At 66.2% G+C, this 57,671-nt stretch carries 48 protein-coding genes; 18 read left to right on the top strand and 30 right to left on the bottom strand.

Annotated elements, in window-relative coordinates; genetic code table 11:
- Window positions 1-48: 48 nt before the first annotated feature.
- Together argJ and K5Q19_RS06485 are read left to right on the top strand one after the other, a co-directional pair.
- Entirely contained in the window at window positions 49-1,275 is a 1,227-nt protein-coding gene (gene argJ / locus K5Q19_RS06490) for a bifunctional glutamate N-acetyltransferase/amino-acid acetyltransferase ArgJ (protein WP_292942395.1), read from the top strand.
- Window positions 1,272-2,072 (top strand): inositol monophosphatase family protein, encoded by an 801-nt coding sequence (locus tag K5Q19_RS06485; protein ID WP_292942393.1) that lies wholly within the window; start codon window positions 1,272-1,274, stop codon window positions 2,070-2,072. The genes argJ and K5Q19_RS06485 overlap by 4 nt, the downstream gene beginning before the upstream one ends.
- A gap of 7 nt (window positions 2,073-2,079) precedes the next feature.
- Here the strand turns inward: K5Q19_RS06485 and K5Q19_RS06480 are convergent, their stop codons facing one another.
- The 10 genes from K5Q19_RS06480 to K5Q19_RS06435 all read right to left on the bottom strand — a co-directional run bounded on the left by K5Q19_RS06480 (window position 2,080) and on the right by K5Q19_RS06435 (window position 17,360).
- Window positions 2,080-3,711, bottom strand: a complete 1,632-nt coding sequence (locus K5Q19_RS06480; RefSeq protein ID WP_292942388.1) for a M20/M25/M40 family metallo-hydrolase — start codon at window positions 3,709-3,711, stop codon at window positions 2,080-2,082.
- A 74-nt stretch (window positions 3,712-3,785) separates the two neighbouring features.
- Entirely contained in the window at window positions 3,786-4,106 is a 321-nt protein-coding gene (gene trxA, locus K5Q19_RS06475; protein WP_292942385.1) for a thioredoxin, read from the bottom strand.
- Window positions 4,107-4,172: 66 nt separating this feature from the next.
- Window positions 4,173-7,655 carry a double-strand break repair helicase AddA gene (gene addA, locus K5Q19_RS06470; RefSeq protein WP_292942383.1) on the bottom strand — a complete coding sequence of 1,161 codons (3,483 nt, stop codon included), beginning with the start codon at window positions 7,653-7,655 and terminating at the stop codon, window positions 4,173-4,175.
- The gene (gene addB / locus K5Q19_RS06465) at window positions 7,652-10,627 is read right to left on the bottom strand and encodes a double-strand break repair protein AddB (protein WP_292942380.1); all 2,976 of its coding nucleotides are present in this window, start codon (window positions 10,625-10,627) and stop codon (window positions 7,652-7,654) included. The genes addA and addB overlap by 4 nt, the downstream gene beginning before the upstream one ends.
- Complete coding sequence (locus K5Q19_RS06460) at window positions 10,620-11,339, bottom strand: nucleotidyltransferase family protein (RefSeq protein ID WP_292942377.1); 720 nt, start codon at window positions 11,337-11,339, stop codon at window positions 10,620-10,622. The genes addB and K5Q19_RS06460 overlap by 8 nt, the downstream gene beginning before the upstream one ends.
- Window positions 11,336-12,334: a phosphotransferase gene (locus K5Q19_RS06455; protein ID WP_292942375.1), complete on the bottom strand. Its 999-nt coding sequence runs from the start codon at window positions 12,332-12,334 to the stop codon at window positions 11,336-11,338. Before K5Q19_RS06455 ends, K5Q19_RS06460 begins: the two co-directional genes overlap by 4 nt.
- A complete protein-coding gene (tsaE, locus tag K5Q19_RS06450) occupies window positions 12,325-12,774 on the bottom strand; it encodes a tRNA (adenosine(37)-N6)-threonylcarbamoyltransferase complex ATPase subunit type 1 TsaE (protein WP_292942372.1) in 450 nt (149 codons plus the stop codon). The genes K5Q19_RS06455 and tsaE overlap by 10 nt, the downstream gene beginning before the upstream one ends.
- 13 nt (window positions 12,775-12,787) lie before the next feature.
- On the bottom strand, window positions 12,788-15,148 hold the full coding sequence (locus K5Q19_RS06445; RefSeq protein WP_292942369.1) for a PAS domain-containing sensor histidine kinase: 2,361 nt from the start codon (window positions 15,146-15,148) through the stop codon (window positions 12,788-12,790).
- Window positions 15,149-15,286: 138 nt separating this feature from the next.
- A complete protein-coding gene (ahcY, locus tag K5Q19_RS06440) occupies window positions 15,287-16,702 on the bottom strand; it encodes an adenosylhomocysteinase (RefSeq protein WP_292942366.1) in 1,416 nt (471 codons plus the stop codon).
- 139 nt (window positions 16,703-16,841) lie between these two features.
- Window positions 16,842-17,360 carry a hypothetical protein gene (locus K5Q19_RS06435; RefSeq protein WP_292942363.1) on the bottom strand — a complete coding sequence of 173 codons (519 nt, stop codon included), beginning with the start codon at window positions 17,358-17,360 and terminating at the stop codon, window positions 16,842-16,844.
- Window positions 17,361-17,550: 190 nt separating this feature from the next.
- Here K5Q19_RS06435 and K5Q19_RS06430 point away from each other — a divergent pair, with 190 nt between their 5' ends.
- From K5Q19_RS06430 to K5Q19_RS06420, 3 genes are all read left to right on the top strand, one after another.
- Window positions 17,551-18,030 (top strand): peroxiredoxin, encoded by a 480-nt coding sequence (locus K5Q19_RS06430; protein ID WP_072380723.1) that lies wholly within the window; start codon window positions 17,551-17,553, stop codon window positions 18,028-18,030.
- A 151-nt stretch (window positions 18,031-18,181) separates the two neighbouring features.
- Window positions 18,182-19,180 (top strand): sterol desaturase family protein, encoded by a 999-nt coding sequence (locus K5Q19_RS06425; RefSeq protein ID WP_292942356.1) that lies wholly within the window; start codon window positions 18,182-18,184, stop codon window positions 19,178-19,180.
- A 3-nt stretch (window positions 19,181-19,183) separates the two neighbouring features.
- Window positions 19,184-19,873 carry a hypothetical protein gene (locus K5Q19_RS06420; RefSeq protein ID WP_292942353.1) on the top strand — a complete coding sequence of 230 codons (690 nt, stop codon included), beginning with the start codon at window positions 19,184-19,186 and terminating at the stop codon, window positions 19,871-19,873.
- On the opposite strand, the gene katG is transcribed toward K5Q19_RS06420, so the two are convergent.
- The 4 genes from katG to K5Q19_RS06400 form a co-directional block, all read right to left on the bottom strand.
- Window positions 19,874-22,057, bottom strand: coding sequence for a catalase/peroxidase HPI (gene katG, locus K5Q19_RS06415; protein ID WP_292942350.1), 2,184 nt, complete (start codon window positions 22,055-22,057; stop codon window positions 19,874-19,876). It lies immediately after the preceding gene.
- Between the two features lie 136 nt (window positions 22,058-22,193).
- Window positions 22,194-22,931: a TorF family putative porin gene (locus K5Q19_RS06410; protein ID WP_292942347.1), complete on the bottom strand. Its 738-nt coding sequence runs from the start codon at window positions 22,929-22,931 to the stop codon at window positions 22,194-22,196.
- Window positions 22,932-23,147: 216 nt separating this feature from the next.
- Complete coding sequence (gene folE, locus K5Q19_RS06405; RefSeq protein WP_292942344.1) at window positions 23,148-23,762, bottom strand: GTP cyclohydrolase I FolE; 615 nt, start codon at window positions 23,760-23,762, stop codon at window positions 23,148-23,150.
- Between the two features lie 47 nt (window positions 23,763-23,809).
- On the bottom strand, window positions 23,810-24,121 hold the full coding sequence (locus K5Q19_RS06400; protein ID WP_292942341.1) for a septum formation initiator family protein: 312 nt from the start codon (window positions 24,119-24,121) through the stop codon (window positions 23,810-23,812).
- 193 nt (window positions 24,122-24,314) lie between these two features.
- Here K5Q19_RS06400 and K5Q19_RS06395 point away from each other — a divergent pair, with 193 nt between their 5' ends.
- Window positions 24,315-24,779, top strand: coding sequence for a PaaI family thioesterase (locus K5Q19_RS06395; protein WP_292942338.1), 465 nt, complete (start codon window positions 24,315-24,317; stop codon window positions 24,777-24,779).
- A 40-nt stretch (window positions 24,780-24,819) separates the two neighbouring features.
- Here the strand turns inward: K5Q19_RS06395 and K5Q19_RS06390 are convergent, their stop codons facing one another.
- Window positions 24,820-25,119, bottom strand: a complete 300-nt coding sequence (locus K5Q19_RS06390; protein WP_292942335.1) for a hypothetical protein — start codon at window positions 25,117-25,119, stop codon at window positions 24,820-24,822.
- Between the two features lie 167 nt (window positions 25,120-25,286).
- On the opposite strand from K5Q19_RS06390, the gene K5Q19_RS06385 reads away from it, so the two are divergent.
- A complete protein-coding gene (locus K5Q19_RS06385) occupies window positions 25,287-27,035 on the top strand; it encodes a cation:proton antiporter (RefSeq protein ID WP_292942492.1) in 1,749 nt (582 codons plus the stop codon).
- A gap of 99 nt (window positions 27,036-27,134) precedes the next feature.
- Entirely contained in the window at window positions 27,135-27,575 is a 441-nt protein-coding gene (locus K5Q19_RS06380; RefSeq protein WP_292942332.1) for a MarR family winged helix-turn-helix transcriptional regulator, read from the top strand.
- 10 nt (window positions 27,576-27,585) lie between these two features.
- Here the strand turns inward: K5Q19_RS06380 and K5Q19_RS06375 are convergent, their stop codons facing one another.
- From K5Q19_RS06375 to K5Q19_RS06365, 3 genes are all read right to left on the bottom strand, one after another.
- Window positions 27,586-28,191, bottom strand: a complete 606-nt coding sequence (locus K5Q19_RS06375; protein ID WP_292942329.1) for a GNAT family N-acetyltransferase — start codon at window positions 28,189-28,191, stop codon at window positions 27,586-27,588.
- Window positions 28,192-28,217: 26 nt separating this feature from the next.
- The gene (locus tag K5Q19_RS06370; RefSeq protein WP_292942326.1) at window positions 28,218-29,324 is read right to left on the bottom strand and encodes a pyridoxal-dependent decarboxylase; all 1,107 of its coding nucleotides are present in this window, start codon (window positions 29,322-29,324) and stop codon (window positions 28,218-28,220) included.
- A 112-nt stretch (window positions 29,325-29,436) separates the two neighbouring features.
- Complete coding sequence (locus K5Q19_RS06365) at window positions 29,437-30,204, bottom strand: DUF1223 domain-containing protein (protein ID WP_292942323.1); 768 nt, start codon at window positions 30,202-30,204, stop codon at window positions 29,437-29,439.
- A 149-nt stretch (window positions 30,205-30,353) separates the two neighbouring features.
- Here K5Q19_RS06365 and K5Q19_RS06360 point away from each other — a divergent pair, with 149 nt between their 5' ends.
- Window positions 30,354-32,363, top strand: a complete 2,010-nt coding sequence (locus K5Q19_RS06360; RefSeq protein WP_292942321.1) for a TonB-dependent receptor — start codon at window positions 30,354-30,356, stop codon at window positions 32,361-32,363.
- Here the strand turns inward: K5Q19_RS06360 and K5Q19_RS06355 are convergent.
- Window positions 32,360-34,453 (bottom strand): sulfotransferase, encoded by a 2,094-nt coding sequence (locus tag K5Q19_RS06355; protein WP_365758650.1) that lies wholly within the window; start codon window positions 34,451-34,453, stop codon window positions 32,360-32,362. The genes K5Q19_RS06360 and K5Q19_RS06355 overlap by 4 nt on opposite strands.
- A gap of 354 nt (window positions 34,454-34,807) precedes the next feature.
- Between K5Q19_RS06355 and K5Q19_RS06350 the strand changes: the two genes are divergently transcribed.
- Window positions 34,808-37,510, top strand: coding sequence for a TonB-dependent receptor (locus K5Q19_RS06350; RefSeq protein WP_292942318.1), 2,703 nt, complete (start codon window positions 34,808-34,810; stop codon window positions 37,508-37,510).
- A 194-nt stretch (window positions 37,511-37,704) separates the two neighbouring features.
- On the opposite strand, the gene K5Q19_RS06345 is transcribed toward K5Q19_RS06350, so the two are convergent.
- Window positions 37,705-39,888, bottom strand: a complete 2,184-nt coding sequence (locus K5Q19_RS06345) for a molybdopterin cofactor-binding domain-containing protein (RefSeq protein ID WP_292942315.1) — start codon at window positions 39,886-39,888, stop codon at window positions 37,705-37,707.
- Entirely contained in the window at window positions 39,885-40,358 is a 474-nt protein-coding gene (locus K5Q19_RS06340; protein ID WP_292942313.1) for a (2Fe-2S)-binding protein, read from the bottom strand. The genes K5Q19_RS06345 and K5Q19_RS06340 overlap by 4 nt, the downstream gene beginning before the upstream one ends.
- Before the next feature lie 244 nt (window positions 40,359-40,602).
- Here K5Q19_RS06340 and K5Q19_RS06335 point away from each other — a divergent pair, with 244 nt between their 5' ends.
- The 8 genes from K5Q19_RS06335 (at window position 40,603) to K5Q19_RS06300 (ending at window position 46,563) form a co-directional block, all read left to right on the top strand.
- Window positions 40,603-41,307: a TetR family transcriptional regulator C-terminal domain-containing protein gene (locus K5Q19_RS06335; protein ID WP_292942311.1), complete on the top strand. Its 705-nt coding sequence runs from the start codon at window positions 40,603-40,605 to the stop codon at window positions 41,305-41,307.
- 151 nt (window positions 41,308-41,458) lie between these two features.
- A complete protein-coding gene (locus tag K5Q19_RS06330) occupies window positions 41,459-42,652 on the top strand; it encodes an amine dehydrogenase large subunit (protein ID WP_292942308.1) in 1,194 nt (397 codons plus the stop codon).
- Entirely contained in the window at window positions 42,652-43,221 is a 570-nt protein-coding gene (locus K5Q19_RS06325; protein ID WP_292942305.1) for a MauE/DoxX family redox-associated membrane protein, read from the top strand. Before K5Q19_RS06330 ends, K5Q19_RS06325 begins: the two co-directional genes overlap by 1 nt.
- A 4-nt stretch (window positions 43,222-43,225) precedes the next feature.
- Window positions 43,226-43,828 (top strand): methylamine utilization protein MauD, encoded by a 603-nt coding sequence (locus K5Q19_RS06320; RefSeq protein ID WP_292942302.1) that lies wholly within the window; start codon window positions 43,226-43,228, stop codon window positions 43,826-43,828.
- 55 nt (window positions 43,829-43,883) lie between these two features.
- On the top strand, window positions 43,884-44,426 hold the full coding sequence (locus K5Q19_RS06315) for a methylamine dehydrogenase light chain (RefSeq protein WP_292942299.1): 543 nt from the start codon (window positions 43,884-43,886) through the stop codon (window positions 44,424-44,426).
- 55 nt (window positions 44,427-44,481) lie between these two features.
- Window positions 44,482-45,021: a cytochrome C gene (locus tag K5Q19_RS06310; protein WP_292942296.1), complete on the top strand. Its 540-nt coding sequence runs from the start codon at window positions 44,482-44,484 to the stop codon at window positions 45,019-45,021.
- On the top strand, window positions 45,018-45,998 hold the full coding sequence (locus tag K5Q19_RS06305) for an XdhC family protein (RefSeq protein WP_292942293.1): 981 nt from the start codon (window positions 45,018-45,020) through the stop codon (window positions 45,996-45,998). The genes K5Q19_RS06310 and K5Q19_RS06305 overlap by 4 nt, the downstream gene beginning before the upstream one ends.
- Window positions 45,979-46,563, top strand: a complete 585-nt coding sequence (locus K5Q19_RS06300; protein ID WP_292942291.1) for an NTP transferase domain-containing protein — start codon at window positions 45,979-45,981, stop codon at window positions 46,561-46,563. The genes K5Q19_RS06305 and K5Q19_RS06300 overlap by 20 nt, the downstream gene beginning before the upstream one ends.
- Before the next feature lie 101 nt (window positions 46,564-46,664).
- On the opposite strand, the gene glpK is transcribed toward K5Q19_RS06300, so the two are convergent.
- From glpK to K5Q19_RS06255, 9 genes are all read right to left on the bottom strand, one after another.
- Entirely contained in the window at window positions 46,665-48,149 is a 1,485-nt protein-coding gene (glpK, locus tag K5Q19_RS06295; protein WP_292942289.1) for a glycerol kinase GlpK, read from the bottom strand.
- A 113-nt stretch (window positions 48,150-48,262) separates the two neighbouring features.
- Window positions 48,263-49,093 carry a DUF6454 family protein gene (locus K5Q19_RS06290; protein WP_292942286.1) on the bottom strand — a complete coding sequence of 277 codons (831 nt, stop codon included), beginning with the start codon at window positions 49,091-49,093 and terminating at the stop codon, window positions 48,263-48,265.
- Window positions 49,094-49,226: 133 nt separating this feature from the next.
- A complete protein-coding gene (locus K5Q19_RS06285) occupies window positions 49,227-50,993 on the bottom strand; it encodes an amidohydrolase (protein WP_292942284.1) in 1,767 nt (588 codons plus the stop codon).
- A 199-nt stretch (window positions 50,994-51,192) separates the two neighbouring features.
- Entirely contained in the window at window positions 51,193-52,569 is a 1,377-nt protein-coding gene (locus K5Q19_RS06280; RefSeq protein ID WP_292942281.1) for an L-serine ammonia-lyase, read from the bottom strand.
- Window positions 52,566-53,075 carry a prolyl-tRNA synthetase associated domain-containing protein gene (locus K5Q19_RS06275; RefSeq protein ID WP_292942278.1) on the bottom strand — a complete coding sequence of 170 codons (510 nt, stop codon included), beginning with the start codon at window positions 53,073-53,075 and terminating at the stop codon, window positions 52,566-52,568. The genes K5Q19_RS06280 and K5Q19_RS06275 overlap by 4 nt, the downstream gene beginning before the upstream one ends.
- Entirely contained in the window at window positions 53,072-53,599 is a 528-nt protein-coding gene (locus tag K5Q19_RS06270; protein WP_292942275.1) for a sarcosine oxidase subunit gamma family protein, read from the bottom strand. The genes K5Q19_RS06275 and K5Q19_RS06270 overlap by 4 nt, the downstream gene beginning before the upstream one ends.
- A complete protein-coding gene (locus K5Q19_RS06265; RefSeq protein ID WP_292942273.1) occupies window positions 53,592-56,456 on the bottom strand; it encodes a 2Fe-2S iron-sulfur cluster-binding protein in 2,865 nt (954 codons plus the stop codon). Before K5Q19_RS06265 ends, K5Q19_RS06270 begins: the two co-directional genes overlap by 8 nt.
- Window positions 56,453-56,725, bottom strand: coding sequence for a sarcosine oxidase subunit delta (locus K5Q19_RS06260; protein ID WP_292942271.1), 273 nt, complete (start codon window positions 56,723-56,725; stop codon window positions 56,453-56,455). The genes K5Q19_RS06265 and K5Q19_RS06260 overlap by 4 nt, the downstream gene beginning before the upstream one ends.
- A 10-nt stretch (window positions 56,726-56,735) precedes the next feature.
- On the bottom strand, window positions 56,736-57,671 hold a 936-nt coding region (locus K5Q19_RS06255), incomplete at its 5' end, for an FAD-dependent oxidoreductase (RefSeq protein WP_292942269.1).

Below are 57,671 nucleotides of genomic sequence, written 5' to 3'. Positions count from 1 at the left end.
CAGCCTCGGCGATTGAAGCGGGGCGCACGCCGCGCTAGGGCCGTTTCCATGGCCCACGACCGCTCCCCCCTCGCCCAGCCTTTCCCCGCACTCCCCGCCATCAACGGGGCAACACCGCGCATTGCCCGCGCCGGTTACAAGGACTGGGGCCGCTGCGACCTGACCATCGTGGAACTGAGCGAGGGCACAGCAGTGGCTGGCGTGTTCACCCGCAATGTCTGCTGCTCGTCCGAAGTCGAGCTGGGCCGCCTGAATGTCGCGCAGGGCCGCGCCCGGGCGCTGGTGGTCAATGCAGGCAACGCCAATGCCTTCACCGGCTACCGGGGGCGCGAGGCGGTCGAGGCGATCATGGATCAGGTTGCAGGGCACCTTGGCTGCGACCGCGCGGAGGTCTTCGTCTCCTCCACCGGCGTGATCGGCGTGCCGCTGCCCAAGGACAAGGCCCGCGCCGGGATCGAGGCCGCGCTGCTGGCCGAGCCCTGCTCGTGGGAGGACGCCGCCAACACGATCGGCACCACCGACACCTTCGCCAAGGGTGCGACTGCCACAGCCATGGTCGGCGGCGTCAAGGTCACGCTCAGCGCCATCATCAAGGGCAGCGGCATGATCGCGCCCGATATGGCGACCATGCTGGGCTATGTGTTCACCGATGCGGCGGTCGACCCGGCGTTCCTGCAGGCCTGCCTCTCCGACACGAATACGCGCACGTTTTCCTGCATCACGGTCGATAGCGACACTTCGACCAGCGACACGGTGCTGGCGTTTGCCACTGGCGCTGCGGGCAATGCCCCGCTCGTGTCAGCAGACAGCCCCGGCGCCGATGCCTTTGCCGCCGCGCTGCATGACGTCTGCCGCCAACTCGCCCACCTTGTCGTGCGCGACGGCGAAGGGGCGCAGAAGTTCATCGCGGTGACGGTGAGCGGCGCCGTCAGCGACGAAAGCGCCCGCCGTGTGGGGCTCGCGATTGCCAATTCGCCGCTGGTGAAGACCGCCATCGCCGGCGAGGACGCCAATTGGGGCCGCGTCGTCATGGCCGTCGGGAAGGCGGGGGAACCTGCCGACCGCGACCGGCTTTCCATCGGCTTTGGCGGTACCTGGGCCGCGCGCGAAGGACAGCCGCTGCCCGATTACGACGAAGCGCCGGTTGCCGCGCACCTCAAGGGGCAGGAGATCACCATCGAGGTCGATCTCGGCCTTGGCGAGGGCCGCGCGGCGGTGTGGACCTGCGATCTCACCCATGGCTACATCGCGATCAACGCCGATTATCGCTCATGAGCGAAGCCCTCGACAGCCAGATCGCCGCGCTGCTGCGCCGCGTTGCCGCCGAGGCGATTCTGCCGCGCTACCAGACATTGGCCGAGCACGAAGTCATCGCCAAGGCGGCCAACGACATGGTCACGATTGCCGATACCGAGGCAGAAGCCCTGCTGGCCGAGGGCCTCGCGACGATCCTGCCCGAGGCGGCGATTGTCGGTGAGGAAGCGGTACACGCCGACCCTGCCCTCATGTCACGGCTTGATACAGGGCTGTGCTGGATCATCGATCCCGTCGACGGCACCAACAACTTCGCCGCCGGCAAGCCGCCCTTCGGCATTATCCTTGCGCTCAGCGACGGGGGTGAGACGCAAAGCGGGTGGATCTACGATCCGCTGCAGGACCGGCTGTGCATCGCGCACAAGGGCAAGGGCGCTTTCGTGAATGGCGAGCGGGTGACTGCCCGTCCGACCGGAGGAGCGCAGCCCATCGCCGCGATCAGCACGGTGTTCCTCGATCCGGCCCAGCGCGCCGCCGTACAGACCCGCATCGCGCCGCACTACACGCTGGTCGATATCCCGCGCTGCGCCGCCGAGCAGTATCCGCGCCTCGTGCTGGGGGTGAACGATATCTCGGTGTTCGAGCGCACTTTGCCGTGGGACCATGCAGCGGGCGTGCTGTTCGTCAACGAAGCGGGGGGCAAGGCGGCTCGGCCAGATGGTTCACCGTACCGCACCGATCAGCACGGGCAAAAAGGCCTGTTTGCAGCCTCTTCACCCGCGCTGTTTGAAGAATTTGTGAAGCACTCGCTCGGCTGATCTGCTCTCACTGCGCCGGATCTCGCACCTTGAACGGATCCGTCGGCGCGGGCTGCGCGGGCAGCACGGCGCGCGGCAGTTCCTTGTCGCTGTTGGCCGCCTGCCACAGCATCCCCGCCATGATCACCGCCGCCTGCCGCATGTCATCGCCGCGCATGTGGTCCACCGTATCGAGATTGGAGTGGTGGACGCGGCTGTCATAATCCAGCGGGTCCTGAATGAACTGATAGCCGGGAAGCCCGATCGCCTGCATGAACACGTGGTCGGTGCCGCCGGTCTTGCTAACGACCAGCTTGTCCGCGCCCAGCATGTTGAACGGGCTGAGCCATTCCCTGAGCAGCTTCTCGGCGCCAAGATTGCCTTCGCTGTAGATCCCCCGGAACCGGCCGGAGCCGTTGTCCATGTTGAAATAGGCCTTGAGCTGGCTGTATTCGGGCTTGGGCGTGATCGGGAAGGCGTTGCGCCAGGCGACGTAGGAATCGATGCCCTTGAGCGCGGGATCGACCGGGCGCGTGGCGAGGTGCTGCTCGATATAGGCCCGGCTGCCGAGAAGGCCCTGCTCCTCCCCGCTCCACAGCACAAATCGGATCGTCCGCCTGGGCTTGATGCCGAGCTTGGAAATCAGCCGCGCCGCTTCGAGCACCGTGATGCTGCCCGCGCCGTTGTCATTGGCACCATCACCCGCAATCCAGCTGTCGAAATGCGCACCGGCCATGACGAAGCCCGCTTTGGGATCGCTGCCCGGGATCTCGGCGACCACGTTCTCGGCCTTGAGGTTGCTTTCGTCATACCGCGCGGCAACAGTGATCGCGACTTCGGGCGCGTCGCCGGTTTTCGCCAGACGCACCAGCCGGCGATAGTCTTCCTGCGCCAGTTCGATGGCGGGCAGCGCAAGCGTCTGGCCGGGCTGGAAATCGTAGCCCTCGCCGTGGACCAGCTTGCCGTCGCGGTAGCTGATCTTGATCATCGCCACAGCGCCCTCGGCCTTGAGGAAAGCGGCGAGTTTGCCCTGAAAGCGGCGATTGCGGACCTGGATCGCCGGCGCATCGGGATCGAAATCGGGCTTGGTATAGGTATCAAGCGCGGCGATATCGCTGTCCGTATAGCGCTCGAACACCGGCCCCTTGCTCTCGCTCGTCTGGCCCGGAAGCGAGACAAGCACGATCTTGCCCGCGAGCTTGCCCTTCCACTCGGCAAAGTGCTCCGCGCGCGACATCGGGGCGATCACGATGGGAGCCTTGATGGTGCCGCCCGTCGGCGGCGACCAGGCAACCGGGATCGCCGTCAGCGGCAAGGCGCGCGGGGTCACCATGGCGACCGAATAGCTGTCGAGGTTCCAGCCTACACCGAAGTCGAACGGCTCGACATGCACGTTGGCAAGGCCGCGCTGGCGCAGCAGGTCCATCGCCCAGCTTTCCGCCTTGCGATGGCTTTCGGAATTGGTGAGCCGCGGGCCGATGCGGTCCATCAGCGCCGAGGCGGTCGTCATCGCCTCGCTGCGGTTCATGCCCTCGTCGATGATGCGCGCGATGGCAGCATTGTCGCTGTCAGGCGCGGCCTGAACGGGGCTTGCGGCAAGAGGGGCAATCAGGCTCGCCGCGCAGAGCAGAGCGAAACGGCGAGAAGGCGAAATCGGCATGGCAAGGCGGCTCCGGAAGCAGGGGTGCAGGACCGCAGTCTTGCACCCCGCTTGGCGCTTGCCAACCCGGTGCCTTAAAGAACGCTTTCCAGCCAGCCCTTGAGCTGGCTCTTCGGCGCGGCGCCCAGCTTCTGGGCGACGGCCTTGCCATCCTTGAACAGCACCATCAGCGGGATCGACTGCACGCCGATTTCGCCCGGAATCGAGGTGTTTTCCATGATGTCCATCTTCACGATGGAAACCTTGTCGGCCAGCTCTTCCGAAATCTCTTCTAGCGCGGGCGCGATCATCTTGCAGGGGCCGCACCAGTCGGCCCAGAAATCGACGAGAACGGGCTTGTCGGAGCCGAGCACATCGGCGGCGAAGCTGGCATCGGTAACGGCTTTGGTGGCCATATCAGGAAACTCCTTGGGGTTGCGCCAGTATGTAAGCGCTCTGGCGCGCCGCGCAAGAAAGCAGCGCTAAAAGCTTTCCTGCGCGGCCTGAAGGGCTGGCTTTTGCGCCGCGATCACCGCATCGGGAATCACGATCAGGCAGGGCGTGTGCGTGTAAAGCAGTGCAGCCTCGATCCGGCGCCCCGGATAGATCGCTTCGAGCGCGGCGACATAGGCGGCCATCTGCCTGAGGCTCGCCAGCGGCACATCCGCGATATCCTGCGGCGGGCGGCGATCCGTCTTGAAATCAACCACGCGGACGCGGTCTTCCTGAAGAAGCAGCCGGTCGAGCGTGCCGCTCACCACGCGTTCGCCGACGACGGCGGCAATCGGCACTTCGGCAAGCGAGCCGGGACCAAACACTTCGGCCCAGGCCGGTTCGGCAAGCACGCGCAGCGCCGCTGCGGCCATGGCCGCGCGCGCCTCATCATCGAAGTCGGCGGCCATGCGCGCAAGCCATGTCGTCGCGGCCGCCTCGCGCGCGGCGGGAGGCAGTTCAGGCAGGCGTTCGATCAGCTTGTGGAGCAACGTGCCGCGCCGTGCCGCAAGGCGGGCGGCAGGGCCCGGAGGCGATGGCGGATCGGACGCATCGCCCGCTTCCCCCAGCCCCGATGGCGCCAGCGGGCGCGGCGGGCGCGGCTCGGCCGGGAGCGGCGCGGCCAGCCACTCCGGCAGGGCTTCGCCAGGTCCTGTCGGCGGCGGCGCGGCAACGATGGCCGGGGCAAGCGGCCCGAGCCCGCCAAGCTGGCGGGTCGCCCCCCAGATCGTATCCTCGCGCCAGGCGCCGTCTTCCTCGCCGAACAGCGGGGCGAGCTGCGCATACCAGCTTTCCTCGGGCGGTGCCTTCGCCTTGCTGCCCAGCGCGCCGCCGATAAACAACGCTTCCTCGGCCCGCGTCATGGCGACATAGAGCAGGCGCCAATGCTCTTCCCGCTCGGCAGCCGCAGCCGCTTCGGCGGCCTCGCGCACAGGCCCCGCCTGCTCGGCCTTGCGCAAGGGCGGCAGCGGCACCTTGCGGCGCTCGTCGACCACCAGTTCCTCGAGCGCCAGCCCGCGCGGCATCGACTTGTCGGGATCGGCAGCCGCGTCCGCCAGGATCACGATGGGCGCTTCGAGGCCCTTCGAACCATGCACGGTCATCACCCGCACGAGATCGGCCTTCTGGCCTGCCTCGCGCTTCAGCTCGCCATCGCCGGCGTCGAACCATTGCAGGAAGCCGACAAGGCTCGGCGTCTGGCCGCCGGCATAGGCCATGGCGGCATTGATCAACTCGTCGATCGGATCGTTGGCCTCGTCACCAAGCCGGGCGACCAGCTTGCGGCGGCCCTGCCACGGCCCCACCAGCAGCCAGTGCAGCAATTGCGCCGGAGAGCCGAAATCAGCGCGGGCAAGCGCACCGCGCAGCTGCTCCATCGCCGGATAAGTGGCCGGGCCTTCAGTCTGCCGCAAGTGATCCCACAGCCGCACGCCCTTGGCGCGGTAGCCATGCTCCAGCAGCATGTCCTGCGACCAGCCCACCAGCGGCGAAACCAGAAGTGAAGCGAGGTTGAGGTCGTCGAGCGGCTGCGCGCAGAAGCGCAAGGCGGCGACCAGATCCTTCACCGCCAGCGGCGCGCCGAGCCGCAAGCGGTCCACCCCCGCCACCGGCACGCCGCGCGCATGGAGCCGCGCGACGATCAGCCCCGCTAGCGCCTTGCGCGAGCGCACCAGCACCATGATATCACCGGGCGTGGCGCGGCGCGGGCCGCCCTTGTGGAGCGGAAAGCCGGTATCGAGCCATTGGCGCACCTGCTGCGCGATCTGATCGGCCATCAACCGATCCGGGCGGGAGAGCCAGGTCTCGCCGCCTTCGTCACCGTCCCCTGCCGGGGCGTCGTCCTCCTCATCAGCCGCGCCGCCAACGGTGCGCCACAGCGTGACAAGGCCCGGGCGCGCGTCATCCCCGCGATGCTGCTCGGGCGCCTCGGGCAGACCAAACCGCTCCGGTCCGATCGCCGCAATCGCGCGGTCGACAAAGGCGAGCACGGATGCGGCCGTGCGGTAGGACCGGCCCAGCCCCAGCGGCAGCAGTGCCTTCGCCGGGTCGGCAGTGGCCTCCGCCAGCTCATCCAGCTGCCGCTTCACCCGCTCGCGCGCGGCGGCGAAGTTTTCCGGGCTCGTGCCCTGAAAGCCGAAGATCGCCTGCTTGTAGTCACCGACCACAAACAGCGTGCGGTTCACATCCCCGCGCTGCCCCTCGCCGCTGAAGAAATCGCCGACGAGGCCATCGAGCACGATGCGCCACTGCGCGGTGTTGGTATCCTGCGCTTCGTCGACGAGAATGTGATCGAAGCGGCGATCGAGCTTGTAGCGGATCCATTCGGCGGGTGCCTGCTTGGTCAGGAGATCGGCTGCCGCACGGATCTGGTCGTCGAAATCGATGAAGCCCTCGCGCGCCTTGGCTTCGGCCCAGGCAAGGGCAAAGCGCCGGCCCAGTGTGAGCGCGGGATCGAGGCGGGCGGCAAGATCGATCAGCGCGCGCATCTCCTGCACGCGCTGCAAGTCCTCGATCACGCAGTCCTGATAGTCGGCATAGGCGGGTTCGTGCTTCAGAAGATAGCGCGGTGATCTGGGCTCGCCTTTTCCGGTCAGAAATCTTCCCGCGAAGTCATCCAGTCCAGCGATTCGGGCGCGAGGATCGGACTCCAGCCAATCCTGCATAACCGACGCTGCATCCATGCCCTGCGCGGTCCCCCAGCGCCGGTTGGCCTCCATGCACACTTCAACCGCGCGCACATCGAACGCGCTGTCGCGCACCAGATCGGCAAGGCCGGCGCCGTCCTCTTCGGCATCGAGCCCGAGCAGCCTGTTGATCCGGGGGCGCAGCGGTGGCTGCCAGGCGCCGGGTCTTTCCCACAGCGCGTGGGCCGAAGCGCAGCGCAGCAGGAACGCCGGCACCGCATCCTCGCCCATGCGCAGGCTGAGGTCTTCGAGCGCGGCGAAGAGCGCATCATCGCCTTGCTCCTGCGCGGTGATCAGCAGGTCCGCCAGCACCTCGCGCAAGAGGAGATCGCGGTCGCGGTCCTCCATCGCGCGCGTGCCGGGCACGAGCCCAGCCTCCGCCGGAAAGGCCCCCAGCAGCCACTGCGAGAAGGCATGGATCGTCTCGATCCTGAGGCCGCCGCCCGGGCAATCGAGCACCGCGGCAAACAGGCTGCGGGCGCGGGCCGTTGCTGCCGGACCATAGGGCGCGCCGATCGCCTTGAGTTCGCCTGCCAGTTCGATTTCGGGCAAGCGCACCCAGCGCGCCAGCACCTCGTTCACGCGCGTCGCCATTTCGGCCGCGCCGGCCTTGGTGAACGTCAGACACAGGATCTGATCGGGCGAAACGCCATCCTGCAATAGCAGGCGCAGCACCCGCGCGGAGAGGACCTGTGTCTTGCCTGTGCCTGCGGAGGCCGAGAGCCACACGGTCCGCTCCGGCTGCACGGCAAGGCGCTGGTTGTCCTGAAGCGGATAGACCTTGCTCATGCAGGCTTCGCTCCCCGCCCCTGCCACTCTTCGAGCCGCATCAGCTGGTCATAATCGGTATAGCCGGGGAGGTCCGGATTGGGCCGCGCGGTGAAAGGCTCGGTGCCAAGGATCCACTTGTCGATGGCCTCGATCAGGAAGCCCTCGGTCTTCGCGACGAATTCCTCGCGCGGCAGGCCCGTCGTCTTGCGACTGCCCGGAACCGGTTCCTCGCAATAGCCGAAGGTGTCCGACTTCTTCTGCAGCGACCAGTATTCGAAGCCATGCACCTTGCCGCCCAGCCCGGCGAACCCGCCCCGCTCGGCAATCAACGCGACAAGGCCGAGCTGCAGCGCATAGCCTTCCTGCACCATCTTGCCCGAAGGCGGCTTGCCGGTCTTGTAGTCGACCACCGCCAGCGTGCCATCGGCGAGGCGATCGATCCGGTCCGCCCGGCCGTGGATCGTCACGCCCTTGATCTCGGTCGCGCCGGTCTTCTCCCACAGCACCGGCTGACGGCCTTGCACGGCAAGCTCGGCGTTGTGGTCTTCCACCCATTGCAGCGCCGCCAGCAGCCGTGGCCGCCACAGCCCGCGCATGAAGGGGTGCGCGCTGAGTTCGGCGAGGGTCTGCTCGGCCAGCGGCAGGAGGTCACCGCGCTTGCTGCCGCCATCGTGCCACTTCTGCAGCACCGCGTGCACCACTGTTCCCCGCCATGCTGCCGTTGGCACCGCATCAAGCGCATCGAGCTTGCGCAGGCCCATGATCGCCGAGGCATAGAACTGGTAGGGATCGCCCCGCAGCCGGTCGAGCGCGGTCGAGGCGATGCTGACGCGGCGCTGCTCCGCGCTCGGCATCGGCTCCGGCTGCGGATAGGCCTCGGCAGGCGGCGCCTTGTCGAGCGCGCGGGCAATGCGCACGGCTTCGGTCTCTTGCTCCAGTTCGCGCCCGAGCATCGCGCGGATGCGCAGCAGGAAGCGCGAGGGGATCACCGGCCCTGATGCATCGCGCGCCGCATGGCTGAGCACGACGTCCGGCGCGCCCAAAGCGGCGGCGAGATTGTGCGCGGCAAGGCCAATGCGGAAATCGGCGCCGGGAATGCCCAGCGCCCGCATCACGGGCGGTGCCAGCAGGGGATCGGGTGCAGGCGCGGCGGGCCACTTGCCTTCCGTCATCCCCGCGCAGATCACCAGCTCCGCGCGGCTCATCCGCGCTTCGAGCAAGCCGTAGATGGCAAGACGCGGATGGCCGCCATAGGGCGGGCGCACCGCGATTTCGGCCAGCGCATCGCCGAGCAGTGCGTGCAGGTCGGCGGACTCCACCGGCAGCGTGCTGCCCTGCGCCGCCTCACGCCATTGTTCGACGAACGCCGCCAGCGCGCGGCCATCGGCCTCGCCCCAGATCGCCCCTCCGCACAGGGCCTCGGCCACTCCGGCCAGCGTATCGAGCCCCAGCGCCAGCGACGGCGGCGCGGCATCATGCAGGAGCGGCGCCAGAATTGCGGCTACCTCGTCCCACCATGCAGAAAGGCCGGGACAGGCCGCCTCCTTGGCGGCAACGGCGCGACCAACGGCCTCCAGCCCCGGCCCGGGACGCGGGCCCCGCAGCACGAGATCCAGCTGGCGCACACGCTCCAGCCATGCCGGGCGCCCTTCCCCGCGCCGCACCAGCGGATGGCCCAGAAGTGCGAGGAGCGGCACCGGCGCGGCAGCGGTTGCCGCAATCTCGGCAAGCTGGAGCAGGACCCGCCCGGCCGGGGTCTGCGACAGCGGGCGGCCCGCCGTATCATCGGCTGCAATCCCCCAGCGCTCGAGATGGGCCACGAGCCGCTGCGCCAGATCGCGATCGGGCGTGATGACGGCCACGCGCTTCTCCGGCTCGGCCAGCGCCTGCCGCACCAGCACCGCAACGGCCTGCGCTTCCTCTTCCGGGTGCGCGGTTTCCATCAGGCGAACGCCCGAAAGGCGCCGCGCTTCCGCAGGCAATTCTGCCCAGACCGTGCTGGCTTCGGGCGGCAGGAACAGGTTCGAGATCGCGCGGCTGCGTTCGGGCGGGGCGGCAGCCGGGCCGGAGCGGTGCCATGCCGCTACTTCACCGCGCGCAATCCCCATGCGCGCGAGCAGGAGCTTGAGGTGGTATTGCGGATGCGTCGCCACATCATCGCGGCCAAACACCGGCGCATCGGGCCGCTCGCTATTGCCCGCCGCACCCAGCGCATTCCAGACAGCATCCGGCAGCGCCAGATCGAGATCGGGCAGGATCACCGCGCCCTGCGGCAATTCCGAAACGACCCGCAGCAACCGTGCGACCGCAGGCGCTGCCGATGTGACGCCGGCCGCCACCACCGGATGAGCCGGGGCCTCGCGCCGCCAACGCTCGGCGACATGCGCCAGCAGGCGGTTGCGGCGGATCGGTGCGTCGATCTCCCCGCGCTCCTCGCACCGCGCCCGCCAGCGCGCGAGAATGCGGGCAAATTGCGCGGTCCCCTGCCGCCAGTGCTCGGCGAGTTCGCCAACCAGCCCGATCACTTCGGGGTCGAGCAGCGCTTCCAATTCGACATCCTCGACCGCGAGCCGGTCCATCGCCTGCGCCAGCACGCGCGCCTGCCGGAGCAGCCCCGGCGCAGACGTGGTGCGCGTATCGGGATCGCTGCGGAGCATTTCGGCCAGGGCGAGCAGCCGCGCGGCAGGATCGGCCGCTGGCGGCAGGTCGGCGCCCTGCCCCAAGGGATCGAGCAGCGGCCCCAGCGTCTCGTCGAGATCGAGATCGCCGACAACCGCCATGCGCGGGAGCAGCAACCCGCCCTCCGGACCGCTCGCCCGGATGAACGCCTCGGTCACAATGCGCACCGCGCGGCGGGTCGGCAGCAGCAGGGTCAGCCGCGCGAGGCCAAAGCCCTCCTCGCGGTAGCGCGGGATGAGCCCCGCCACGAGCGCGTCGGCAAAGCCGCGATGTGCGGCGATCGAATAGACGCTCGGCTTGCGGTCAGCCACGCTGCAATGCGGCTTCGGTCGGCGCAATCATTTCGGGCGCACCGACTTCGAACCACAGGCCATTGTGCGAAATGCCGTAGAGCCGCCCGTCCGCAATGGCGCGGTCCCACAGCACGCCGGTCGAGAAGGCCCCTTGCGGCGCATCCCGCAGCAGGCGCTGCGAAACGATCTGGATGCCGGTATAGATAAACGGCGCGACCCGGCCGGGCTTGCGGCGGCTGATGCGCCCCAACGGATCGAGGTGGAAATCACCGCGCCCGGTGTAGTTGAACGCCCGCGCGTGGTTCACCAGCAGCAGCAGCGCATCCATCCGCGCCGGGTCCCACGCATCGCTTAGCGCGGCAAAAGCGTTTTGCGGGCCATCAAGCCAGACATTGTCGCTGTTGAGGCAGAAGAACGGATCGGCATCGATCAGCGGCAAGGCTTTGACCATGCCGCCGCCCGTTTCGAGCAGCGCCTCGCGTTCGTCCGAAACGGCGATGGCGGGTGCACTGCGCTGCGCCAGATGCGCCTCGATCTGCCCGGGCAGGTAATGCACATTGACCACCGCGCGCGACACGCCAGCTTCAACCAGCTTGTCGAGGCTGTGATCAATCAGCGCGCGGCCATTGACGCGAACCAGCGGCTTGGGCCGCGTCGCCGTCAGCGGGCGCATGCGCTTGCCGATCCCGGCGGCGAGCACCATGGCGACATCGCTGACGAGCGTGGTCATACGTTGAACGTCCCGCCGAGGCGTTCGCGCAAGTCATCCGGAATGTTGGCATCGAACCAGCGTGCGACCGGCGCCAGCGCGGGATGCGCCAGATCGCGCTCCAAAAGGCCCCACACACGTGGGATATAGTCGAGGTAGCGCGGCTTGCCGTCACGCCGCCACAGCCGCACGAAAATGCCCACGATCTTCGCGTTGCGCTGCGCGCCGAGCCGGGCGTAGTCCTCGGCAAAGCTCGCGTCCGCGCCGCTTGCGGCCACGTAGTGATCGAGCATCTCACGCTCCAGCGCCGGATCAACTTCGCGCCGCGCATCCTGCAGCAGCGAGACGAGATCGTAGGCGGCATGGCCAACCAGCGCGTCCTGAAAATCGAGCAGGCCCTGCTTGCCGAGCCCGCCATCGAGCATGATGTTCTCGGCATGGTAGTCGCGCAGCACCGTCACCCCCGGGCGCTGGCGCGAGAGCAGCGGGCCGAGCACTTGCTCCCACGCCTGCATCCATCCGGCCAGATCGACACCCAGCCCCTGCACCGGGCAATACCATTCGACAAAGAGCCGCGCCTCTCGCTGGTATTCGCTCAGCGAGTAGCCGGTGAACGGCCCCGGTGGCAGACGATGCAATTGCAGCAGGGCATCGACCGCGTGGGTATAGACTTCGCGCTCGTCCTGCGGCCAGGCATCGACATATTCGCGCATGCGGACTTCGCCGAAATCCTGCAGCAGCACGAAGCCCTTCGCAGCATCCTCCGCATAGATCTGCGGCGCGCGCAGGCCGTTCGCGTCCAGCCAGCGGGCCGCGCGCAGAAACGGTTCGGGGTCTTCGCCCGGCGGCGGCGCATGCATCAGCATCGCGGTCGCGCCCGGGCGGCGCAGACGGAAATAGCGGCGCGCGGAGGCATCACCGGGGATCGGTTCGATCACCGCAGTGCCCCAGCCCGCGGCGGAAAGAAACGGATGGGCGCCTTCTGGCAGGGCGCTTTCGGTAAGGGTCACGTCCATCCCCTGCGCTCTAGCCAATCGGGCCCCGCTTCCACAATGGCGCTTCGCTCGTTTTCGAGGATTTCCAGCCTTATCGACAGGCAGGCCGGTTCATGCGCGAAACCGCCAGCGTGTTCGGGCCATTCGGCAATCAGCACGGCATCGGCGCGGTAGTCGTCAAGGCCGAGTTCGATCGCTTCTTCCGGGTCCTCAAGCCGGTAGAAATCGGCATGGACGACGCGCAGCCGCAGCGCGGGCGGATCATAGACCTCGATGATCGCGAAGCTGGGGCTCGGCACTTCGCCAGTGTAGCCCAGCGCGGCGATGATCGCGCGCGCCAGCGTGGTCTTGCCTGCGCCGAGGCCACCGCTGAGCGCGATGACGTCGCCGGGATGCAACAGGCCGGCGATCCGCCTTGCCAGAGCGTCGGTTGCAGCAAGATCGGGAAGCGGAATGATCATGCCCCGATCTCCTTCATGGCAGCGTCACCATTGCGCTGGTCCCCTCGCCCTTTTCCGACAGGAGCTCGAACGTGCCGCCATGCGCGGCGACAAGCTGGCGGACCAGCGGCAGGCCGACCCCGCCGCGCCGCTCGACCGAGCGGCCATCGGCACTGATCTTGAGCCCTTCAAGCGCTCGGGCAAGCTGCGCCGGGTCCATGCCCAGACCATTGTCGGAAACGACGATCTGCAGCGCGCCCTTGCCGCCCTTGCCACCTTTGCGGCGCGTGGCTTCGACGAGGATGCGGCCGCCTTTGGGGGTTGCGGCAATGGCATTGTCGATCAGCTGGCCGAACAGCCGCCTCAGCCGCTTGCGGTCGCCCGTCGCGCTACCGATGGCCGAACTGCCGCGCAGATCGAGCGTGATGCCGGCTTCGGTCAGCCGCTCGGCCCTCTCGCGCACCACGTCGCCGAGCAGGGGGAACAAGTCGACCGGCTCGGCGGCAAGCGGCAGGGTTCCCGCCTCGCTCTGCGAAAGATCGAGCACATTCTCGATCTGCTCGCCGAGCCGCTCGACCGAGGTGAGGATCGCGCTCACGTATTCCTGCGCCTGCGGGGAAAGGTCGCCCGCGATCCCGCTCTGCAGCAGCTCGGCAAACCCGCCGATCGAAGTAAGCGGGGTGCGGAACTCGTAGCTCATGTTGGCGATGAAGCGCGTTTTGACCGCGTCGGCCTCGACCAGCGCGGCATTGCGTTCGCGCAGCGCCGCCTCGGCCTTTTCGGAATCGGTGATGTCGAGCACGGTGAGAAGGCCATTGCCATCGGGGAGCGGCACCCCGGCGATGGCGAACGAGCGCCCGTCCGCGAGGAGGATCCGCCCGCTCTGCTGCTTGCGTTCGAGCGAGGCGGACTGGATCACCTGCCCGATCGTGCTGACCTGCGCCGGGCGCTTGAGCAGCTTGGCAATCCGGCTGAGCAGCGCATCGGCGCGCGGGTGGGTGGCAAGGAATTCCTCCTCGAGGCCCATCTCGCTCGCAAAACGCCGGTTCCACAACTGCAGCCTGCCATCGGGGCCGAATACGGCGAGCGATTCGAACAGGTTGTCGAACGTCGCGGTGCGGGTGCGCAGCAGCGTATCGCGCGTGGCGGAAAGCTGGAGCTGCTCGGTGCGGTCCTCGAAGATCATCAGCAGGCCGCCATCGGGCATCGGCTGGCCGATCACGCGCAGATGCGTGCCATCGCCGAGGTGCCACGATTCCTCGCGGGGTTCGCGGGAAAGGAACCAGCCCTGCCGCTCGCGCCGCCATTCGGGAAAGTCGCGCACTTCGGGCAGGCGCGCGCTGTCGCGCATGCGGTCGAGCACGCGGTCGAAGGGCGGTGTATCGACCACCCAGGCCTGCGGCACGCTGAAGATGCGCAGGAACGGCTGGTTGGCGAAGACGAGGTTCCGCTTTTCATCGAACTGCGCGATCCCCGCCGAAAGCGTATCGAGCATCTCGCGCTGCGCTTCGCGGAAGCGGCGGAACTGGCGCTGCAGTTCCTCCATTTCCTCGGTATCGACCGCGTAGCCGGCAACGCCGTCGTCGCCCAGCGGCAGGTCCGAAACGCGGATCGAACGGCGCTGTCCGCCGATCGTCGCGGAGACCACCCGTTCGATCGGCAAACGGCGGCTGAAGACCTGCTGGGCGATCTTGGCCGCGCTCACGCCCTCGAACGGCTCGATCAGCTCGGTGCCGGACGAGACCACATCCGCCGCACTCGTGGCACCCACCGCCTTGACATAGGCGCTATTGACGAGGCGCAACGCCATATCCGGACCGCGGAACCACATCGGCAGGGGCGCCGCCTCGATCAAGCCCGCCAGCGCCGCGAAATCCGCCCGAGCGGAAGCCGCCTCGGCCCGCAGGCGGCGCAGCTCGGCCACGCTGTCGGTAAAGTCGAAGAACCACACCAGCGCCGCGCCGCCGGGTGAGACTTGCGGATCGGCGAGATGGCCCCGCGCGCCAAGGCTGCGCTTGCCCCCGCGCGGGGTGAGCGCCAGTTCGAACGGGGCGCCGGTCTTCTGCGCCTTGCGCACCGCATCGCTGAGCTGCGAGAGCTGGACTTCATCGAGCCCGTTCTCCCCAGCATCAAGCTCGCTGAGAAAACCGGGCACCGCATCGAGCCCAAACCAGCCCGCAAGCCGGGAGGGCCCTTCGATCCGTCCGTCCGCCCGCACGAGCAAAGGCAGCGCGGGCGCTTCCTCGATCATGCGCGAAAGGCGGCGGGCGAGACGCTGGGTCGCTTCGGCCCGGGCGAGTCGGCCGCGGGCAGACAGCACCGCCCACGCGGCCCCCAGCGTCCAGGCGGCGAGCACAAGCGCAATGAGAACAAGGGCAAAGGGCGGCAGGACCATCCCTGCTTGGCTAGGGTGCGGCGCGGCAAATTACAATGTCACGCAAGGCACAAGCTGTGGGATCGGCGCATGAAAAAGGCCCGCGCTTGCACGCGGGCCCCATTCCGTCCGGTGGAGGTGGCAGACCTCCAGCGATGCTTAGTAGCGATAGTGATCCGGCTTGAACGGACCCTGCTGCGAGACGCCGATGTAGGCAGCCTGCTTGTCCGAAAGCTTCGAGAGCTGCACGCCGAGCTTGGCGAGGTGCAGCGCCGCGACCTTCTCGTCGAGATGCTTGGGCAGAACGTAGACTTCGTTCTTGTACTGGCTGCTCTTGGTGAACAGCTCGATCTGCGCCAGCGTCTGGTTGGTGAAGCTTGCGCTCATCACGAAGCTCGGGTGGCCGGTGGCGCAGCCGAGGTTCACAAGGCGGCCCTTGGCGAGCACGATGATCTGCTTGCCGTCCGGGAACTCGACGAGGTCGGTGCCCGGCTTCACTTCGGTCCACTTGTAGTTCGACAGCGCGGCGATCTGGATCTCGCTGTCGAAGTGACCGATGTTGCAGACGATCGACATCGGCTTCATCGCCTTCATGTGATCGGCGGTGATGACGTCCTCGTTGCCGGTCGCGGTCACGAAGATGTCGCAGCGCTTGACCGCTTCTTCCATGGTGACGACTTCATAGCCTTCCATCGCCGCCTGCAGCGCGCAGATCGGATCGATTTCGGTGACCATGACGCGCGCGCCGCCCTGGCGGAGCGAGGCGGCCGAACCCTTGCCGACATCGCCGAAGCCCGCGACGCAGGCGACCTTGCCGGCGAGCATCACGTCGGTGGCGCGGCGGATCGCGTCGACCAGCGATTCCTTGCAGCCATAGAGATTGTCGAACTTCGACTTGGTCACGCTGTCGTTCACGTTGATCGCGGGGAACGGCAGCTTGCCGTCCTTGGCGATCTGATAGAGGCGGTGAACGCCGGTGGTGGTCTCTTCCGAGACGCCCTTGATGTGGGCGACCGACATGGTGAGGTAGCCGGGCTTCTTCTTGAGGAACGCGGTGAGCGCGCGGACGAACTCGATTTCCTCGGCATTGCTCGGCTCGAACAGCGGTTCACCCGCTTCGACGCGCGCGCCCCAGAGCGCAAACATCGTGGCGTCACCGCCGTCGTCGAGGATCATGTTGGCGGTGCGGCCCGTGCCGTCATCCCAATCGAAGATCGAGCCGACATAGTCCCAGTATTCGGCAAGGCTCTCACCCTTGACCGCGAAGACCGGAATGCCGGCAGCGGCGATGGCGGCCGCGGCGTGGTCCTGCGTCGAGAAGATGTTGCAGGTGGCCCAGCGCACTTCGGCGCCGAGCGCTACGAGCGTCTCGATCAGCACGGCGGTCTGGATGGTCATGTGGAGCGAGCCGGTGATGCGCGCACCCTTGAGCGGCTGCGAGGGGCCGAACTCCTCGCGCAGCGCCATGAGGCCGGGCATTTCCGTCTCGGCAATCCTGATTTCGGCGCGCCCGAAGTCGGCAAGGCCGATATCGGCGATCACATAGTCTTTCCGGGCTTCAAGCACGCTGGCCACGAGGCAGTCTCCAAGATTGCAAGCAAAACGAAAGGCCCGCCATCTGGAGGGCCGCAATGGCTCCCCCCTTAGCGGGCCTCTCAGCAATGCGCAATGGGATATAAAGAAGTCTTTATATCACTTGCGGGCGGACTGACTTCTATTTGCGGCGGGCCGGCAGCCCGGCAACCGCCACCTGCACCGGGCAGGCTTCGAGCGCGACATCCTCGCCAACAAGCATTTCCGCGGCATTGGGGAGTGCCTCGCCGCCGCTATCGGCAAGAGCAGCGGTCACTTCACCCAGATCGGCACAGCCATAGCCTGCCTGCTCACCGTAGCGATTGGCCATGCGCACACTTGCCTTGTCGAGCGTTTCGAGCGCGCCGACCGAGCCCAGCCTCGTGCGCATTTCGCCAAGGATCGCCATGTTGGCCTTGCTCAGCATCGGGCGGTGGCGCAGCAGGAAGCGATCATAGGCGGCCCGGTAGTCCTGCCCGGAGGTGCGGCAGCGCAGCGATCCCACCATCAGCATGACGTCAAGCTGCCGCAGCTTTGCCGCACGCACGAGATCGGCAGACCAGCAGGTCGGTGCCGCCATGGCGGATGTTGTCGTGGTTGTTGCGAGCGCGCAGGCCATGGTTGCTGCACTCAGTGTCCGCGCAAGCGTGTTAAGGCGCATGTCCCGAATCTCCCCTCAAAGCCTTCCCAGCTTCGGGAACAGGAAGCACGCTCAGGATTTACCCGTTCTTCAAGAGTCGCGGTGAAGCGGACTTAACCATGGCCGCAGCGGTTGCGCTGTCACACACCGGGCCTATATCGGCCCATGCGCATCAACGCACAGATCAACACAACAAAGAGGATCCTTGCCCATGACGATTGCGGTTGGAGACAAGCTGCCTGACGTGAAGCTGGTGAAAGCCACGGCCGATGGCATCGATGCGGTGCAGTCCGCCGAATACTTTGCCGGCAAGCGCGTCGCGCTGTTCTCGGTTCCGGGCGCCTTCACCCCGACTTGCTCGGCCAAGCACCTGCCCGGCTTCGTGGAAAAGGCCGCCGAAATCCGCGCCAAGGGCGTGGACGAGATCGCCTGCACTGCCGTCAACGATCCCTTCGTGATGAAGGCCTGGGGCGCTGCTGCCGGTTCAGCCGACGTCACCATGCTGGCGGACGGCAACGGCGATTTCGCCAAGGCGCTCGGCCTCACGATGGACGGCACCGGCTTCGGCCTTGGCATCCGCGGCCAGCGTTTTGCCATGGTGATCAACGATGGGACTGTCGAGCAGCTCCACGTCGAAGCCCCGGGCGACTTCAAGGTCTCCTCGGCCGAGTATGTGCTCGAGAACCTTTGAAGTAATAAATCGTAATACTCATGCCGCAGTGCAGCGCATACGGCGCAGTGCTGCGGCATGGATTTGCCCGAAATGCCCGATGCTGCGGGCTTGACGACTGTCAAATATTTGCCATCCTCCCCCTCGCTGCACCGCACCATGGGGACGCGTGATGGACGGTATTCGAGTCGGTAAACGGATTGTCGGAACCCAATCGCCGGTCACGATCGGCTGGGAGAACATTCCGAAGGTGGAAGGCGGCCCCTTCAAGCGCCTGTTCTTCAGCTGGTTCCAGCCCGCAGTCTTCTTCGGAATGATCGCCTTCTGGTATTATGCGCCGAACTCGATCGCCAAGGCTTCGACAGCGATCGGCATCGGCATCGGGTTTCGGTTGCTGCTCCAGATCCTTGAGCTGACCAACCCGCGCCATGAAAGCTGGCGGATCACCTGGAAGGAACTGGCAACCGATCTGTTTTACGTCGGCGTGTCCTACACGATGGTCAATCTGGCCGAGAACTATATCGGCAGCGATGTGGCGATCGAGGCGATCCAGGGCAGCCTCCATCTCGAAAAGTTTGCCTGGTTCACCGGTCTGCCGCTGCTCTTGCAGGCGTTCCTGATCATCTTCATCTTCGATTTCGGCCAGTACTGGATGCATCGCGGGATGCACAACTGGTACCCGCTGTGGCTGCCGCACTCGGTGCACCACTATATCACTCAGCTCAACGTCCATAAGGGCGCGGTCGGCAATCCGGTGGAGCTGTTCCTGATCGGCCTCGGCATCGGCGGCCTGTTCGATTTCCTGCCGCGCGCGTTTCTGCTGGCAGGTGCCATCGGCATGTCGGTCGGCGCCTATCAACACATCAACGTGCGTTTCAACAGCCCGCGCTGGTGGCGCTGGACGTTCAACACGACCGAGCACCACAGCCTGCACCATTCGCAGGATTTCGAATCGACGCGCAGCAACTACGCCAACACCTTCATCTTCATCGATCGCATGTTCGGCACCTGCATCGATGGCGAGGCCGAGCTGCTCGGCATGGAAGGCGGGCGCCGCATGTCGATCCGCGAGCAGATGCTCTATCCCTTCACCGAGGGCTGGAAGGCCTACAAGGAGCGCAAGTCGCGCGAGCCGTTCTTCGACGACCACTCCGCAGTGCCGGCGGAATAAGGCATGGCATCGCTCAGCGCATCGGACGGCGAGACGCTCTCCGCCTCGGTCAGCAAAGGCTCGCGCGTGCGCTGGATCAACTGGATCTGGCATATCCGCGGTGAAGTGCCCCTTCCCGCCGATCAGACTTCGGACGAGGCCTTTGCAAGGCTCGATCCGCTGTTTGCGCATACCGGCACGACCCACGCCCGCATGGGTGACATGGTCAGAGTGACGAAGCGCGATCAGCTGGCGCAGGATCCGCTTTCGGTGGTCGATTCGGGCACATTGTGCATCGAGCCTGCCGAGCAGGGCGCCGTGCTGCGCTACCACCTCGTCAGCCGCGCGCTGCTTTACTGTTTCCTCGCGCCGCTGCTGTTTCTGGCGGTCGGCCAGCTCACCGTGTTTCTGGGCGGCCTGGAGAAGGCCAAGTCCGAGGAAAAGGCCAAGAAGGACGAGGCCAAGAAGGACAAGAAGGGCGAGATCCAGCTCAATCCGGTCGACAAGTTCCTCGGCGCGCCCGCTCCGGAAAAACCCAAGGACGACAAGAAGGACGCGAAAGACAAGAAGAAGGACGGCGAGGAAGAGAAGGATGGCTTCTCCCCCACGCCCGCCTATGTCTTCGCCGGCATCTTTGCCGCCTTGTGGGTGCTGGGCCGCCTGCTCGAGCCGTGGCTGATCAGGCGGTTGTTCCAGCGAACGCTTGCAGGGTGATCACGCGAGGTCAAAGCGGTCCGCGTTCATCACCTTGGTCCAGGCCTTGATGAAGTCGCGCACGAACTTCGCCTCACCGCCCGCTTCGGCATAGACTTCCGCCACCGCGCGCAGCTGGCTGTTGGAACCGACCACGAGGTCGGCCCGGCTGGCCCGCCACTTCACGGCGCCGCTCGCGCGGTCGCGGCCAATGAAGCGTTCTTCACCGCTGCCGTCCTCCGCGCTCCACACCGTGCCCATGTCGAGCAGGTTCACGAAGAAGTCGTTGGTGAGAACACCCACGCGGTCCGTGAACACGCCAAGTTCGCTACCGCCCTGATTGGCGCCAAGAACGCGCAGACCGGCGACCAGCACGGCCATTTCCGGCGCTGAAAGGCCGAGCAGCGAAGCGCGGTCGATCAGCAGTTCCTCGGTCTTCACCGAATGCTTGGCCGCGAGGTAGTTGCGGAAGCCATCGGCGCGCGGCTCGAGCACGGCAAAGCTTTCCGCATCGGTCCACTCGTCGCTCGCATCGCCGCGACCGCCGGTGAACGGCACTGCGCCGCCATAGCCGCCAGCCCTGGCTGCCGCCTCGACCGCCGCCGTACCCGCCAGCACAATGGCATCGGCCATCGAAAGGCTGCCGCGCAGAGCATCGATCTTCGCCAGAACCTCGGCCAGTTCCGCCGGATCGTTCACCGCCCAGTCCTTCTGCGGCGCCAGACGAAGGCGCGCGCCGTTGGCCCCGCCGCGATGGTCGGTGCGGCGATAGGTCGAGGCCGAAGCCCAGGCCGCCTTGACGAGTTGGCCGATGCTCAACCCCGAGGCGAGAACTGCCGCCTTGAAGGCCGCTTCCGCGTCCGGCGAGGGAACTTGCCCTGCCGGCACCGGATCCTGCCAGATCAGGTCTTCCGCCGGAACTTCGGGCCCGAGGTAGCGCGCCTTGGGGCCCATATCGCGGTGGGTCAGCTTGAACCACGCGCGGGCAAAAGCGTCCTTGAAGGCTTCGTGATCATTGCGGAACCGCTCGGAAATCGCGCGGAATTCGGGGTCCATCTTGAGCGCCATGTCCGCCGTCGTCATCATCGTCGGCACGCGCAGGCTCGGATCATGCGCGGCAGGCGCCATGTCCTCCTCGCGCTGGTCGATCGGCTGCCACTGGCGCGCACCGGCAGGCGAGCTGACCAGCTCGTAGTCGTAATCGAGCAGCAGGCGGAAGTAGTTGCCCGACCATTCCGTCGGCGTGTTCACCCACGCGCCTTCGATGCCGCTGGTGATCGCATCGCCGCCCTTGCCGCTGCCATGCGTGCTGAGCCAGCCGAACCCTTGCGCGGTGATATCCGCCGCTTCCGGAGCCGGACCGACCAGCGCGGCATCGCCCGCGCCGTGCGCCTTGCCGAAGGTGTGACCGCCCGCGGTGAGCGCGGCGGTTTCCTCAAGGTTCATCGCCATGCGCGCAAAAGTGATCTTGATGTCGCGCGCCGAGGCGAGCGGATCAGGCACGCCGCCGGGGCCTTCGGGGTTCACGTAGATCAGCCCCATCTGGATCGCGGCGAGCGGCTCCTCGAGGTCGAGCTGCTTCTCGGGTTGAATGCGGGTTTCCTCGGCATCGACCCACTTCGATTCCTGGCCCCAATAGATATCGCGCTCAGGCTCATAGACGTCGGCACGGCCGCCGCCGAAGCCGAACACCGGCCCGCCCATCGATTCGATCGCGACATTTCCCGCCAGCACGAAAAGGTCCGCCCACGAGATGTGCTTCCCGTACTTCGCCTTGATCGGCCAGAGCAGGCGGCGCGCCTTGTCGAGATTGCCATTGTCGGGCCACGAATTGAGCGGCGCAAAACGCTGCTGCCCGCTGTTGGCGCCGCCGCGCCCGTCAGCCGTGCGATAGGTACCGGCCGCATGCCATGCCATGCGGATGAAGAACGGACCGTAGTGGCCATAGTCCGCCGGCCACCAGTCCTGGCTGTCCGTCATCAGCGCAGTGAGATCGGCCTTGAGCGCCGCATAATCCAGCGCCTTGAAGGCTTCGGCATAATCGAAGCCGGGGTCCGTCGGATCGGGCGAAACGCCGCCCTGATGGAGGATATCGACCGGCAGCGCCTCGGGCCACCAGTCCTTGTTGGTACGGCCCAGGAGAGCGCGCGCGGCGCCCTTGTGGACGGGGCAACCGCTTGCTGCGTCGCCGGTCTGCATGTTCATGGGTAGAGACTCCATCAGGTGTTCGATGGAGCAAAGCTACGCCTAGGCGAGCGGAGCCGGAAGCGAGTAAAGTTCATCGCAGTGATCGGATTTCGCCATAAAAATTGCGCGGGTTGATCGATCTTGCTGCATAATCTCAAAACGAGATGCGCACTCTCGCCACCACACGCTCCCCGGTAGACCCGAGATCGGCAAACGGTGAGACGGTCACAAGGTCCCGCGCAATCGAGTTGCCGACGTAATCCAGTCCAAACGTCAGCGGAAAGCGCGTGTACTCGGCGCCGAGTTTCCAGTCCGCGTAGTCACCGCCAGGGCGAAGCCGCGCGGCGCGCAAGTCGTTGCCGCTCCCGGTGGTATAGCCCAGGCTTGCCAGCAGCGTGACCGGCAGGCCCGGCAGCCCCGCATCAAGGCCTGCGCGCAAATGCAGATTGTCGCCGCCGATCGTGCTCTGCCGCGGGGCGTACCAGGCGGTCGCCGCAAGCCGCAAGGGCCCCAGCCCATACCGCGCACCCAGAACCAGCTCGCCGAAGTGCATGGACTGTTCCGCGCCGGCAAAAACGTGGCCCACCGCTTCGGTCCGCAGGGTTACCGCGCCAAGGTTCCAGTCGCGCCCGATCGCCAGATCCGCGACCGCATCCGCACCGGCCTGCCGCCGGCTGCCCCGCAGCAGCACGATCCGCGCCGAAGCATCGACGACGCCGAAATCGAGCCGGGCGTCGGCAGAGGCCGAGGCCTTGCCCCCGCTCCAGCTGATCCCGGCGCGGACTTCGTCGCTGGCCGCTTCGGCACCGACCTCGAACGATTGCGCATAGGCGTGAGTGGATGACAGGAGCGCAGCAGCCCCGGTCAAAAGCATGCGTATCCAGCGAGCCATGTTGTGACTACCCTTCACTCGGCGTGCCCAGCACGCGGTCCGCTTCGGCAAGAAATGTGCATCGACCCGGTCAGCCCGGATACAAACGAAAAATAGAAACGATCCGATGTGCAGAAAACGGCTACTTGGTGATTTATGATTGCTGCGCACCGGTCACACCGGGGCGAGCGGTCAGGTCACCTCGTCAGCAACAGTTCAACCAACCCGATCGCCCGGTCAGTAGCCCATCAGGCTGAGCACTTCCTTGCGGCTGCGGTTGTCTTCCAGAAACGTGCCCATCAGCCGGCTCGTCACCATGCCGACGCCCGGTGTGCGCACGCCGCGCCCGGTCATGCAGCCATGCTGCGCTTCGATCACCACGGCGACGCCATGGGGCTTGAGGTTGTCCCAGATGCAGGTGGCGACTTCCGCTGTCAGCCGCTCCTGGATCTGCAGCCGCCGCGCATAGGCATTGAGCACGCGCGCCAGTTTGGAAATGCCGACCACCTTGTTGCGCGGCAGATAGGCAATCGCCGCCTTCCCGATGATCGGCGCCATGTGGTGTTCGCAGTGCGACTGGAAGGGGATGTCCTTCAGCAGCACAAGCTCGTTGTAGCCGCCCACTTCCTCGAACTGGCGCGCGAGGTGCGAGGCCGGGTCCTCGCCATAGCCCTGGCAGTATTCCTTCCACGCGCGGGCCACGCGGCGCGGCGTATCGAGCAGGCCCTCGCGCTCCGGATCGTCGCCCGACCAGCGGATGAGGGTGCGGATCGCCTCCTGCACATGCTCTGGAACCGCGATCTTGCCGTCCTCGCCCAGATCGTCGTCATCGTGTCCGTGGTGGACGGTCATCGCCAGTGGTGCTCCGTGAAAAATCGCGCCGAAAGTGCCGGATGGCTTCACTTGCGCTGGATGACGATCTCGTCCGGATGCGCCACGTTGAGATCCGAGCGCAGCAGTTCGCCGACCAGATCGGGATCGGCATGACGCGGATCGAGGAGATTGACCCGGTTGCGCAGCCGGTCCCGCTCGGCCTGAAGCTGTTTCACTTCGGCCTGCCGCTGCTCGAGCAGGCGGGCATTCTCGGTCCACGCCAGCACGCCACTCGGCCCGGCAAGCGCAATCGCACCCAGCAGCAGGAGCGCCACGAGCGCGAAGCTCTGCGTCATGCTCTCGCGCGGTAGCTTGAGGGAGGAGCTGCGGCGTTTCATCAATTTGACAGAATCACACTTGCCCCGCCGATTCAACCGGAAAAGCACATTTCGGGCACAGGACGTTTACGCAGTGCGATGTCAGGAAGCCCGAACGCTGCAGCGTTGGAGTCCAGGGTTCGGCGATGTCGCGGCCGCAGATGCTGGCAGAAGTCTTGTTCCTGCCCTAGGGCTCTGACGCCATCAGCACGGATTGACCGACCCCATGACGACCGACACGCCGCCATTTGCAGGAAAACTTGAAGCCGCGACCGATCCGGATTGGGCCGGGTGGTATCACTGGGCGGGCAACGATCCTTTCGAGGACGATGTTGGCCCGTTCTATGTCCGCCGCGACGAACAGGGGGTGGTGACGGGCTTCCGGCCGCGCCCGAAGAACTGCAACGCGCACGGCAGCATCCACGGCGGCTGCCTGATGACCTTCGGCGACTTTTCGCTGTTCATGATCGCCAGCGCAACGGGCGAGGAGATGAGCGGGGTGACCGTCACCTTCAATTGCGAGTTCGTCGGTCCGGCCCGTGCCGGTCAGTTGCTGGAAGCGCGCGGGGAAGTGATCCGCGCCGGCCGCAGCCTGGTTTTCGCGCGCGGGCTGATCACTGCGGATGGCGAACCGAGCCTCGCCTTCTCGGGCACATTCAAGCGCATCCACGCGCGCTGAACGCGAAAGGGGGAGGACGGCGCCCTCCCCCCGCAAAGGCTCAACCGATGCGCTTGCCCGTCATCGGGAAGCTGCCGAACATGCCGGCGGTGACCGTGCCGTTCAGCGCATCGCCGTCAATCGTGGCGGTGCAATCCAGCTTCATCGGCATCGGCACGGTGATGTTGCTCGACCAGCTGATGGTGTTGCCATCAACCGTCCCGTCCGTGATCTCCATATTGCCCATCGGCCCGGAATTGCTGCCGCTGAAGCTGCCACCGTCGACTTCGACGGTCAGGATCGAGGTTTGATCGCCCATCGGCGAACGGGTCACGCATTCATATTTGCCGGCAACAGACATGGATCTCTCCCAAAGTGGTTTCGTCAGTCGTTCGACCGGCAAGGAACCACGCTGCCTACATCGATGTCAATAGGATTGGTCCGGGCCGGTTCACAGCAAGCCCTGTTGACCTCCAGAGCGCAAGGCCTGACAACCGGCAGGTGACCTCGACCCATCCCGCCTCCATCATGCACGACGGCTTCCTGCTGCTCGGATTTGCCCTCGCCTTCGTGCTGCTGTTCCGCCGCCTCGGCCTCGGCGCAACGCTGGGCTATCTCGTCGCGGGCGCCATGCTCGGACCTTTCGTGCTGAACATGGTCGGCGAGGCCGAACAGAAGCTGGGCTTTGCCGAACTCGGCATCACGCTGCTTCTGTTCCTCGTTGGGCTGGAGCTTGATCCCGCCAAGCTGTGGAAAATGAAGCGCGATATCCTCGGTTTCGGTCTGCTGCAGGTCTCGATCTGCGGGCTCGCGCTGGCCGGGGCGATCATGCTGACGACGAGCTTCTCCCCAGCCGCCGCGCTCGCGCTCGGGCTGCCGCTCGCGCTTTCGTCGACCGCGCAGGTGCTGCCGATGCTGCAGTCCTCGGGCCGGCTGAAGACGCGCTTTGGCGAGCGCGCCTTTTCGATCCTGCTGTTCCAGGATCTCTCGATCATCCCGCTGATCACGATCATCACCGCGCTGAGCCGCAATCCGGCCGATGTGGGCGGCCCGCCGGGCTGGCTGCTCGCGCTGGAAACCGTGGCCGCGATTGCGGGGCTGGTCGCCGCGGGCCGCTTCCTCATCCGTCCGCTGTTCCGCCTGATCGGCAATCTGGGCGAGCGGGAGATGTTCATTGTCGCCGCGCTGTTCACGGTAATGGCGGCGGGGGCGGTTATGGAACTGCTCGGCCTTTCGACCGCGCTGGGCGCCTTCATCGCCGGGGTCATGCTGGCCGACAGCCCCTATCGCCACGAGCTCGAGGCCGACGTCGAGCCGTTCCGCTCGATCCTGCTCGGCCTGTTCTTCCTCGCCGTCGGCATGATGCTCGATCTCGGCGCGATCGCGCGCGATCCGCTGTTCGTCATTGCGATGGCGCTGATGCTGATCACGGTGAAGGCTGCGGTCATGTTCGGGCTGGCGCGGCTGTTCGGTGTACCCTGGCGCGGGGCGCTCGCGCTCGGCCTTCTGCTCAGCCAGGGCGGTGAGTTCGGCTTCGTGCTCTTTGCGCAGGCGAACCATGCCCTGCTCATCGCGCCCGAAGCGGCCAGCCTGTTTGGTGCGGTCGTCACGCTCTCGATGGCGACAACGCCGTTCCTGATGATGGCCACGCGCCGCTTCCGTGCCGAACCGGTGCCCAAGACCGCCGCCACCCGCGAAGGCCCGAGCAACGACGGCGCCAATGCACTGATCGTTGGCTACGGGCGGTTCGGGCAGGCGGTCGGTCAGGTCCTGCAGGCAGGCGGCATCACGGTCACCCTGATCGATACCGATGTCGACATGATCGACGTGGCGGGCACGTTCGGCGCCAAGGTCTATTTCGGCGACGGCACGCGGATCGACATGCTCCGCCAGGCGGGCGCGGCCGAGGCCGAGATGATCCTGTTCTGCATTGATGGCGATCAGCTCGATGCCGCGATGCTCGCCGCGGTGCACGAATCCTTCCCCCGCGCCGCTGTCTTCGTCCGCGTCTTCGATCGCCGCGCGGTGATCAAGCTGCGCGGCGCCCCGGTCACGCTGATCATGCGCGAAACCTTCGAATCCGCCATCGCCATGGCCCGCGCCGCGCTCGACAATGCCGGCCTCAGCAACGAGGCGATCACCCGCGCGGAGAACTTGTTTCGCGCGCGCGACGGCGAGCGCCTTGCCCTGCAGGTCGAAGCCGGCGATCCCCGCGTGGCCCGCGACCGGATCCTCACCGCGCCCGAGCCGCAGGAACTGGAAGGCGAGCCGGGCTAAGTAGTTGCACTTGCATGGACATTCCCATGCAAGTGCATCATTTTATCGATGCAACCGCATGGGTTTTTCCATGCAATCGCATCGAAAGGCTCATCCGCCATGGCCATGCCCGCCGCCACGACCCTGCTTGCGTGGACCCGCCTGCTCCGCGCGGCGGATCTGGCCAGCCAGCATTGTGCCGCAAGCTTGCGCGCGCTGGGGCTGCCCCCGCCGGAATGGTACGATGTGCTGCTGGCCATCGAACGCGGCGGCGCCCAGCGCCCCCGCGACTTGCAGATCGCGCTGGGGACCGAGCAATACGCCCTGTCCCGCCTCGTCGATCGCATGGTCAAGGCGCGCCTCCTCACCCGCGTTCCCTGCGCCGATGATGCGCGCGGCCACCTGCTGCATCTCACCATCGAAGGCCGCGCGATGCGTGCCGCCATGTGGCCGGTCTATGCAGAGGCGATCGAGACTGCCTTGGGCGCGCGCGTGGCGGAAGAAGACCGCACCGCACTGGCGCGCCTGCTCGCCCCGCTGGCGGAGCCGATCAGCGCGTAGCTTGATCAGGTCAGTCTGACGCGGATTGCGGCCACAGAAAGCGCTGGTAAACGCGGCCGCCCATCTCGACATCGCCATCATGGCGCACGCCGAATTTCTGCGCGACCGAGCGCGAGGCCAAATTGTCGGGATGGATCACCGACATGATCGCGGGGTGAGCAAGATGCGCGCGCGCGTAAGCCCAGACCGCGCGCGCGGCTTCGGAGGCATAGCCCTGCCCCCAGTTCTCGCGGGCGAAGGTGTAGCCAAGCTCGGGCATATGCTCGAAGGCGACGCCTTCCGGCACGTGCGTCCGGAAGAACCACATCCGGCGCAGCTTTCCGGGCAGCGGATCGCGCTCAAGCACGCCGTCGCTCAGGCCCGACCGGCCAAGCCGCTTGCCATCGGCCTTGCGTGTCACGAGCAGCGGACCAAGGCCAGCGATCGCATAGCCATGGAGCACATCGGCCAGCCACAGCTCGGTCTCCGCCGGGGTGCGCGCATTGCCGGTGCCGAGATAGCGCGCGACATCCGGATCGGCATGGACCGCAGTCATGAACTCAAGGTCGCGCTCGTCCATCCGGCGCAGCAGCAGGCGCTCGGTTTCGATGTGGTCGGTTCCGGGAAGCAGGGTCATCGGATCAAAAGCCTCTTCCTTGGCGCTCAACCCAGCGCAGCGGAGATCCGCGCCCAGATCGCATCGACTTCGGCGTGGGGATTGGCAGCAACTTGCCGCACCCATACCGTCTCGCCAATGGTGAAGGCTGAACTCGTGCCCTCAAGCGCCGCAATCACCCCGGCGCTATCAGTGGCAGCCGGACGCCAGTTCAGCACGCCTGTTTCGGGCCATTGCCTGAGCACCGTGCGCGGGTCCGCCTCGAGCCGCTGCGCGAGTTCTTCGGCAATGGCCATGCACCGCTCGATCCGCTCCGCCAGTCCGTCGCGGCCCCACGCAAGCAAAGTTGCCAAGAGCGGCAAGGCCGCGGCGCTGCGGGTGCCTTCAACCCCGCTGTTCGGGCGCGCGAGATAGGACGATGTGAACGTGATCGAAGCTTTTGCATCGATATCGCGAAACAGCGCCAGCGCCGCACCCTTGGGCTGGAAAAACCACTTGTGTGCCGAGATCGCGATGCTGTCCGCCGCTTCGATCCCCGCCAGCCTTTCGGCATATGCGGTAAGGTGTAGCGGTCCGGCCCAGGCCGCATCGACATGGAGCCACTTCGCGGCAAGCGGCGCCAGCTCATCGATGGCACCTCGCCCGGTCGTGCCCGCCGTCAGCACCAGTGCAGCAGCGGCAAGGTCCGGCAGGGCCGAACGGATCAGCCGTCCATCCTCGCCGACCGGCACCGGATGATAGCCCATGCCAAGAATCCGTGCCGCCTTTGGCACGGAAACATGCGCCTCTGCCGATGCCACCACCGTCCGCGCGCCGGCCTCCCGCGCAGCCCACAGCGCGGTCAGATTGGCCAGCGTCGATCCGCTGCAGAATTGCCCCCAGGCCATGCCGAAAGCGGGCGCAATCCATTCCAGCACGCGCTCCTCGGCCAGAGTCGCGAAGGGGCTGGTCGCCGGATGCAGCATGTTCTGATTGGCCTGCGCGACGAGATAGGCCATCTGCGCCGCCACCGATGCGGATGGCGGATCCATATGCGCCAGCACATCGGGCGCCGCGAGATCGGCGGCACGTGCCATCGCCGCAGCGCCCAGCTGATCAAGCGCGGCTTCCTCGCCGATACCGGTCCGGGGAAGCGTGGCGGGCAATTCAAACATGGCGGACCTCGATGCTCGGCGAGCACCTTTCACCCGCCGGGCATCGATCCTGCCCAAGCACCCGGTGCAAGGGCAGGCACAATTCCTTTTGCCGCCGAAAGCCGGTCTTCCGTTACCGCGCGTCACTCCCCGCGCTCAGCACCGCGCCGCCGCGGCCGTCCTGCAGGAACACCGCATTGCGCAAGCCGCCGGTGGCGGGCGCATAGGCAAAGCGCGCCGCGCTGCCGTTCCAGGTGCCGAGCTTGGTCAGTTCGCGCACGAGGTTCTTGTGCGGCAGCGTGCGGCCGCCGTTTTCGCCGGCCTTGATCGGCACATCGATCGTGCGCGGATCATAGCGCACCAGCCACACATCGGCCGGGCGTGCGGGTGCGGCGCCCTTGCCAATGGTCACGCCGTCCGCGCCCACGCTTGGCACCGGCGCGGTGCTGCGCGCAGCAGCAATCGCTGCTTCGACGCCGCGCGGATTGGCACCGACCACGGTTTGCGAACCGTTGATCCAGAATTGCGGCGTCGCGACTTCATGGCTCGCCGAACGCGCCGCGAAATCGCGCTGGCGCTGGGTATAGGCGGGGCTGGCGAACTTGTCCTTCCAGCCAAGGTAGTCCCAATAAGTCACCTCGAACGCGAGCGGGATCACATTGGCGCGGCCCGCAATGCTGTTGAGATAGGCCTCGGCAGGCGGGCAGCTGGAGCAGCCCTCGCTCTGGTAGAGCTCGACGAGAACCGGGGCAGCAGGCGCGGCGGCCGCGCGGGGAGCCGCCGGCGCATTGGCCATCGCGGTGTTGCTGGCAAAGTGGCCTGCGGCGAGGGCCGCACCGGCAAGGCCCAGCGGCAGGGCAATCGCCGCAAGACGGCGAATGGAGGAAGGAGAGCGGGACATGGGGAAACCTTGAAGAAGCAGGGGGGATGCCACTCAGTTCGGCCCGCGCCTTTCACCGGTTACAACGCCTGCCCGGCTATCCCCTTGACAGGCAGACCCGTCACGGCGACGGCCCATGCGCGCCCTTCCGCTTGAAAGCTCACAGCTCCGTGCCATTCCGCCTTCGCCAAGTTGCCCTGATCGCCCTTCTCGCCGGCGCTTCGCTGCCCTCGCTGGCGCGCGCCGAAGAGGCCGCGCCGGACCAGCAGATCGTGGTGACCGGGCGCGGGCTCGATGCGGCGCCCGCCGCGGTGGCTTACAATGTTCAGGACATCGACCGCGACCGTCTGGCCGTTGCCGCTTCGGGCCGGCTCGAGGATGCGCTTTCCGCCGCCGCGGGCTTCCAGCAGTTCCGCCGGTCCGACAGCCGCGCGTCCAATCCCTCCGCGCAGGGCATCACCTTGCGCGCACTTGGCGGCAATGCCACGAGCCGCACGCTGCTGCTGCTCGACGGCGTGCCGATGGCCGATCCGTTCTTCGGCTATGTCCCGCTCTCCGCACTGGCGCCGGAGCGGCTCGCCATGGCCCGCGTCACGCGCGGTGGCGGCTCGGGCGCGTTCGGTGCCGGCGCAGTTGCGGGCACGATCGACCTCACCAGCGCAGGGCCGGACCAGCTCGGCCTCTTCGGCGGCCGCGCGCTGGTCGATGATCGCGGCGAGACCGAGCTTTCTGCCACGCTCGCCCCGAAACTGGGCGCCGGATACCTCGTCGCCTCGGGCCGGTGGGATCGTGGCCGCGGCTTCTGGACCACGCCCGCCGATCAGCGCGTCCCCGCCAGCGTCCGCGCCCGCTATGAAAGCTGGTCGACCAGCTTGCGCGCGGTTGCACCGCTTTCGAACGACATCGAACTGCAGGCGCGCGTCGCCGCCTTCAACGATGCGCGCACCTTGCGCTTTGCCGGGGCCGATACCGCAGCCAGCGGGCAGGACGCCAGCCTGCGCCTTGTCGGGCGGGGGGCGTGGCAGTTCGATGCCCTCGCCTATGTGCAGAGCCGCGATTTCAACAATGTGGTGATCAGCGCGCGGACCTTCCTACCCACGCTGAACCAGCGCGCGACGCCCTCGACCGGCATCGGCGGCAAGTTCGAACTGCGCCCGCCCGTGGGCAAGGCGCATGTCCTGCGGCTCGGCGCGGACTGGCGCTATGCCCAGGGGCAGACCCAGGAAGACGTCTATACCGCTGGAAGGATCTCCGCCACGCGCCGCGCAGGCGGCACGAACCGCGATCTGGGGCTGTTCATCGAGGATGACTGGACCCTCGGCCCGGTGATCCTGACCGCAGGCGCGCGGGCGGACCGCTGGTCGGTGCGCGGCGGCCTCTTCGAGCAGACGCCGCTGGGCGGCACGACAACAACCACGCTCTATCCGGACCGGGCCGGCTGGGCCGGCAGCTTCCGCGGCGGCGCCGTGCTCAAGCTGGGTGGCGGCCTCGCCCTGCGCGGATCGGCCTATACCGGCCTGCGCCAGCCCACGCTCAACGAGCTCTACCGCACCTTCACCGTGTTCCCCATCGTGACCCGCGCGAACGCCGCGCTGGAGAATGAACGGCTGCGCGGCTTCGAGGGCGGGCTCGACTGGAAGCCCGCAGCGGGCCTCACCTTTTCCGCCACCGCCTTCGACAACAAGGTGCGCAACGCCATTGCCAATGTCACGCTTTCGCCGACCTTGCGCGAGCGCCAGAACGTCGACGCCGTCCATGCCAAGGGCATCGAGCTGGGCGCCGAGGCAAAACTCGGCGGCTTCACGCTGAGCGGCTCCTTTGCCTATACCGATGCGAAGGTGGAAGCCCCCGGCACCGCGCTCGATCGCAAGCGTCCGGCGCAGACGCCGCGCTATGCCGCCAGCGCCACCGCCGCCTGGCGCCCCACGCCGCACACGACGCTTGCCCTCACCTTGCGCCACACCGGCGCGCAGTTCGAGGACGATCTTGAAACCGACGTCCTGCCGCCTGCGACCACGCTCGATGCCTATGCCGAAGCACCCATCGCCGGCCCGTTCAGCCTCGTGCTGCGCGGGGAGAACCTGTTTGACGAGACCGTGGTGACGCGCAATTCGGGCGGCTCGATCGATCTCGGCACCCCGCGCACGCTCTGGGCCGGGGTGCGGGTGGCGTTCCGCTAGGCCAGCAATTCCGCGGGCACCTCGGGATAGCAAGTCGCCACATCCCCAAGTGCCGCCTCCAGCGGGCCGAGCCACGGCGCGAACGCCTTCCAGTGCTCCACCGCATCGGTGTAGATCGGCTGGCGCACCTGCTCCGAACTCGCCGTTCGCACTGCGCGCGTGTTGCGGTGGAACTCGAGGCAGCTCTCCTCGAACGGCAGGCCAAGGTAAGCCAGCAGCGCGCGGGTTTCGGCCTCCTGATCCGCCACCATCCGCTCATAGATCACCCGGTGCACTGCTCCCGGCGCCGCCGCATCGTAATGCGCCATCAGCCGCACATAATCGCGGTAATATCGGCCGATCTCGGTGAGATCATAAGTGAAAGTCTGCCCCCGCGCGAAATGCTGCTTCCAGCCCGAAAAGCAGCACGACATCGGGTGCCGCCGCGCGTCGACGATCTTCGCGTTCGGCAGGATCAGCCGGATCAGGCCGACATGCTGCCAGTTGTTGGGCATCTTGTCGGTGAAGCGCCGCCGGTCGGTCTTGCGGTGCACCCGCGTGCGCTCGATATACTCCTCACCAAGGCGCAGGCGCTCGACCGGCCCCAGCGAGCGCACCATCGCCGCGAAATCGGCGAATTCACCCTCGTCAATGCGTGACTGCAGGCGCGCTGCAATCACCATCATCTCCGAAAGCTCCATCGTGCCTTCGATGGCGCTGTGGCTGGAAAGGATCTGCTCGACCAGCGTGGAGCCCGAGCGCGGCAGGCCAACGATGAAGATCGGATCCTCCGCCGGGCAGCCACCCTCGCCCATTTCGGCGATGAAGGCGCTGGTAAAGGTCGCGGCCGCAGCGCCCGCCTCGGCCGCGAGCAGATCGGGATCATAGCCCACCAGCGAGCGGCGCAGGCGATTGCCCTTGTCATAATGCTCGAACGAGCGCGCGACGTCGCCGGCATCCTCATAGGCCTTGCCGAGCGAGAAATGGAGGTGGAACACATCCTCGTCGCGTCCGGCCTCTGCCTCCAAGCCGGCCAGTGCGGTCTCCATCTGCGCGATATCGCCCGCTTCCAGCTTCACCGTCTTGAGATTGGCAAGGCTCCACCACGCCTCGCCCAGCGCCGGTTGCTGCGTGACGGCCGTGCGGTAAGCCTCGATCGCCCCGCCCTGCTCGCCCAGCGTCTTGAGCACGTGGCCCAGGTTCTGCCACAGCAGCGGCTGTTCGGGCTGGGCCGCGAGCATACGCTCATAGATCGTGCGCGCGCGCTCCTGATCGCCAAGCCTGACCAGCACCGATGAGAGGATCAGGTCTGCCGCCGCGCCCGCCACCGGGCTCTTTGCCAGCATTTCGGCGTGAACCAGCGCATCGGGCAGGCGGTTTACCTGCATCAGCAGCCGCACGAGGAAATCGCGCGCCAGATCGAACCCGGGCGCAAGCGCGACCGCCCGCTCCAGCAGCCTCAGCGCCTCGGTCATATCGCCGCGGCGCCACTTGACCTCGCCCTGCATGCGCGTGCCGACGGGATCATCCGGCAGGCGTGCGGCGCGGGCGGCCAGCTTCGCCTCGGCTTCGTCGAGCTTGCCGTCGTTTATGTCTGTCGCTGCTGCCAGCAGGTCGGGATCGCGCGAAGAGGCATGAACGGCGGACAAGTCCGCCCGCCAGGCGTCTTCCTCGCGCCCCGCCTTGCGCAGTTCAGACGCCAGCAGCAACCATCCGCTGGCCACCCCCGGCTGCGCCTCCGTCAGCGCTTCGAGCACGGTGATGGCCTCGTCGCTCCGCCCGGCTGCGCTGGCCGCCTGCGCGTGCTCCCACAGCACCATCGCGGGACGGCGCAGTCCGCCGGGGATCAGCGCGAGCCGGGCGCAGGCTTCCGTCGGGCGGCCCAGGCGGCGCAGGGCCTGAGCGCCAACAAACAGTGCAGGCGGCAATCCGGGGACAGCACGCAGCGCCTCGTTTGCTGCGGCAAGCGCAAGGTCCGGCCGCGTCTCGACTTGCGCCGCAGCGGCATCGAGCGCGGCCCGCAATGCCGCTTGTGATGGGGCGTTGCGTCCCGGCGCGACAGTGTTCCCAATTTCCATCGTCAGTTCCGGCTCTTGCGCATGCTGCATCATGTGCAGGTTTTGACACAGGTGCAACGGCTGATGACCGGGCCATGCTGCAAATGCGAAATTGGATGTTGACTCTCGGCAACAATGTGGCATCCTGCCCTTTAGGACAGGCGTCAAGAAACGGCGCAATCCGGGGGACAATTTTGCATTTTTCACGCCGTGCTCGCGCGCGGTCAGCCAGAGGTCGCTAAGCGGCCATGGCTCAAGGGTTTTTCGCAAGAATGCGAATGCGCAGGCGAAGACCCGGGTGAATGCACTGCTTCGGCAGTGCGCTTTGCGGCCACGAGTCGCTTCGCAGGAACGGACACGAAGGAGCTTTTGAAGACCAGAGTATCGACCCAGGGAGCCACACAGATTATGACAAAGAAAACCGGTCGCCGGTCGCACACGCTGAGGGCGCTGTGCCTTTCCACTATCCTTACCGGCATCGCCGCGCCGCAGGCCGCGTTCGCGCAGGAAACCCTTGCCCCGCAGGCGACTCCCGCCGATGAAACCAACCCGGCGAGCGGTTTCCAAGAAATCATCGTGACGGCCACGCGCAAGTCCGAGTCCGTGCAGAAGGTGCCGATCGCGATCCAGGCGCTTTCCTCCGATTTCCTCGCGCAGCGCCAAGTCAAGGGACTCGCCGATTACGCCGCGCTGCTCCCTTCGGTATCTTTCGCGGGCATCGGACCCGGTCGTAGCGAGGTCTATTTCCGCGGTATCGTTCCCGCCGGCGGCGCCTACGCCTCGGTCGGCTACTACCTTGATGAAATTCCCATCACCGGCTCCGAAGTGCCCGATATCCAGGTCTATGACATGGAACGCATCGAGGCGCTGTCGGGCCCGCAGGGCACCCTGTTCGGTGCAGGTTCGCTCGCGGGCGTGCTGCGCTTCATCACCGCCAAGCCGAAGATCGGCTCGTTCGAACTGGGCGTTGACACCGAAGTCAACAAGTTCGGCAAGGGCGATGCGGGGGGCACCTTCAAGGGCTTCGTCAACATTCCCGTAAGCGACAAGCTCGCGATCCGCGCGATGGCCTACTACCGCAAGGAAGGCGGCTACATCGACAACACGCCTAATAACGGCAAGTTCAACGACGGCCGCCCCGCGGTGCTGAATCTTGGCGACGACAATCCGCTCACGTCCTTCACGCTCAACAACGCTTCGATTGCCAAGGACAACTACAACCCGGTCTACGAATACGGCGGCCGTCTCTCGATGCTGTGGGACGTGGCCGATGGCTGGGAGATCACACCGTCAATCACCGCGCAGCGGCAGATTTCCTACGGCTATTTCGGCTTCGACCCAAGGCTTGGCGATCTTGAGGTCCATGACTACGACCTCACCCGCAATGACGACAAATGGTATCAGGCCGCGCTGACCATCCACGGCCACATCGGCGATTTCGATCTCGTGTCGGCGACGGGCTACTACCACCGTAACCGCAAGATCAATAACGACTACACCTACTACACCGTGGCCTACGACGGTTTTGGTCCGGGGTATGAAAGCTACCTGCAGTTCTTCGACAAGGCTGGCTGCACCGGTAGCGGTGCAACGCTCAAGTGCACCACGCTGCTCAACCCGACCCAGTATTACCACGCCGATAACACCAACAAGAAGTTCACCCAGGAAGTGCGCCTGACGACGCCCAAGTCCTGGCCCTTCGATGTGACGGTGGGCGGTTTCTATCAGCGCCAGAAGAACAACACAAACGACTTCTACGCGATCCGCGGGCTGGACCAGATCGTTGGCTACACTGCGCCTGGCGGCGGCGATACCAACTTCGCCGGCTTCGGCATTCCGGAAGCGCAGGGCGGCACGATGATTCTCGGCTCGCCCGCGGTGCGTGAAGACGGGTTCTACATCACCGAGAACGACACGCTCTATCATGATACAGCCGTCTTCGCCGAAGCGCATTACAACATCACTCCGGCGATCAAGATCACCGGCGGCATCCGGTACTTCTGGACCGATTACCAGATCACCGGATTTGGCGGTGTGCAGAGTTCGGCAGTCAATGCGCCGGCAATCTTCATTCCGACAGGCGCGGTCGGCTGCCCGCTGCCGCTGACCGGCGCGCGCCTTGAATGCCGCAACACCAACCGCCTCGATCCGGAAAGCATCGGCCGCTACAGCGAACAGGGCCAAACGCACAAGATCGTTGTCGACTGGCAGTTCGCGGATCAGAAGCTGGTCTATTTCAACTACTCGACCGGCTTCCGCCCCGGCGGCTACAACCGGCCGCTGCGCATTCGCGCCACCACGACGCAACCATCGGTGGTCGTGGCAGCGCCTGCCTTCAAGTCAGAAACGCTCACCAACTTCGAGCTTGGCTTCAAGACGACGTGGAACAACATCTTCCGCCTCAATGCCGCGATCTATCTCGAGAAGTGGAACAACATCCAGTACGGCGTGGTCGTCGCAGGGGCCCAGGGCGCTGGCTACACTGGCAACGCCGGCAAGGCCGAGGTCAAAGGTATCGAGTTCGATGCGGACCTTCGCCTCGGCAAGTGGACGATCACCTCAAGCGGCGCGTACAACGATGGCAAGCTCAAGGGCGATTTCTGCAACTTCGTCGCCAACCGCGCCGCGCAGACCATCTCGCAGCTTGATACCTGCTCGCTCGGTACCTTTATCGACGCCGACGGCAACATCGTGACAGACAACTCTGGTGGCACCAACCTCGGTACTCCGACGGTTGCGGCGGCCAACGGCACGCGCCTGCCGCGCCAGCCCAAGTTCAAGGGCACGACCACGATCCGCTACGACACGGATATCGGGGACTACAAGGCATACATCCAGGGTGCGGCGCTCTACCAGACCGGCGCGACGCAGGATCTCAACGTCGAGAACAACAACTTCCTCGGCAACACCCCGGGCTTTGTGAGCTTCGACTTTGCGGCCGGCATCAGGAAGGAACACTGGACGATTGATGCGTTCATCCAGAACGCGTTCGACCGCCGCGGCCAGCTGACCCGGACCACTTTCTGCTCGATCGCAGTGTGCTCCGGCTCTTCGCGGACATTCCCGATTCGGCCGCAGTTCTTCGGGCTCAAGATCGGCTATCGTTACTGAGGCGCTGGCTTCGGCCGATAGCCTGCCGATAGGCGACAAGCCCCCCGCGGTTCCGGCCGCGGGGGGTTTTGCTTTGCCCCTTCGTCATTTCGGCGCGGGCATGACCGAAAACCCGGGGCAAGAAGAAACCCCTCCCGCAAAGCGAGAGGGGTTCGGGAAATCTTCTCCGAAGGGCCGCTATCAACCCGGCAGGATCAAGCCAGCGACATCGGCAGGCTGCGCAGGCGCTTGCCCGTTGCATCCTTGATCGCGTTGGCAATCGCCGGGATCACCGGCGGAAGCGTCGGCTCGCCAAGCCCGGTCGGCGGATTGTCGGTCACCACCCAGGTGATCGCGACATCGCCGGGGGTCTGGTTGATGCGGATCAGCGGGAAATCACCGAAGTTTTCCTGCGTAACCGCACCCGCCTTCTGCTCGATCGGCTGCCACACCAGCGCCTGCGCGATACCATCGATCACCGCGCCCTGCATCTGATGCTCGGCCCCCATCGGATTGATCACCTGGCTGCCGATGTCCCCCGCCACCCAGACTTTGTCGATCGTGATCTGGCCATCGGCCACGGTGAGATCGACCACTTCGGCAAAGTAGCCGCGATGGCTGAAGTAGAACCCGAATCCGCGCCCCTTGCCCGGCGTCGTCGAGCGCTTGCCCGTCCATCCGGCGAACTTGCAAACAGCATCGATCACACCCCGGGCGCGGCCTGTGTCGAATGGGGTGTCGTCCGGTTCGGGCGGCAATTGCTTGGGCGAGCCCAGCGTGCGGCGCATCAGTTCGGGCAGATCCGTCCCCGCCGCTTCGGCCACTTCATCAAGGAAGCCCTGGAACACGAAGGACACCGCGTTGGACGTCGGCGCCCGCAGCCAGCCTGTGGTCACGTTGGTCTTGAGGAACGACATGCCGAAATGCACATCCGGCAGCACTGGCCCCGGAAACTCGGTCGCCCGCATTTCCGCAGCGCGCATCGGTTTGCCGTCGGTGCCAAAGGTGATGAAGTGGTCCTTCAGCGCCACCAGCGCGCCGCTCGCATCGAGCCCCGCCGTCATGCGGTGCCACCCGCCGGGGCGGTAGTAGTCGTTGCGCATGTCGTCGGTGCGATCATAGAGCAGCTTGACCGGGCGGCCCGGCACCGCCTTGGCAATGCAGGCGGTCTGGATCATGAAATCGCTCATCAGGCGCCGGCCGAAGCCGCCACCGATGCGCGTCATGTGGATCGTCATCGAGGCGGGATCGATCCCCAGCACTTTGGCGATATCGGCCCGCGCGGTGCCGGGATCCTGCGTCGGCGCCCAGAATTCAAGCTTGCCGTCCTTGTGCCACAGCGCGGTGCAGTTCTGCGGCTCGAGCGTGGCGTGGGCAAGGAAGGGATAGGCGTAGTCTGCCGTGACCACCTTGGCAGCCTTGGCCAGCGCGGCATCGGCATTGCCCGCTTTGAACAGGTCCGCCGTGGGTGCCGCAGCCAGCAGCGCCTTGGCCTGCGCGGTATAGCCCTCGGTCGAATAGCCGTCGAAGCCTACGGTATCCCATTGCACCGCCAGCTTTTCGCGCGCCTTGTGGACGCGCCACCAGCTGTCGCCGACTATCGCCACAGCATTGTGCTTGCCCGCCGGAATCTCCCCGTCGGTGATCGGCACCACCGCCAGCACGCCCTTTTCCTTGCGGACCGCAGCGTCGTCAAAGCTCTTCAAGGTGCCGCTGATCACCGGGCACTTGACCATCGCGGCATAGAGCATGCCCGCCGGATGGGCATCGATGCCGAACAGCGGCTCGCCCTTGACGATGGCAGGCGTATCGACACCGGGCCGCGACTTGCCGACGATCTTGAAGTCCTTGGGATTCTTGAGCGGCACCTTCTCCAGATCGGGCGCGGCGATCTTTGCCGCGACGGGGGCCAGCGCGGCATAGGTGATCGAGCGGCCAGTCGCGGCGTGCTTCACCGAACCCTCGCTTGTCGTCAGGCTCGCGGCGGGAACGCCCCACTGCTGCGATGCCGCCGCCACGAGCATGGCGCGGGCACCGGCCCCGGCCTGGCGCGCCGGCAGCCAGTTGAGCGGCGTTGTCATGCTGCCGCCTGCAAACTGCGGCCCATACTTGTCCTGATTCTCGTCGGCCTGCTTGATCTTCACCTGGCTCCACGCGACGTCGAGCTCCTCGGCGATCAGCATGGGCAGCATGGTCTTGACGCCCTGCCCGATCTCCGGGTTCTTCGCGAGGATCGTCACCGTGTTGTCAGGCGCGATGCTGACGAACACGCCCAGCATCGCGGGCTCGCCCGCGCCGGACGCGGCGGCAAACGCCAGCTTCGCTTCGAACGTGAGCGCGGCCCCGCTCGCAAGGCTGGCGGCGAGGAACGAGCGGCGGGAAACGGAAACGGCGTTCATGCGGCTGCTCCCGCAATGGCCCTGCTGGCTTCGGCAATGGCTTTCTGGATCCGCAGGTAGGTCGCGCAGCGGCAGATGTTGCCCGCCATGCCCGCCGTCACTTCATCGGCGGAAGGCTTGGGCGTCGCGGTCAGCAGCGCGGTGGCCGACATGATCTGCCCCGCCTGGCAATAGCCGCACTGCGGCACGTCGAGCGCGGTCCACGCCTCGACCACCTTGGCGCCCACCGGCGAGGCGGTCACGCCCTCGATCGTCACGATGTCCTTGCCCGCGGCATCGGCCAGCGGCGTCTGGCAGGAGCGCACGGCCTCACCGTTGAGGATGACCGTGCAGGCGCCGCACAGCCCGGCGCCGCAGCCGAACTTGGTGCCCGGCATATTGAGGTCTTCGCGCAGGACCCAAAGCAGCGGCTTGTCGGATTCGACATCGACGGTGCGGGGCTTGCGGTTCACGGTCAGCGAGATCGCCATTGCGGTCCTTTCGAGAAGCCGGGGCGGCAAATGCGCGCCAAACCGGCGAATTCGGGGGAACTTCGGCCTTGATTCGCCCCGGATACAGCATGGTATCAATGGAGCCTTGGCCGAGTAATAATCTATAATTTTCAGTGACTTGAATAACCAGAACAAAGTCTGTACAAACTTCGGGATTCCGTCAAGAGCGATTTGCCGGAAGGGCACTCTGGTGAGGGCCCCGCGCGCGTGCTACGCAACCCCCATGGATCGTAATACTGTCATGCTTGACGAAGCACACCGCGAAGCCGGTATCGCAAGCGATGACGGCATGGCCACCGGCCCTCGCCCCGGCACTTATGCGCGGGGGACAGAAACGGTCGATGCCATTCTCAAAGCCGCGCATGATGTGCTGATCGAGGAAGGCGCCAGCGCTTTCACCATCCGCCGGATCGCCACCAAGAGCGGCATGAAGGTCGGCAATGTCAGCTATCATTTCCCGCGCAAGGAAATGCTGATCAAGATCATGCTGGACGAGTTGCTCGACAGCTATGACAAGCTGCTCGAGAACGAAGTCCGCCAGCCAGAAATCCCGCCGGAAGACCGCCTCCGGCTGATGGTGAAGCTTTGCCTCGATGATATTGCCGGCAAGCGCACCACCCGCCTGTTTACCGAGCTCTGGGCGCTCGCGAACCACAATGCCTTCGTCGCCGACCGGGTGCGCGTGTTCTATCAGCGGGTGCACGATTTCATCGGCGAAGTGGTGACCGAGCTCAACCCCGCGCTCTCGCCCGACGAGGTGCACACCGTCGCGCTTTACATCAGCGCCTCGATGGAAGGGTCGACTCCGTTCCTCGGATTCGAAAAGCCGTGGGCCGCAAAGATGCCGCAGATCACCGCGATCGCCGCCGAGGCCCTGGTGGCCCTCGCCAAGTCGATCACGCCGCAGCAGATCGCCGCCAGCACCTGATCCTGAAGCGTTTTTTTTCGCGGCTCTGCACAGGAACCGCGCGATCGGCATTACAAAGCGCTTGACTAAAACTGGACGGTCGTCAAATCTTTCTCGCAAGCGCACAAAGTGCATGGGGTTCAGGCGTTTCAGACAGAAGGGGCCAGGCCAGATGAAGATGATGAAGGTTCAGGGCAAGTCTTCGCTCTCCGCTAGAGCCAGGTACACCGCCGCGGCTGTCTGCGCGCTGACCCTGCTTGGCGGCGCCCCTGCGGCGCAGGCAGCGGATCCGCTCCAGCCCGATCCCGAGCTCGAGGCGGTCACGCTCTCTGCGCCAAAGCCAAGCTGGGTGTTCGTTGAACGCGGCTTCGTCGTGCCCGGCAACACGATCTACGATACGGACACGGGCAAGATGCTCGGTCAGGTCGAAACCTCGCACCTCTCGGACCTCTCGCTCGATCCGGCCGGCAAGGTTTACTACGTGGCCGAAAGCATCTGGTCCAAGGGTTCGCGCGGCACGCGGCAGGACATGATCACGGTCTATGATGCCGCAACGCTCAAGCTGAAGAGCGAAATCGTGATGCCCGGCCGCATCCTGATCGGCGGGCGCAAGTTCAACTTCGTGATCGGTGAAGCGGGCAAGACGGCTTACGTCTACAATCTCGATCCCGCATCCTCGGTCAACGTGATCGATCTGGTCAAGGGCAAGTTCGTCAAGAAGATCGAGCTGCCCGGCTGCGCCAGCCTGATGCCGGTGGATGGCGTCGGCTTCTCGGCGCTGTGCTCCGACGGTTCGCTCGCCACGGTCAAGACCGCCGGCGCCAAGCCCGAAATCGTCCGTTCGGCGCCGTTCTTCTCGGCAACCAACGATCCGATCTTCGACAACTTCGGCTTCAACGGCCCCAAGCAGGAAGCCGTGTTCCTGACTTATACCGGGCAGGTCTACACCGCAAAGCTCGGCGCCACGCCGACGATCTCCGAGCCCTTCTCGATCCAGGCGGCCGCCGGTGTGACTCCCGCCGATACCAAGCCGCTCGATGTGTATTGGTACCCTGGCGCACGCCAGGGTCTCGCGCTCCATTCCGCCTCGGGGCTCGCCTATGTGCTGATGCACACCGGCGAATACTGGACCCACAAGGAACCCGGTACCGAAATCTGGGTTCTTGATGTGGCGGCGAAGAAGGTCACCAAGCGGATCCCGCTCGAAGAACCGGCGGCGACGATTGCCGTGACGCAGGAAGCCGCTCCCAAGCTGGTTCTCGGTATCGAGGACGGTACGCTGCTCATCCTTGACGCCAAGACCGGCGCCGAGAAGTTCAAGCTCGAAAAGTCCGCCGGCGGCGTGCTGCGGACACTGGAGCCCTGATGGCAGATAGCAGTGCCTTGACACTGGCAGCCCTCGGCGGAACCGGGCTGGGCGTGATCGGCCTCGCCGGCGCAATGGGGGTCGGCCTCGTGTTCCTGCAGGCCGCGCTTGCCAAGCTGCGCCACCGCGAACTGCTGTCAGGCGTCATCGCCAACTACCGCCTCCTGCCAAATGTGCTCGTCGGTCCGGCAGCCTTGCTGCTTGCCCCGGCCGAACTCGCCGTCGCGCTTGGCCTGCTGCTGGGCGGACAGCCCCTTGCGGCGGCAGCCGCCATCGCGCTGCTGGTCATTTTTGCTGCCGCAATGGCCATCAACATCACGCGCGGCCGGCGCGAGATCGATTGCGGATGCGGTCGGTCGCAGCTGCGCCAACCGCTCAGCTGGCTTCTCGTCACGCGCAATCTGCTGCTCGCGGCGCTGCTTGTTCCGCGCCTGCTGCCCGGCAGCGCATCAACCTATGCCGATCTTGCCATCGCACTGGCCGGCGGCCTTGCGGTCTTTGTGATCGTCCAGCTCTTCAACGCCATCGGGGCGCTTGCGGCATCGCCGCTCGCCGCCTCGCGGAGGTAACTGCATGCTGCAAGCCTTGCTCGTATCGACGGTGGTTTCCTGGATTGTCATCCTCCTGCTGGGTGTGGCGCTGCTCGCGCTCGCCCGTCAGGTCGGCGTCCTGCACATGCGCGTCGCCCCGGCCGGTGCGCTGACCACATCGGCTGGTCCCGCCGTCGGCAGCGCTGCGGCGGCGATACCCGCCACGACGATCGAAGGCACAAGAACCACGGTGGGCGGCCATCTCCACGGCGTGCCGCTGCGGCTGCTGATGTTCGTCTCGCCCTCGTGCCCGCTGTGCAAGAACCTCATTCCGGTGGCGAAGTCCTTCGCCCGCGATGAACGCGTGCAGCTCATCTTCATCGGGGATGATGATGCCGCCGCGCAGCGCCAGATGATCGCGGAGCATGGCCTTGGCGGGTATCAGTTCATCAACGGGCCCGATGTCGGCCAGGCTTATGAAGTGGCCAAGCTGCCCTATGCCGTCCTGATGGACGAGCACGGCACGATCCTTTCCAAGGGCCTCGTCAACAGCCGCGAGCATCTCGAAAGCCTGGTCATCGCGCACGAAATGGGCATCCGCTCGGTGCAGGATTACATCGGCAAGCTCAAGGCCGTGGCCAATTGATCGCCCTCATCCACTCACACCAACACGGTTCCAGCGCACAACAGGGGACAAGCTCATGAAGACCTTCAATCCCGACGCCATGGGCGAGAAGCTGCTCCGCCGCCTTGCCGGCGGAACCTCGCGCCGCGGCATTCTTTCCCGGCTCGGCCTCGCGCTGGTTGCCGCGCCGGCTTTCCCGCTGCTGCCTGTCAGCCGCGCGAGCGCCGCGAAGCCCGACCGCTCGCCGGAAGCAAAGACCAACTTCGCCCGCAACGCGCAGAGCACGGACGACACCAAGTGCACCTACTGGCGCTATTGTGCGATCGACGGTTCGCTCTGCTCGTGCTGCGGCGGCGCGCTCAATCGCTGCCCTCCTGGCGCCGAGCACTCGCCCGTCTCGTGGGTCGGCACCTGCATCAATCCCGACGATGGCCGTGCCTACCTGATCGCCTACCGCGATTGCTGCGGCAAGACATACTGCAACAAGTGCGATTGCGACGGCACCGACCGTGAAACGCAGCTCTATGTGCCGCAGCTCAACAACGACGTGATCTGGTGCTTCGGTACGACGAGCATGGAATACCACTGCTCGACAGCGGTTCTCGTCGGCACCGCCTGATCGGCGGGCACGGCAGGGCTTCCGGCGAGCGGCGAGCGGGTCTAAGGATAGGCGTATGAAGAAGCGCATGGGCCTGTTCGCCGCTGCCACGCTGCTAGGCGTGTTGTCGCTCGGCACGCTGCGCGCGGCTGAGCCGGACAATCACTCGCCCGAAATGACGGCAGAAGTCCGCGCCAAGATGGCGGATCCCGAGCTTGCGCAAAGCGACTTCATCGAACAGTGCGCGGGCTGCCACGGCGTACGCGGCACCACGGCTCCCGCGCATCTGCCTGAAATCAAGGACCGCGTCGGCTGGTTCATGTGCACCCCGGAAAGCCGAGCCTATCTGCTGCGCCTGCCCAATGTCGCGCACAGCCGCATCACGGACAATGCCCAGCTCGCGGACCTCATGAACTATGTGGTCTTCGTGCTCGGCGGCAAGAGCGTGCCCGCAGGCACCAAACCGTTTACCGGCGAGGAAGTGGCGCATGAACGCCAGTTCCCGCTCACCAGTGTCTCGCTTCAGGCCGAGCGGCTGCGCCTGGCCAAAGTGGCGATCGCCAAGTGCCGGGCGCCGGCCTCGCTCCGCCTGCAATATCCCGGCTCAAAGCAGTGATCGCGCACGACGATCGCAGCATTCTTGGTCTGCTGGTCGAAGGGGCAGCGGCGGGTGTGGAAGGCGTGCTCGTCACGCTGACCGGGATCGAAGGCGGCTCCTCGCGCGGGATCGGCGCGCAGATGGCGGTGCTCGCGGATGGTCGCAGCGCTGGCTCGTTCTCCGGCGGCTGCGTCGAGGCTGCCGTCATCGCGGAAGCACAGGACGTGCTGGCGCAGGGCTATGGCCGCACCGTGCGCTACGGCATCGGCTCGCCCTATCTCGATATCCGCCTGCCTTGTGGTGGCGGCATCGACCTGCTGTTCACCCCGCGTCCCGATCCTGTGGTGCTGAAAGAAACGCTGACCCGGCTCGATGCGCGCAAGGCGGCGGTGCTTCGCCTCAACGAAGGTGGTGCTGCGCTCTCGGAAACGCCCGGTTTCCACGGCTTCCAGCGCGCCTATGCCCCGCCACTGCGCCTCGTCGCGCTTGGCCATGGCGAAGACCTCACCGCGCTCGTGCGCCTTGCCCGCGCCTTCGGCCTTGCGGTCGAAGCCTATGCGCCGGCAAGCGACCGTCTGGCCACTGCCGAACCGGGCGTGCAGCCGCTTGGCAGCCGCACCGCTCTTCCCGAGCTGGTTGGCGATCCGTGGACGGCGTTCGTGTTCCTGTTCCACGATCACGATTGGGAAGAACAGCTGCTGCCCCATGCGCTGGCGCAGGAGGGTTTCTACCACGGCGCCGTCGGCAGCGCGCGCACGCACCGCGCACGCCTTGCGGGTCTGCGCACGATCGGCGTGCCGCAAGCAAGCCTCGATGCACTGCGCGGCGGCATCGGCCTGATCCCGGCGACTCGCGATCCCGCCACGCTGGCGCTCTCGATCCTTGGCGAACTGGTGCAGGACTATCAGGCCTGCGCGGGCATGCCCGGCTGGAGCGGCCGCGCGCCGGGCCGGATGGGGCAAGATCCCGCCTCGCATGTCCCCACCCGCAACTGAGGCCGGCTTCACCGGCCTCGCGCTGGTGCTGCTCGCTGGCGGGCAATCGGCCCGGTTCGGTGGCCCCAAGCTGATCGCCCCGCTCGGCGGCAAGCCGCTTGCCCTCCACGCCGCCGGGATGCTGGCCGCCCTGCCCTTTGCAACGCGCTTTGCGGTAATCGGACCGGACGTGCCGGATTTTGCGGCGTTCGGCTACCAGACCGTGCCGCTGACCCCGCCCGGTGCTGCGCAGGCACGCTCACTCGCCCTCGGGGTCGCTGCCGCGCAAGCTGCCGGCGCGCGCGCCGTGCTGGTCGCGCTGGCCGATATGCCGCTGGTGCCGGCGGCGCATATCCACGCCCTCGTTCGCCAGTTCGACGGGGATCGCATCGCCACCGAAGCAGGCGGCGTGACGATGCCGCCAGCCATCTTCGTCGCCTCGCATTTCGCCGCCCTGACCACGCTCGATGGCGATCGCGGCGGGGCTGCAAGGCTCAAAGGGGGCCCCACCGTGCCGCTCGATCCCCGGCTAGCGCTCGACGTGGACCGGCCCGAGGACCTCGCGCGCGCCCAAGCCCTGCTCTAACTCCCCTTCGTCACCCCCGCGAAGGCGGGGGCCCAGAGCGGCAAGCACAGCGTATGTCGCTCTGGATTCCCGCCTTCGCGGGAATGACGAGAAGTTAGGGGTCAGAGCAACGCGCGTTCCACCGCCTTGTGCCACCCGGCAACGAGGTCACTGCGCAGCGCCGCGCTCATCTTCGGTTCGAAGCGGCGGTCGCTCGTCCAGGTCGCCTCCAGGGCGGCGAGATCGCTCCACACGCCCGTTGCCAGCCCCGCAAGGAAGGCCGCGCCCAGCGCCGTTGTCTCGACACTGACGGGCCGCTCGACCGGTGCGACCAGCACATCGGACAGGAACTGCCCGAGCCAGTCGTTCGCCGCCATGCCGCCGTCGATGCGCAGCGCGGCATCGCCCGGATTGGCGTCCTCGCGCATGGCATTGATCATGTCGAGCGTCTGGTAGGCCACCGATTCCAGCGCCGCACGGGCCACATGCGCCGCGCCCGCATCCAGCGTGAGCCCGCAAATCAGTCCGCGCGCATCGGGGTTCCAGTGCGGCGCGCCGAGGCCCACGAAGGCCGGCACCATATAGACGCCGTGGTTGTCCGGCACGCGCACCGCCATGTCATGCGTGTCCGAGGCATGGGTGATGATCTTGAGGCCATCGCGCAGCCACTTCACCGCCGCACCCGCCACGAAGATCGCGCCTTCCAGCGCATAGGTCGTCTCGCCGTTCAGCCGGTAGCCTACCGTCGTCAGCACGCGCTTCTTCGAAGGGATCGGCTTGTTCCCGATGTTCATCAGCGCAAAGGCGCCGGTGCCATAGGTCGATTTGGTCATCCCTGCGCGGAAGCAGGCCTGCCCGAACAGCGCTGCCTGCTGGTCGCCCGCCATGCCGGCAATCGGGATCGCGCGGCCAAGGATCGCGGGATCGCACTCGCCAAAGATGTACGAATTGTCCTGCACTTCGGGCAGCACCGAAGCCGGCACGCGGAGCAGGCGCAGGAGTTCCTCGTCCCATTGCTGCCTGCCGATATCGAACATCAGCGTGCGCGAGGCATTGGTCGGATCGGTCGCGTGGACCTTGCCGCGCGTCAGCCGCGACAGGAGGAAGCAGTCGATGGTCCCGAACGCCAGCTCGCCGCGGTCCGCCGCCGCGCGGGCCCCTGCCACTTCATCCAGGATCCACGCGAGCTTGGTGCCCGAGAAGTAGGGATCGAGCAGCAGGCCGGTCTTGGCGGCGAACAGCGGTTCGGCCCCGTCGGCCTTCAATCTTGCGCACGTATCCGCCGTGCGCCGGTCCTGCCAGACGATGGCGCGGTGGATCGGCTTGCCTGTCGCGCGGTCCCACACGGCCACGGTCTCGCGCTGGTTGGTGATGCCGATGGCGGCAATGTCCGCCACATCGATTCCCGCCTTGCCGACCGCCTCGCGCAGCACGGTGACGACGTCCTGCCAGATATCCTCGAGCTCGTGCTCGACCCAGCCCGAGGCCGGATAGTGCTGCGCAAATTCGCGTTGCGCCACCGCAATCGGCTTCGCGGCGGCATCAAACACGATACAGCGGCTCGATGTGGTGCCCTGATCGATGGCGAGAATATAGGGGGGCTGCATGGGTCTCCTCTCGTGGCCTTGCGCCGTTTGCCCCTGCCTATCCAACCGGCATGGCCTCCGGAAGCACCCTTTGCGGAAAACCCATAGAAAATTGCGATAGCCGCCGTGGACCCTCAGGCGTCGAGACGGAAATGGAACACCCGGCTTGGCCCATCCTCCGGCAGCACGTAGACCTCGCGGCCCTCGATGGCCATGCCCTCACCCGTCACCGGCCCGCCGCGCCCGAACGGACGCACCGGACCGATCGAACCCGCCTTGAGCGAACGCGTCACCCGCATGGTCGCAGGATCGATCCAGTCGAGCGTGCCCCCCAGCCAGCTGGTATTGCCGCCCGCCACCAGCTTGCCGTCCACGAACTTCATGTCCTGGAAGTGCGTACCTGATGGATTGTCGACGACCTTAACCGGCCTCGTCCCGCGTGCCAGATCGAAGGTATAGAGCTGCCGGCTGTCCCAGTTACCCGCAACAAGCTTCGTGCCGTCCGCCGCGACGCAGCCGATATGATCCGCCACCGCGATCCTCCGACGCACCGTCAGCGTCTCGGCATCGATCTCCACCAGCACTGCCGAGCTGTCCGGCCGCAGTTCCGCCACCGGCACCCACAGCGACCCGCCCGACAGCGAAAGCCCGCCGGGGTGATACCGCGCGCCGTCGGTCAGTTCGAGCCGCCGCAGGAAGCGCCCGCTCGCCCGGTCGAACAGGTGCAGGAACGCCCGCTGTCCGGCGTTATCGACCGAGGTCACCCAGACATGCTTGGGATCGAGCGCCAGTCCCTGCACATGGAACACCTCGCCCTGCAGCTGCAGCGCCCCGACATATCTGCCGTGCTCCAGTTCTCCGTCATAAGTCGCGGGGCTGAACGATCCGGGTGAAGCCGAGAGGGAAATGCCCGAAGCGAGGTTGAGCACGGCCAGAAAACCGCCACGTAGAAGCTTGCCGATCATCGTCGTAATGCTTTCCGAAGCCCTTGGGTTTCGGCGCCCCGGTGACGATGTTCAGAGGCATCTGCGTGGCAGTTCCCGGAATCTGCCGCAGGACTGCAATATTGGCGGTATCCCCCGACTTATCCACAGGCCATTACTTGGCGAGTGCGACCTTTTTGCCACTCACCGGACGCTGATAAACCAGCTTCCCGCCGAGGAACGTCATGTCCACCTTGCCGGTGAGGAAGCTTGCTTCCGGCGCCGTCAGCGGATCGAACGGCAGCACGATCATGTCGGCCAGCTTGCCCGGCTCGATGGTGCCCTTCTCGTTCTCTTCCCACGAAAGGTAGGCGCCGTTGGCGGTATACATCCGGATCGCCTCCTGCAGGGAAACCGCTTCCTCCGGACCGCGCGGCACGCCGCTCGGTCCTTTGCGCGTCGTCGCGGCATAGAGCCCCACCAAGGGCCCGATCGGAAGGTTGTCGCTGGCAAAGGCCATGAACAGCCCGAACTTCCTTACCGGCGTTACCACCGCATTGTTGTGCGCAAGCCGCCAGTCGTCGAGCAGCGCGGCATAGCGGTCATCGAGATTGTAAAGGAAGTTGGGCTGCTGCGAGATCATCACATGATCCTGCGCCATCGTCGCCATGGTCTCGTCGGGCGGCATGATGGTGAAGTGATCGAGGAACCAGCGCCGGTCATTGGCGGCATGCGCGGGATCGGGGATCGTCGTCAGCGCGTTGTGATAGGCCTTCACCGCCTGCACGATGGCCGCATCGCCAATCGCGTGGATGCCCATCTGCCAGCCCAGCCTGGCCGCACTGTCGACCAGCTCCTGCAGTTCCGCATCGGTGAAGCGCCCCTTGCCGCGGAAGCCTGGCTGGCCCTTGTAGTCCGCAAGCAGCCACGCGGTCGGCCCGGTAAAGCCGCCATCCACCGCGTTCTCGCCAATCGCGCCGAGCCGCAGGTGATTGTCGCCGTAGCCGGTGTGATAGGGAAACGCCTTCAGCCGCTCGGCACCCGGATGGATGATGTACATCGTGATGCGCGGCAGCTCGGCGCCCATCTTGGCGTAGACTTCGCGCGCGCGCTTCCAGGTCATGTTGGAAGCGCCCCACAGCGGGTCGAGGTCCTTGCTTGCAGTACCGCCCTTGCCCACCGGCTCGTCGTCGATCGTCCCGCTGGCATCGTGGAAGCTGGTGATGCCGAGCGCGAGCATCTGCTTGAGCCAGGTGATCGTCGGCCCGCGCATGGCTTCCCAGCCCGGATCGGGAATGAACTTCGAGACGACGTCCATGCGCTCGCGGATGATCCCGCTGGGCTCGCCATTGGCGTCGCGCTCGATGAGGCCAGTGGCGGGCTCCGGCGTCGACTTGTCGATCTTGGCGATCCTGAACGCCGCCGTATTGTAGGCCGCCGAGTGTGATCCGGCGCGCAGCAGGGCCACCGGATTGTTCGGCGCGGCGGCATCGAGATCGGCGCGGCTCAGATTGCGCTTTTCGGCAAAGTTCGATTCCTGCCAGCCATAGCCGGTGATCCACTTGCCCGGCCCGAGTTCCTTCGCCTTGGCGCGCAGCATGGCCTGCACTTCGGTGATGCTTTTGGCATCCTGCACCGCGATGTCATTGGGCGAGACGGGCTTTGGATGCAGATGCGTGTCGATAAAGCCCGGCATCAGCGTCTTGCCCGCAAGGTCGATCACCTTGGGCGCCGAATAGGCATCCAGCAGCTCCTCGCCGCCCACCGCGACGATCCGCTCGCCCTTCACCGCCACCGCCGTCTTCAGCGTGAATGCGCGGTCAACGGTGATGACCTGGCCCTTGTGGAGGATGAGGTCGACAGCTTCCTTGGCCGAAGCAGGCTGCGCCAATGTTGCCGCAATCAGTCCACCCAAAAGCCCGATACGCCGCGAAACTCCCATGTCGATACCCCCCGATCCTGAACGCCTGTCCTAGATCGTATCAAGTGGGCATAGTGCTGTCGACCGCCTTAGGCCCTTCTTCGTCACCCCGGACTTGATCCGGGGTCCCGCTTCCTTTCGGAGACCAGGGTGAGAGGCGAGCGGGACCCCGGGTCAAGCCCGGGGTGACGGAAGAGAACCGCGGGATATTGCAGCCCCCTCAGCACTCCACCACGTTCACCGCGAGCCCGCCCTGCGAGGTTTCCTTGTACTTGTCGCGCATGTCGAACCCGGTCTGGCGCATCGTCTCGATCACCTTGTCGAGGCTGACCATATGCTCGCCATCGCCCAGCAGCGCGAGGCGTGAGGCGTCGATGGCCTTGACCGCGCCCATCGCGTTGCGCTCGATGCAGGGGATCTGGACAAGCCCGCCCACCGGATCGCAGGTGAGCCCCAAGTTGTGCTCCATCCCGATTTCCGCCGCGTTCTCGATCTGCGCGTTGCTGCCGCCCAGCACCGCCGTCAGCCCCGCCGCCGCCATCGAGCAGGCCACGCCCACTTCGCCCTGACAGCCGACTTCCGCGCCCGAGATCGAGGCATTGCGCTTGTAGAGCGCGCCAATCGCCGCCGCCGTCAGCAGGAACACACGCCGCCCCGCCGTGTCCCCGCGATAGCAGCGCTCGTAGTAGCGCAGCACCGCCGGGATGATCCCTGCCGCGCCATTGGTCGGCGCCGTCACCACGCGGCCGCCCGCCGCGTTCTCCTCGTTGACCGCCATGGCCCACAAGTTGATCCAGTCGAGCACCACCAGCGGATCGCTCAGCGCCGCCTGCTGGCGCGCGACGAGTTCCGCCGCGATGCCCTGCGCCCGGCGCTTGACGCGCAGGCCTCCCGGCAGCACGCCGCCTTGCGAGGTTCCCCGGTCGATGCAGGCCGCCATGGTATCGGCGATCAGATCGAGGCCCTGCTCCACGTCCGCCAAAGGCCGCAGCGCCGTCTCGTTCGCCAGCATCAGTTCGGCAATCGTGAGGCCCGCCGCGCCCGCCATGGCGATCAGCTCATCGCCGGTGGTGAAAGGATAGGGCACCGGCGCGGCATCACCCGCCGGCGCATTGCGGCCCGCCTCGTCCTCATCCAGCACGAAGCCGCCGCCGACCGAATAGTAGAACCGCCGCAGCAGCACGCCCTCATCCGCGCCGAAGGCGGACAGCGCCATCGCGTTGCTGTGGAACGGCTGGCGCTCGCGCTGGTGGAAATGGAGATCGTCTGCCGGGGCGAAGCGCACGCGGTGCCGGCCGAGCAAATCGATCTGCCCCGTCTCGTGCACTGCCGCAATCTTCGCCGGCGCCGCGTCGATATCGATCCCGGACGGCGTCTCGCCCATCAACCCCAGCAGCACCGCGGTATCCGAGGCATGCCCTTTCCCCGTCAGCGCCAGCGAGCCATAGAGATCGACCTCGACCCGCACCGTGTCAGCCAGCAGTCCGCGTTCTTCCAGCAGCAGGCAAAACCGCCGCGCCGCAACCATCGGCCCCACGGTATGCGAGCTTGAAGGCCCGATGCCGATCTTGAACAGCTCGAAGGTCGAGACGGTCATGCCGGATCGGCGGCTATGCGCTCGGGGATGGCGACGATCAGCGGGTCATGCCCCCACGCCGCCAGCGCGCGGACCAGATCGGCGCCTGGCAGACCAACCGTCGCCGTATTGCGCAAGGGGTGGACGTGCACCGCATCGGCCGCCGCAAGCTCCGGATCGAGCACCACGCGCACCGCGCCGCCGGTGTCGTTCATGGCCGCGAGCGGTGTCACCGAACCCGGCGTCACCCCCAGCAGCCGCTCCATATCCTCGGCCTTGCCGAAGCTGAGCTTCTTGGCGGCGATCGCGCCCGCCAGCGCTTTCAGGTCAACGCGGCGCGATTGCTCGACGGTTACCAGCCAGAACTGGCCGCCGCTATCCTTCAGGAACAGGTTCTTGGTATGCGCGCCCGGCAGCGCATCGTGGATCGCGAGGCTTTCCTCTACGGTATAGACCGCCTCATGCTCGAGGATCGACCACCCGATCCCCAGTGCCGCGAGGGCATCCTTGAGCGCTGCCTCGCTCATTTCGCGTCCGGCATCGCGGCAAGGAACGCGTTCCACAGCCAGGTCGCAAAGCTGCGCCAGACCTCGACATGCCAGCGGTCCTCGGCCTCGCGCCAGATCACGACTTCCACAGTCTCGAACACCGTCCGCGTCGCGCGGCCAACGCCCATCTTCGCGAGGTCAAGCGGGCAGCCGCTGCAGAGCACCGCCAGCGCGCCCGGGCCTTCGAGGACCAAGCCGAGCGCGCGGGAAGACACATCGACCACGCTGACGGGCAGCCCTTCGCCGCGCGGCAGGTCGAAGTTGTCGGGCAGCACAACATACCATTCATCCGGCCCAAGGCAGGCAATCCCCGCGTCCGTACCGCCGATCCGCTTGGGCACTTCGCGGCCAAGGACGCCTTCGAGCACCTTCGGATCACGCGCGCGCATCGAATAGCGCACCTTGCCCTCGGCCAGCGACAGGCGAACGCCCGCGCCCTGCACCGGCTCGGTGCCGAGCTTCAGCTCCGCCGCCGAAACCGCGATTTCTGCGATCTCAACCATTCAGGCGGCTCCCTTCAGCATCATAGAACATCGGGGCCACGACCTTGGCGCTGATCGTGCCATTCGGCATCGGAATGTGCAGCGTATCCCCCATCCGGTCGCGCCCACCGGCCACCAACGCCATTGCGATGGAACGGCCCAAGGTGGCGCTGTGGTATGATGAGGTAACGTGCCCGATCATCGTCATCGGCACGGGCTGGTTGGGATCAGCCACGATCTGGGCGCCTTCCTCCAGAACCGCCTGCGGATCATCGGTGAGCAGGCCCACCAGCTGCTTGCGTCCAGGTGCGACGATATCGGGCCGTGCCAGCGAACGCTTGCCGACGAAATCGGGCTTCTTCTTGCCGACTGCCCAGCCCAGCCCCGCATCGTCCGGCGTCACCGTGCCATCGGTATCCTGCCCGACGATGATGAAGCCCTTCTCCGCGCGCAGCACATGCATCGTCTCGGTGCCATAGGCGACCGCGCCATGCTTCTGCCCTTCGGCCCAGATCGCTTCCCAGACCAGGCGGCCATGCTGCGCCGGCACGTTCACTTCGAAACCCAGCTCGCCGGTAAAGCTCACGCGGAACAGCCGCGTTTCGACGCCGCAGATCTGCCCCTCGCGCACCGCCATATGCGGGAACGCTTCTGGTGAAAGGTCGATGCCCTCCACCAGCGGCGCGATCACGCGGCGCGCCTTCGGCCCCTGCACCGCGATCACCGCCCACTGCTCGGTCGTGCTGGTCAGCCACACATCGAGGTCCGACCACTCGGTCTGGAGATAATCCTCCATCATGTTCAGCACGCGCGCGGCGCCGCCGGTGGTGGTCGTCAGGTGGAACCGGTCGGGCGCGAGCCGCGCCGAAACACCGTCGTCGATGATGAAGCCGTGCTCGCCCAGCAGCAGGCCATAGCGGCACCGCCCCGGCTCCAGCGACTTCCACGGGTTCGTGTACATGCGATTGAGAAACTCGGCGGCATCAGGCCCGACGACCTCGATTTTGCCAAGCGTCGAAGCATCGAACACGCCGACCGCCGAGCGCACCGCGCGGCATTCGCGCGCCACCGCCGCGTCCATGTCCTCGCTTCCTTGCGGGAAGTAGCGCGCACGCCGCCACTGCGCGACGTTCTCGTAAACCGCACCGTGATCTGCCGCCCAGTCGTCGATCACTGTCTTGCGCAAGGGCTGGAACAGCGCTTCCTTGTGGTGCCCGAGGATCGCGCCAAAGCTCTGGGGCGTATAGGGCGGGCGGAACGTCGTCAGGCCAATCTCGGTCACGGGGCGGTGCAGCACGCCCGAGGCGATCTGCAAGCCGTTGAGGTTCGACGTCTTGCCCTGATCGGTCGCCATGCCGTTGGTGGTATAGCGCTTGATATGCTCGATCGAGCGGAAGCCTTCCTGCACCGCCAGCCCGATATCGCGCGCTTTCACGTCGTTCTGGAAATCGACGAAAGCCTTGCTTTCGTGGAGCGGCTTGGGCGCGGGCAGCAGGCCGATCGAGAGGCCCTTGCCGAAATCCCAGTCGCCGCCACAGGCGCCGACGCAACGTAGGTTCTCGTGCGTCTTGTCCGGCAGAAACGCGCCCCAGGCCTCATCCCACCGCAGCGTGCCCTTGGCGTGGCTCCACAGATGCACGGTCGGCGTCCAGCCACCGGCCATCAGCACGCCATCGCAATCCAGCTTCTGCCCTTTGCCCACCCCGGCAAGCGCGATGGTCACGCCGTTGACAGCCTGGCCGCCGGACGCGCTCGTCACCGCATAGCCCTGATAGCAGGCGATCCGCGCATCCCGCGCGCCCTCGATCAGGTCCGCCGCCACATCGCGCCGGATATCGACGATGGCGGCGATATTCACGCCCGCCTTGTGCAGCGCCAGCGCATCGCGCCACCCGCTGTCATGCACCGCCATGACAATCAGCTTGCGGCCCACCGCAACGCCATAGCGCAATGCGAAAGTCTTGGCCGCGCTCGCCAGCATCACGCCGGGCACGTCATTGCCTTCGAACACCAATGGCCGCTCGATGGCGCCCATCGCGAGCACAACCTCGCCCGCGCGAATGCGCCACAGCTTCTCGCGCGGACCCTCTGCCTCGTCCACCGCCAGATGGTCGGTCAGCCGCTCCGCCGCGACCACGAAGTTCTGATGATAGTGGCCGATGGCCGTCGTGCGCGCGAGGACGGTCACGTTGTCCAACGCCGCCAGCTTGGCGCTTGCTTCTGCCAGCCAGGCCCACTGCGCCGGATCGCTCAAGGCCCCGCCGCCAATTTCTTCCTGTTCGTCGATCAGGAACACCCGGCCGCCGCTCGCCGCCGCTTCCAGCGCCGCCGCAATGCCCGCAGGCCCCGCGCCGACCACCAGCGTCTCGCAATGCGCATAAGTCGCGTCGTAGTGATCGGGATCGCGCGTCGTCGGGCTGTCACCCAGACCCGCCAACCGGCGGATGATCGGCTCGTAGACCTTCTCCCACGCAGCGCGCGGCCACATGAAGGTCTTGTTGTAGAAACCCGCCGGAAAGAACGCCGAGAACACGTTGTTGACCGCAATCAGGTCGGTCTTGAGCGTCGGGAAGCGGTTCTGGCTGGTGGCGTGGAGACCGTCGTAGATCGGCACCGAAGGCGCGCGCAGATTGGGCGTCACGCGCCCCGGTCCACGGTCCACCGTCACCAGCGCGTTGGGTTCCTCGACACCTGCACCCAGAATGCCGCGCGGGCGGTGATACTTGAACGAACGCCCGAACAGCATCTGCCCTTGCGCCAGCAGCGCGGAGGCGAGGCTGTCCCCGGCATAGCCCCAGCGCGCCTTGCCATCGAAGGTGAACGTGCGCTTTGTGCGGCGGTCGATCCGCCCGCCATCCGCCAGACGAAATCCGCTCACTTGCGGGCCTCCCCGGCCTTGTAGGTTGTTTCAAAAACGTCGCTCACCGTATCACGCACCGCATTGAAGAAGCGCCCGCACCCATGCGTGTGCCGCCACCGTTCATGGTGCCGCCCGCGCGGATTGCTGCGAATGTAGAGAAATTCCTCCCACTGCTCGTCCGAATAGGTCGAGGGATCGACAGGCCGCGCAATATGCGCCTCGCCGCCATAGGCGAACTCGACCTCGGGCCGCGCCTCGTCGCAATAGGGGCAGTGAATCAGCAGCATTTCGGGTGCCTCAGTGCGCGACGGCGGCAGCCGCCGCCTCGTCGATCAGCCGGCCGTTGCGGAACCGGTCAAGATTGTAGGGCGCGTTGATCTTGTGCGGCTCATCATGCGCTATGGTATAGGCAAGAAGATCACCCGCACCCGGCGTCGCCTTGAACCCGCCGGTGCCCCAACCGCAGTTCACATAGAGCCCCTTGACCGGTGTCTTGCCGAGGATGGGCGAACGGTCCGGCGTCACATCGACGATCCCGCCCCAGGTCCGCAGCATCCGCATCCGCGTGAATATCGGGAAGATCTCGCAGATCGCCGCGAGCGTATGCTCCACGATATGGAACGCACCGCGCTGCGAATAGCTGGTGTACTGGTCCGTGCCCGCGCCGATCACCAGTTCACCCTTGTCGGACTGGCTCATGTAAGCATGCACCGTGTTCGACATGACGACGCACGGGAAGATCGGCTTGACCGGCTCCGAAACCAGCGCCTGCAGCGGATAGCTCTCGAGCGGAAAATCGAGGCCCGCCATCTTCATGACGAGCGATGTGCTGCCCGCCGCCGAAACGCCCACCCGGCGCGAGGCAATGAAGCCGCGCTCGGTCTCGACGCCTTCGATCGCGCCATCAGCACCCCGGCGAATGCCGGTGACGGCGCAGTTCTGGATGATATCAACGCCGAGCGCCGAAGCCGCGCGCGCATAGCCCCAGGCCACGCTGTCATGCCGCGCCGTCCCGCCGCGCCGCTGCAGCGCGCCGCCCAGCACCGGATGGCGCGTGCGCGGCGAGATATCGAGCGGCGGGCAATAGGCCTTGCACTCTTCCGCCGTCAGCCACTCGTTGTCGACGCCGTTCAAGCGGTTGGCATGGATATGCCGCTTGAAGCTCTGCACATCATGCACATTGTGCGCGAGCATCAGCACGCCGCGCTTCGAATACATGATGTTGTAGTTGAG

The organism is Novosphingobium sp., from assembly GCF_019748365.1.
GTDB lineage: Bacteria > Pseudomonadota > Alphaproteobacteria > Sphingomonadales > Sphingomonadaceae > Novosphingobium.
Note: the sequence above shows the minus strand (reverse complement) of the source record. Positions and strands in the feature narration are given on the sequence as shown.

Coding starts and splice junctions, on each gene's coding strand:
- argJ (WP_292942395.1), top strand. CDS start 49: ATGGCCCACGACCGCTCCCCCCTCGCCCAGCCTTTCCCCGCACTCCCC.
- K5Q19_RS06430 (WP_072380723.1), top strand. CDS start 17,551: ATGACGATTGCGGTTGGAGACAAGCTGCCTGACGTGAAGCTGGTGAAA.
- K5Q19_RS06345 (WP_292942315.1), bottom strand. CDS start 39,888: ATGAACGCCGTTTCCGTTTCCCGCCGCTCGTTCCTCGCCGCCAGCCTT.
- K5Q19_RS06410 (WP_292942347.1), bottom strand. CDS start 22,931: ATGGCTCGCTGGATACGCATGCTTTTGACCGGGGCTGCTGCGCTCCTG.
- K5Q19_RS06320 (WP_292942302.1), top strand. CDS start 43,226: ATGCTGCAAGCCTTGCTCGTATCGACGGTGGTTTCCTGGATTGTCATC.
- K5Q19_RS06270 (WP_292942275.1), bottom strand. CDS start 53,599: ATGGTTGAGATCGCAGAAATCGCGGTTTCGGCGGCGGAGCTGAAGCTC.
- K5Q19_RS06335 (WP_292942311.1), top strand. CDS start 40,603: ATGGATCGTAATACTGTCATGCTTGACGAAGCACACCGCGAAGCCGGT.
- K5Q19_RS06375 (WP_292942329.1), bottom strand. CDS start 28,191: ATGACCCTGCTTCCCGGAACCGACCACATCGAAACCGAGCGCCTGCTG.
- addA (WP_292942383.1), bottom strand. CDS start 7,655: ATGAGCAAGGTCTATCCGCTTCAGGACAACCAGCGCCTTGCCGTGCAG.
- K5Q19_RS06280 (WP_292942281.1), bottom strand. CDS start 52,569: ATGACCGTCTCGACCTTCGAGCTGTTCAAGATCGGCATCGGGCCTTCA.
- K5Q19_RS06420 (WP_292942353.1), top strand. CDS start 19,184: ATGGCATCGCTCAGCGCATCGGACGGCGAGACGCTCTCCGCCTCGGTC.
- folE (WP_292942344.1), bottom strand. CDS start 23,762: ATGACCGTCCACCACGGACACGATGACGACGATCTGGGCGAGGACGGC.
- K5Q19_RS06445 (WP_292942369.1), bottom strand. CDS start 15,148: ATGGTCCTGCCGCCCTTTGCCCTTGTTCTCATTGCGCTTGTGCTCGCC.
- K5Q19_RS06385 (WP_292942492.1), top strand. CDS start 25,287: ATGCACGACGGCTTCCTGCTGCTCGGATTTGCCCTCGCCTTCGTGCTG.
- K5Q19_RS06480 (WP_292942388.1), bottom strand. CDS start 3,711: ATGCCGATTTCGCCTTCTCGCCGTTTCGCTCTGCTCTGCGCGGCGAGC.
- K5Q19_RS06365 (WP_292942323.1), bottom strand. CDS start 30,204: ATGTCCCGCTCTCCTTCCTCCATTCGCCGTCTTGCGGCGATTGCCCTG.
- K5Q19_RS06290 (WP_292942286.1), bottom strand. CDS start 49,093: ATGATCGGCAAGCTTCTACGTGGCGGTTTTCTGGCCGTGCTCAACCTC.
- trxA (WP_292942385.1), bottom strand. CDS start 4,106: ATGGCCACCAAAGCCGTTACCGATGCCAGCTTCGCCGCCGATGTGCTC.
- tsaE (WP_292942372.1), bottom strand. CDS start 12,774: ATGATCATTCCGCTTCCCGATCTTGCTGCAACCGACGCTCTGGCAAGG.
- K5Q19_RS06380 (WP_292942332.1), top strand. CDS start 27,135: ATGGCCATGCCCGCCGCCACGACCCTGCTTGCGTGGACCCGCCTGCTC.
- K5Q19_RS06355 (WP_365758650.1), bottom strand. CDS start 34,453: ATGATGCAGCATGCGCAAGAGCCGGAACTGACGATGGAAATTGGGAAC.
- glpK (WP_292942289.1), bottom strand. CDS start 48,149: ATGCAGCCCCCCTATATTCTCGCCATCGATCAGGGCACCACATCGAGC.
- K5Q19_RS06350 (WP_292942318.1), top strand. CDS start 34,808: ATGACAAAGAAAACCGGTCGCCGGTCGCACACGCTGAGGGCGCTGTGC.
- K5Q19_RS06400 (WP_292942341.1), bottom strand. CDS start 24,121: ATGAAACGCCGCAGCTCCTCCCTCAAGCTACCGCGCGAGAGCATGACG.
- K5Q19_RS06340 (WP_292942313.1), bottom strand. CDS start 40,358: ATGGCGATCTCGCTGACCGTGAACCGCAAGCCCCGCACCGTCGATGTC.
- K5Q19_RS06435 (WP_292942363.1), bottom strand. CDS start 17,360: ATGCGCCTTAACACGCTTGCGCGGACACTGAGTGCAGCAACCATGGCC.
- K5Q19_RS06275 (WP_292942278.1), bottom strand. CDS start 53,075: ATGAGCGAGGCAGCGCTCAAGGATGCCCTCGCGGCACTGGGGATCGGG.
- K5Q19_RS06310 (WP_292942296.1), top strand. CDS start 44,482: ATGAAGAAGCGCATGGGCCTGTTCGCCGCTGCCACGCTGCTAGGCGTG.
- K5Q19_RS06390 (WP_292942335.1), bottom strand. CDS start 25,119: ATGTCTGTTGCCGGCAAATATGAATGCGTGACCCGTTCGCCGATGGGC.
- K5Q19_RS06285 (WP_292942284.1), bottom strand. CDS start 50,993: ATGGGAGTTTCGCGGCGTATCGGGCTTTTGGGTGGACTGATTGCGGCA.
- K5Q19_RS06425 (WP_292942356.1), top strand. CDS start 18,182: ATGGACGGTATTCGAGTCGGTAAACGGATTGTCGGAACCCAATCGCCG.
- K5Q19_RS06460 (WP_292942377.1), bottom strand. CDS start 11,339: ATGACCACGCTCGTCAGCGATGTCGCCATGGTGCTCGCCGCCGGGATC.
- K5Q19_RS06455 (WP_292942375.1), bottom strand. CDS start 12,334: ATGGACGTGACCCTTACCGAAAGCGCCCTGCCAGAAGGCGCCCATCCG.
- K5Q19_RS06300 (WP_292942291.1), top strand. CDS start 45,979: ATGTCCCCACCCGCAACTGAGGCCGGCTTCACCGGCCTCGCGCTGGTG.
- K5Q19_RS06325 (WP_292942305.1), top strand. CDS start 42,652: ATGGCAGATAGCAGTGCCTTGACACTGGCAGCCCTCGGCGGAACCGGG.
- K5Q19_RS06485 (WP_292942393.1), top strand. CDS start 1,272: ATGAGCGAAGCCCTCGACAGCCAGATCGCCGCGCTGCTGCGCCGCGTT.
- K5Q19_RS06260 (WP_292942271.1), bottom strand. CDS start 56,725: ATGCTGCTGATTCACTGCCCCTATTGCGACGAGGCGCGGCCCGAGGTC.
- K5Q19_RS06330 (WP_292942308.1), top strand. CDS start 41,459: ATGAAGATGATGAAGGTTCAGGGCAAGTCTTCGCTCTCCGCTAGAGCC.
- K5Q19_RS06315 (WP_292942299.1), top strand. CDS start 43,884: ATGAAGACCTTCAATCCCGACGCCATGGGCGAGAAGCTGCTCCGCCGC.
- K5Q19_RS06370 (WP_292942326.1), bottom strand. CDS start 29,324: ATGTTTGAATTGCCCGCCACGCTTCCCCGGACCGGTATCGGCGAGGAA.
- katG (WP_292942350.1), bottom strand. CDS start 22,057: ATGAACATGCAGACCGGCGACGCAGCAAGCGGTTGCCCCGTCCACAAG.